Below are 55,833 nucleotides of genomic sequence, written 5' to 3'. Positions count from 1 at the left end.
GCCAGCGACTGCTTCAGACTCAGGCCGCTGGGCCGCGCGAGCGCCGCCACCGCCAGTCCCTTGCCGAGCGCGCGCGCGACGACGATCGCCAGTACCCAGGGCCACAGGCTCCAGAAGCTCTCGACCGAGCTGACCAGCCCCAGGCTCACGAACAGCAGCACGGTCAGCGCGGCGCCGGCGGTGCCGAGCTGCGGCTCGATGGTCAGGCCGTGGCCCATGCGTGCGCGCGCCACGACGCCGGCGACCAACAGCGCCAGCAGCGGCGACAGCGTCCATTGCGTGGCCAGCAGCGCGCCGAGCACCAGCAGGCCGATCTGCAGCACCGCGCTGGCCATCGTGCGGCGCATGGGACGTGACATCCACGTCAGCAGCAGGCCGAGCAATGCGCCGAGCAGGAACGAGCCGCACAGCACATAGACCGCATTGGCCAGTGCCGGGAGCCACTCGGAGCTCAGCGGCGCGTCAGCGGTCGCGATCACGCGCCAGATCTTCAGCGCGAGTACGGCGAGCACGCTGTTGAGCGCGGTCATCATCAGCAGCCGCTCGGTGACCTGACCACGTGGCTGGGTCTCGTGCACGGCGGCCATCGTGATGACCGGGGAGGTGGCCATCGCCACGGCGCCGACCAGCGCCGCCGACATCGCCGGTGCGCCGAGCATCACCAGGCCCGCGGTCACGGCGGCCGCCGCGAGCACCGATTCGGCGATGCACTGCAGCGCCAGGGTGGGGTTGTCGAACAGCCAGCGCGGGCGGATGCGGGCCCCGAGCTCGAACACGAGCACGCCGACTGCCAGATCGAGCAGCGGCTTCCACGGATCGAGATCGGTGCGCTCCAGCAGGCGCAGGGCCAGCGGACTGGCGATCACGCCGACCAGCATGTGGCCGCAGGTGCGCGGAAGGCGCGTCCAGCGACGCACCGCCTCGCCGGTGACGACGGCGATGATGATCAACAGCGCGATCCCCAGCACGGGGTCGGCACCGCGCAGACCTTCCAGAGTCCACAGCGGTGCAGTGGACAGGGCGAGAGCTGATGTCTCCATGGCGTTGTTGTTCTCCTCGGGGCTGTCGCGGTCCGGCTCGCTGGCGCGGGCCGCGGTGGGCAGCAGGGCCGCGCTGCGGCCCGCGGGTCCGGGGTCTCGCGGTCTTGAAAGACCGGCAAGTGGCCCCACAATCTTCGGCGCACATTCGGCTCTCGCGCCCGTGCACCCTGTCAACGATTTTCAGGCCGCCATGAACAAGCAGACCTTGTCATTCCAAGCCGAGGTGCAGCAGCTGCTGCACCTCGTGACCCACTCCTTGTACTCTAACAAGGAGATATTCCTCCGCGAGTTGATCTCCAACGCCTCGGACGCCTGCGACAAGCTGCGCTTCGAGGCCTTGAACGACGCCGCACTGTACGAGGATGCTTCGACCCTGGAAGTGCGCGTGAGTTTCGACAAGGAGGCGCGCACGATCACGATCGCCGACAACGGCATCGGCATGAGTGCCGACGAGGCGATCGCCAACCTGGGCACCATCGCCAAGAGCGGCACCCGCGAGTTCGTCGGCAAGCTGTCGGGCGAGCAGGCGAAGGACGCGCAGCTGATCGGCCAGTTCGGTGTGGGTTTCTACAGTGGCTACATCGTTGCCGACCGCATCACGGTCGAGTCGCGCCGCGCCGGGCTGAAGGCCGAAGAGGGGGTGCGCTGGAGCAGCGCTGGCACCGGCGACTTCGAGGTCGAGAATCTCGTTCGTGCGCAGCGGGGTACCTCGGTGACGCTGCATCTGCGCGACGGCGAGGACGAGTTCCTCAGCGCGTGGAAGCTCAAGTCCGTCATCGGTCGTTACTCCGATCACATTTCCTTGCCGATCCTGATGCGCGGGCAGGTCTGGGACGCGGAGAAGAGCGAGTACGTGACTCAGGACGCATGGGAGACCGTCAACAAGGCGGCTGCGCTGTGGGCCCGCCCGAAGAGCGAGATCACCGACGCGGAATACAAGAGTTTCTACGAACAGTTCAGCCACGACAGCACGCCGCCGCTGGCCTACACGCACAACCGCGTCGAGGGCCGCAGCGAGTACATCCAACTGCTCTACCTGCCGGCGAAGGCGCCGCACGACCTGTGGAACCGCGACCGCCAGGGCGGCATCAAGCTCTACGTGAAACGCGTCTTCATCATGGACGACGCACAGGCGCTGATGCCGAGCTACCTGCGCTTCGTCAAGGGCGTGATCGATTCGAGCGACCTGCCGCTGAACGTCTCGCGCGAGCTGCTGCAGGAAAGTCGCGACGTGAAGGCGATCCGCGAAGGCTCGACCAAGCGCGTGCTGGGCATGCTGGAAGAGATGGCGGGCAGCGAAGACGCCGCGCGGCGCGACCAGTACGCCGCCTTCTGGCGCGAGTTCGGCGCGGTGCTCAAGGAAGGCGTGGGCGAGGACCACGCGAACCGGGAGCGCCTGGCCAAGCTGTTGCGCTTCGCATCGACCCAGGCCGACGAGGGGGTGTCGCTGGCCGACTACCTGGCGCGCATGAAGGACGGCCAGGAGGCGATCTACTACATCACCGCGGACACCACGGCGGCGGCACGGCACAGCCCGCAACTCGAGGTGTTCCGCAAGAAGGGCATCGAGGTGCTGCTGCTGACGGACCGCGTCGACGAGTGGATGCTCTCGCACCTGTTCGAGTTCGAGGGCAAGCCGCTGCAGAGCGTGGCCAAGGGCGCGGTGGACCTGGGCAAGCTGCAGGACGAGGGCGAGAAGCAGCAGGCCGAGGCAGCGGCCGAGGCCTTCAAGCCGGTGCTGGAGAAGTTGAAGGACACGTTGAAGGAGCGCGCCAAGGACGTACGCGTGACGACACGGCTGGTCGATTCGCCGGCCTGCCTGGTGGTGGAAGATGGCGATATCAGCGGGCACCTTGCGCGCCTGCTGAAGCAGGCCGGCCAGAGCGCACCGACGAGCCTGCCGATCCTGGAGGTCAACACCGAACACGCGCTAGTGAAGCGCCTCGATGGCAGCGAGCGCTTCGACGATCTGGCGCAGGTGCTGTTCGACCAGGCCGTGCTGGCCGAAGGCGGCCAGCTCGACGACCCGGCTGCCTACGTGCAGCGCGTGAACCGGCTGCTGGTCTGAGCCGCTCCGTTCTGCGCTGACCGGCGCTACGCGCCGGTCATCACGTCGATCTGCATCAGCAGGTGCTCGATCTGCTGGGACCAGTAGCTCGGCGCGCCGAACCACGGGAACGCGGCGGGGAAGGCCGGATCGTCCCAACGCTGTGCGAGCCAAGCGCTGTGGTGGATCATCCGCAGGGTGCGAAGCGCCTCGACCAGCGCGAGCTCGCGGCGGTCGAAGTCGCAGAACGTTTCGTAGCCCTCCAGCAGCGCGGCGAGTTGCTGTCGGGCGACATCCGGGTCTCCCGACAGCAGCATCCACAGATCCTGTACGGCGGGACCCATCGCCGCGTCGTCGAGATCGACGAAATGCGGGCCCTGAGGCGTCCACAGCAGGTTGCCAGGGTGGAAGTCGCCATGGAGGCGCAGCGAACGCAGCGGGGCGGCCGCGGCGAAATGCTGGGCCACCAGCGTCAGCGCCCGCTCCGACACGTCTGACCAGCGCGGGCGCTCTGCGGCGGTGACCTTGTCGGTGTCGAGCAGCCACTTCCGCGGAGCATGGCCGAAGGTATCGATGTCAAGCGTGCGCCGGTGCTCGAACGGCCGCTGTCGCCCAACGGCATGCAGACGACCGATGAAGCGGCCGATCCATTCCAGCACCTCGGGATCGTCGAGTTCCGGCGCCCGCCCGGCGCGGCGCGGCGCGACGGCGAAACGCATGCCGCCGAGCGTTGCCAGCGTGGGGGGCGCACCGAGACATCGCAATGCACCGCGCGCTTGCCGGGGATCCAGCACCAGCGGGGCGACGACCGGCACTTCGGCGGCGTCGAGCTCGAGCGCGTAGGCGTGCTCCTCGAGGATTTGCTCGTTGCTCCAGCGCGCGGGGCGATAGAACTTCGCGACGACGGTGTTGCCGTCCTCCAGCGCCACCTGGAACACGCGGTTCTCGTAGGAGTTGAGTTGCAGCAGCCGACCATCGCCGTAAAGGCCGATGTCGGCCATCGCGTCGAGCACCGCGTGCGGTGTCAGATCGGCAAAGGGCTGGGGCGGTGCGGCATGATCCATGCCGCGATGCTCGCATGCGGGCGTACCCCGGCCGGGAACGCTGGCGGATCGGATCTGCGACGGCGCCTTTCCGAGGCGGGCGAGTGTTCAGCGCAGAGAACCCGAGAGCGAGTCGGGCACTGCAGCGGCCAGTGGCGCAAACTCGCTGCTCGGGCCGTCGAGTCGACTGTCCGGCGCAAAAAAGGAATCCTGTGGGAAGCCGGAGTCCGCCCAGCGGGCCGAGCGCTCGGCGCGGCGCGTGCGGACCGTGTCGGACAAGGTGCTGCGTGCCTGCTGGAAGTTCTTCGGTGGCGCGGCGGCGAGCGGCGCTTGGCGCGGTGCAGCGCCTTGGGGGCGAAGCAGCAATTGCAGTTCGCTCATCGGGGGCAGATTCTCGGCCTTGCACGACAGGTAGCGGATGCGGCACGCATCCAGTACCGATTGCTTGATCTTGCTGGCGCGCCGCGACACGCCGCGCTCCGGCTCGAGGTCGATGACGGCGATGACGCGGCCGTTGGGGCTGCAGACGGCGAAACTCACATGCAGGCTGCCGAGCAGGTCGAACCAGTAGCGCACCCGCCGCGGGTCGCGCGGTTGGCAGAGGCGGACCAGCGGCAGTTTCGCCAGCACGATGTACTGGGGCAGTCCCTCGCGCAGCATGCGCATGGTGCGGCGTTCGTCGGAATTGAGGACCGGCCGTGCCATCAGCAGCCATTGCCTCGGCAGCGAACGGCGTTGTCGGCGGGCGAGCGAGTAGCGCCCGACGGCAAATGCGCAGACCAGGGCCATGCCCGCGAGCAGCGCATACAGCCAGAGGGGCAGCGTCATGAGGGATACGGTGGCGTGGCAGATTTCGCCGCGGCACGGCGCGGACGGTCCGGCATGCTAGTCACCGCCGGGCTTGGGCGGCATCCCCTCAGGTGAGTGCTTGTCGCCCCGCGGCGACGGCCGCGGGCTACTCCGAGGCGACGACCAGTCCCTTGGCGAACCGGGCCCGGACCTCGTTCACGGCATCGAACCAGTGCTCCAGTTGCAGCGCGTGACGTTTCAGGCGGTGATTCACCTCGGCGGCATAGGTTTCCACCATCTCCTCGACCTGGCTGCCCAGGGTGTCGGGCGGCAGTTTCAGCCACGCTTCCGACTCGCTGCCGTCGCGCACCACCTTGGCACCGGCGTTGCGTGCAATCTTCAGCATGGCGGTATTTTCGCTCAGCGCATGGATGAACAGGGTCTCCGTTCCGCGGTTGCGGGCGTGCATGACCGCGTGATCGAACAGGCGGGCTCCATAGCCGCGCCCACGCGCCTGCGGCAGCACCGACACCCCAAACTCGACCATCGCGGGATGCTGTCCAGTTGCGGCGCGCGCTCATATGCGAGGTGCGCCATCGCCACCAATTCCAGCCGGCGGTTGAAAATGCCGAAGACCTCGTCGCGCGCGAACTCGATGCTGTCCACGTATTGCGCGATCTGCTCATCGCTTGCGGCGTGGCCGAAGCGCAGATAGCGGTCGCGCGGCGGGAGAGCAACCAGATGGGCGACGATCCGCTCCCGGTGACGTTCGGCGAGCGAGCGGATCGGCACCCATTGCAAGGCACTGCGATGCGCGCGTCGCGAGGCGGGCTGGGCGGAGGGGGCCGCAGACATGCTCGGGCGGGCAGCAGGGGGAAAGGGATCGGTGATCATGGGGTTTACCCTTATATTTTAGTGGCGATCTCGCTTGACCTTGTGGTGGGGGAGGGGAATGCGCCGCCACGGCCGACTTCGACTCCTGCGCCGTCCGACGGAATGATCTGGCTTATACTGCTTGGCTTTCCCGCTTTCTGGCTCCGGGAGAAGCGGTCGCCCCAGGGTGGTCGGTATTTCGCCTAAGAGGCCCCACGCCGGTTCGACGGCTCGTCCGAAGGAATGGCATACAAGGGGCACCGACCGCGAAAGCGATGTGAGCCGGGATTTCCACTCTGTTTCAAAGTCATGAAAACCTTCAGCGCCAAACCGGCCGAAGTGACGCACGAGTGGTTTGTGATTGACGCGACCGACAAGGTCCTCGGAAGGGTTGCCAGCGAAGTGGCCCTCCGTCTGCGTGGCAAGCACAAGCCCATCTACACGCCTCACGTCGATACCGGCGACTTCATCGTCATCGTCAACGCCGAAAAGCTCCGTGTCACGGGCAACAAGGCCACCGACAAGGTGTACTACCGGCACTCGGGTTTCCCGGGTGGGATCTACGCGACCAAGTTCAAGGACATGCAGGCCAAGCACCCCGGCCGCGCCCTGGAGAAGGCCGTGAAGGGCATGCTGCCCAAGGGGCCGCTGGGCTACGCGATGATCAAGAAGCTGAAGGTCTATGCCGGTGCCACGCACCCGCACACCGCCCAGAGCCCCAAGGCTCTGGAAGTCTAAGGAGCGGCGATGATTGGCAATTGGAATTACGGGACCGGCCGCCGCAAGTCTTCGGTGGCACGAGTGTTCATCAAGAAGGGCAGCGGCCAGATCACGGTCAACGGCAAGCCGGTCGAACAATATTTCGGCCGTCAGACGTCGATCATGATCGTCAAGCAGCCGCTGTTCCTGACCAACAATGTCGAGGCCTTCGACATCAAGGTCAACGTTCACGGTGGTGGCGAATCGGGTCAGGCCGGCGCTGTGCGCCACGGCGTGACGCGGGCGCTGATCGATTACGACGCGGCGCTCAAGTCCGAGCTCAGCCGTGCCGGTTTCGTCACGCGCGATGCGCGTGAGGTCGAGCGCAAGAAGGTCGGCCTGCACGGCGCGCGTCGCCGCAAGCAGTTCAGCAAGCGCTGATCTTTCTGCGCAGTCCGCGACAAAAGGCCGCCTTCGGGCGGCTTTTTCATTTGTGCTGCAAGTTCATCGTCCGGTTGCACATTGCGCGCTGGCGGCCACGGGGTGGCTGCCTAGAATGGACTTTTGGGCTTTCCGGAACCCCATGCGTTGGAAGCTGCTGCGCCGCCGCTTGTCGATCAGTGCGCCGCGCATGATCGTGCGCAGTCATCTGCCATGGCCGCTGCGCTGGGCGGTTCTGGCGCTGGCCCTTGGATTCTCGGCGGCGCTGGCTCTGTGGGCCTTCGAGTTCGGCAAGGACATCGCCGGCCTCGACCGGCTCGATCGGGTGCCGGTGGCGACGCCGTCGAAGGAGGCGGATGCGATCGACCTCGAGCAGTTGCGCAGCGAGCGCGACAAGGCGCAGAGCATCGCCAACACCGCGGAGAGCCTGCTCAAGACGGAGCGCACGACTCAGGAGCGACTCATGAGCCAGATCAAGGCGCTGGAGGCCGAGAATCTGGCGCTCAAAGGGGACCTCGGCTTCTTTGAGCGCCTGCTGCCGACCAGCGGGAAATCGGAACTGGTGGTGCGCGGGCTGCAGGCCGAAGTCGTCGGCAACGGACAATTGCGCTACCAGTTGCTGGTGATGCAGCAGGGCAAGTCACCAGCCGAGTTCAAGGGACGCTATGAGCTGACGCTGAAGGGTCAGCTCGAAGGCCAGACGTGGTCGCAATCGCCATCCGGAGCGCCGCGTGTGCTGCAGTTCCGCCAGTACCAGCGCGTGGACGGCACGCTCAATTTTCCCGCGCTGGCCGTGGTCGACGCCCTGCAGGTCCGGGTGCTGGACGCCCAGGGCGGTGTGCGCGCCAGCCAGGATGTGAGCCTCTAGCGCGCGGCATGGCACGCCTTTCCTAGGAGATGAAACATGTTCGGAATGCGCAAGCAACCTCCCATCCGCACACTCGTTGGCGAGGGCACGGTGATCGAGGGCGAGATCCGCTTCAGCGAGGGTCTCCGCATCGACGGGCGGGTGATGGGCAATGTGCTGGCCCTCGGCGACGAACGCAACCTGCTCGTGATCGGCGAGAAAGCCAGCATTGCCGGCAGGGTCAAGGCGGGTCACGTGATCGTCAATGGCGAAGTCCGCGGCCCGCTGGAATCGGATGAACTGCTGGAGTTGCAGCCCAAGGCTCGCATAGAGGGCAATGTGCGCTACGAGCGCCTGGAAATGCACCAGGGCGCACAGGTGAACGGGAACTGCGGCCGCTGGCGTCGGAGGACAAACCGGCGCTGCGACTGGCGGCCAATGCGGTCTTGAGCGCAGTCGGTCACAATACGAGGGCGATTCCGGATCGCGAGTCACAGGAGTCTCCATGAGCGCCGTTGCAGAACACATTGCCACCCAGATGCCCGCCCCGATCGTCTTCACCGACAGTGCGGCCGGCAAGGTCAAGGAACTGGTCGAGGAAGAGGGCAACCCCGAGCTGAAGCTGCGCGTCTTCGTACAGGGCGGCGGCTGCTCCGGCTTCCAGTACGGCTTCACCTTCGACGAGATCGTCAACGACGACGATACCAAGATGGAGAAGAACGGCGTGATGCTGTTGATCGACGCGATGAGCCTGCAGTACCTGGTAGGCGCCGAGATCGACTACAAGGAAGACTTGGAAGGCGCGCAGTTCGTCATCAAGAATCCGAACGCTACCACCACCTGCGGATGCGGTTCGAGCTTCTCGACCTGAGGCGTAGTGCGGGGCTCTCCCGCACCAGCTGCATCACCCAGAAGCCGCCCTCGGGCGGCTTCTTCGTTTCCCGGATCCGATCAAGCCGGGTAGAGCGCCCCCAGCACGCGCGATCCTGCGGCGCCGGTCACTTCCTTCAGGGAACCGCTGCGGCCGTGCAGGCAGGCCCGGCCCAGCCAGGCAAATGCCGCAGCCTCGACCTGCAGCGGTGGCAAGCCGCGTTCCGCACTGGATTGCACCGGCGTGCCCGGTAGCGCGGCCTGCAGCCGGCGCATCAGCTCCCGGTTCAACGCACCGCCGCCGCACACCAGCAGGACGGTCGTGGCGGGCAGGTGGCGCACCAGATCGTCGGCGATGACCCGGGCGGTCAGCTCGCACAGCGTCGCCTGCACGTCCTGCGGATGGAGGCCCGGCCTCTCTGCCAGCAGGCCATCGAGCCACGCGCCATGGAAGTCGTCGCGTCCGGTGCTTTTCGGTGGCGGCAGGGCGAAGTACGGGTCCCGCAGGGCGGCGGCGAGCAGGTCGGGCGCGACGGTCCCGCCAGCGGCCCACTGTCCACCGTCGTCGTATGGCAGGCCACGATGTCGCAGGCACCACAGATCCATCAGAGCGTTGCCGGGACCGCAGTCGAAGCCTCGAACCGGGCGAGCGTCTCCGGGCAACAGCGTCAGGTTGCTGATGCCGCCGATGTTGACCACGGCCACGGCTTCGCTGTCTCGACCGAAGCGGGCGCGGTGGAAGGCCGGGACCAGGGGAGCGCCCTGGCCGCCGGCCGCGACATCGCGGCTGCGCAGGTCGGCCACGACCGCGATGCCGGTCAACTCGGCCAGCAGGGCCGGTGCGTTGAGCTGCAGCGTGTAGCCGATGCCGTCGAATTGACCGGGCCGATGCCGCACGGTCTGGCCGTGCGCTGCGATGGCGCGTACCGGGCCGGGCACGCGTTTGCGAAGTTCGGTCACGACTTGGGCGTACGTCCGGGCCAGGGCGTTCGCCGCCAGGGCAGCGCGGTGCAATTCGTTGTCGCCCGGGGTGTTCAGCGCCAGCAGTTCGGCGCGCTGTGCGGGGTCGAACGCCCGGTGCGCGTGCGCCAGCACCTGCATGCGTTCACCGTCGAACTCGACCAGCACACCGTCGACGCCGTCGATCGAGGTGCCTGACATCAGGCCGATGTAGTTCTCACCCATTGCAGCATCCTAAGCCCCGGGGGCGTGAAAAAGCCCGCCGTGGCGGGCTCGTTCCGCGGTGCGGCGGGCGCCTCACTCGAAGCGTGCCACCGGGCTCACGGCAGAGGCGACGGTCAGCTGCGACCGGGCGGCGGCCGCCATTTCGTCGAACTGCGCCCGCGCGGCAGGCGAGATGGTGAGGGCCTCGGACGCGCGCGCGATCTTCAGCGGGTCCTGGACCTGGCCGCGCTCGCGGAACTCGAAATGCAGGTGAGGGCCGGTGGCCCAGCCGGTAGCTCCCACGGCGCCGACGAGCTGGCCCTGGTCGATGCGCTGACCACGCTTCACATCGAGGCGGCTGAGGTGCGCGTAGCGGGTCTCGCGGTCACCGGCGTGGCGGATGATGGCGATGTTGCCGTAGCCGTTCTGCCAGCCGGCAAACTCGACGACGCCGTCGCCGACGGCGCGCACCGGCGTGCCGGTCGGCGCGCCATAGTCGACTCCCAGGTGGGCGCGCCAGGTCTTGAGGATCGGGTGCAATCGCATCGAAAAGCCGGAGGTCACACGAGAAAAGGCCATCGGCGATGCGAGGAACATGCGGTTCTTGCTGCGACCGTCGAGTCCGAAGTAGCCGCCCTTGGTCTTGCCCGTGGAGGAGGTTTCCTCGAACCACACGGCATCGTGCGTGCGCCCATCGTTGATGAACTGAGCCGCCAGCACGCGACCCGATGCCTGGTTCCACGTCACCGGCTCGCCATCGGCGGTGAGCGCCTCGTACAGTACCGTGAAGGTGTCGCCGCGCTTGAGCTCGCGGCGGAAGTCGATATCCGTGCCGAACAGCTCGGCGAGTTGGATGGTCACTGCGTCGGGCAGTCGCGAGTCGTCCGCGGCCGCGAACAACGAACTCTGGATGGTGCCGGATCCGAGCTTGGCCTCGTTGGACAGCGCCGCCTGCTCGGTGCGCGCTCGCAGGCCAATCGCGTCGCGCTCGATGGTGAGCCGCGTGAAATGCGTCGAGAACTGAGCTGTGCTTTCGGCGGGAGAGCGGGCGATGAGCCGGCTCAACCGGCCGTTGGTGGCGAGTGCCTGCACCATCTTCCCGGCACGGCCTTCGAGCAGCGCGCGCGCTGTGGCATCGCGACGCAGGAAGGCTGCTGCCTCCGCATCATCGATGCCGAGACGCTGGAGCAGCGTGTCGGCCGTGTCGCTGCTGCGGGTGAGTTCGCTGCGGTAGAGCGCTACCGAGTGTGTTTCAAGTGCTTGCAACTGTGCGTCGAGCGCAAGCGGGGTGACGCTTTCCGTTAGAACCCGGCGTGGCAGGTCGGCTGCATCGGGGGCCATCGGCGCCACGCCGAAGGCGGTGACTGCCGAGCCCAGCAGCAATGTCACGACGGCTGCCGTGAGCCGGCGTGGATGGCGCTGCAACAGCGCGTCGGTACGCTCGACGAGGCGAAGCAAGGAAGCAGAAGTGTTCAATCCCAACGATCCTGAAAAGCGAACGACCCGAGCAATCCCGCTGGCGGGGACACATGCGGCAAGTCTGGCGTGGGCAGTCGACGATGCCGGGGGTTGTGCCCCTCTAGAATCCCGTCACTCTGCAAACGCAACGATTGTATCGAGGGGCCGTAGTGGCCCGGCGTAAAAACCCAAATCCTGCTCATGTCCGACCCTGCCGATCAGGTTAGTGCCGCAAAACTCCCCGAACGGCCGGCTTCTGTCGCCAAGTACCCTGTGAACGATGCAGTTCGGGCCGCCATGGCCGTCAGCCTGCGGGGCTGCGACGAACTGTTGCCCCAGGACGACTGGCTGCAGAAGCTGGCACGGTCGAATGCAACCGGCGTGCCACTGCGGATCAAGCTGGGGCTCGACCCGACGGCTCCCGACATCCACCTCGGCCACACCGTCGTCCTGAACAAGATGCGCCAGCTCCAGGATCTGGGGCACCAGGTGATCTTCCTGATCGGGGATTTCACTTCGATGATCGGCGACCCGTCCGGCCGAAATGCCACGCGGCCGCCGTTGACGCGCGAGCAGATCGAGTCGAACGCCCAGACCTACTATCGGCAGGCCAGCCTCGTACTGGATCCGTCGAAGACCGAGATCCGCTACAACTCCGAATGGAGTGACCCGCTCGGCGCGCGCGGCATGATCCAGCTGGCGTCGCGCTACACGATCGCTCGGATGATGGAGCGCGACGATTTCACCAAGCGCTTCAAGGCCGGCGTGCCGATCTCGGTGCACGAGTTTCTCTACCCGCTGATGCAGGGCTACGACTCGGTGGCGCTGAAGTCGGACCTCGAGCTCGGGGGCACCGACCAGAAGTTCAATCTGCTGGTTGGCAGGCAGCTGCAGGCCGAGTACGGACAGGAACCGCAATGCATCCTGACCATGCCCCTGCTCGAAGGCCTGGATGGCGTCGAGAAGATGTCGAAGAGCAAGAACAACTACATCGGCATCACCGAGCCGGCCAACAGCATGTTCGCCAAGATGCTGTCCATCAGTGACGCGCTGATGTGGAAGTACTTCACCCTGCTCAGCTTCCGCTCCGAGGCCGAGATCGCCGCGCTGAAGGCCGAGGTCGATGCGGGCCGCAACCCGAAAGATGCCAAGGTGCTGCTGGCCAAGGAGGTCACCACGCGCTTCCACGATGCGGCGGCTGCCGAAGCCGCCGAGGCGGACTTCCAGAACCGTGCCAAGGGCGGTGTGCCCGACGAACTGCCCGACGTGGCGCTGGCCGGCGCACCGCTCGGGATCGGCACCTTGCTGAAGCAGGCCAACCTGGTGGCCTCGGGCAGCGAAGGGCTGCGGATGGTCGAGCAGGGGGGCGTGCGCATCGATGGCGTCGCCATCAGCGACAAGGGCTTGAAGCTCGAGGCCGGGACCTACGTCGTCCAGGTCGGCAAGCGCAAGTTCGCCCGCGTGACGCTCCGCTGAGCGCCCGCCGCGCGGGTGAGGCCCGCCTCAGGGGTCTGCGAAACGCAGCGTGGCTTCGAAGCCGTGTCCGCCGGCGACCGGCGACCTCAGCTCCAGTTGCGCTCCCGACTGCCGGGCGATCGTCTCGACCATCGCGAGCCCCAGACCGCTGCCCTCGGCCGCCGATGCGCCGCGCTCGAAGGGGCGCACTAGGCGCGTCAGGCTGTCGGGCGGCACGCCGGGACCGTCGTCGCGCACGCTGATCGAGCCCGGTCCGGCCTGCACCGTGACCTGGGCGGCTGGGCCACCGTGCTTGAGTGCGTTGTCGATCAGGTTGCGCAGCGCGATGCCCAGGCGTCGGTATCGGCCGCGACGATGACCACCGGCCCGGCCTCGACTCGCAGGCGCCCGCCGGGCCGTGCCTCGGGGAACTCGTCGGCCACCAGCGTGGCCAGCTGAGCCAGGTCGACCGGCTCGCGTTTCAACGCCACGCCCGATTCGATGCGCGCGATCTGCAGCAGGCGGCTGGCCAACGCAGCGAGTCGATCGAGCTGCCGCACCAGTGCATCGGCACGCTCGGTCAGGCCGACGTCACGCGCCTCCTGGGCCAGGCGTTGCGCCTGCGCGCGGGCGGCCGCGAGCGGGGTGCGCAACTCGTGAGCTCCGGCGGCCGCGAACTGGCGCTCCGCCTGCAGCAACGCGCTCACCCGGGCGAGCAAGGCGTTCAAGGTCTCGACCAGCGGCCTCAGCTCACCCGGCAGGCCGTCGAGCGGCAGCGGCGACAGGTCGGCGCCTTCGCGCCGGGCCAGACCAGCGCGCAGCGGTTCCAGTCGTCGGAAGCCGCGCCGCAGCACCAGGTGAACCAGCAGCGCAGCGAGAGGGAGCAGAGCGAGCAAGGGCGTCAGCAGCCACAGTGCGGCCTGGCCTAGCGCCTCATGGCGGACTTCCAGCGGCTCGGCAGCCACCGCCTGCCGGCTGCCGTCGTCACGGCGCTGCACCGACACGCGCCAACCGCCCTCGCTGCGTGTGCCCTTGCGGCGCAGGTCGGCCAGCGGGGTGAGCGGCGCTTCGGCCGAGCGCCACAGCAGGTGGCCATCGCGGTCGAAGATCTGCAGGCGCGCGTGCTCGTCGTCATCGTCGCCCTGTGGCGCCTCAGGGGCCGCGTCGCTGCGCAGCGGCAGGCTCAGTGCGCGCTCCGCGGTGTCTTCCAGGGCGTCGTCGAGCACGTCGTGCAGCTCGTGCTGCTGGCCGACCAGCGCCGTCACCGCACCGACCAGCCACAGCACCGCGAGCGCCAGCAGCAGCTGACGCCGCAGCCGCTGCTCCAGGCGCCACGGCGGCGACGGGGGGGCGCCCGGTTCAGGCTTCAAGCCGGTATCCCAGACCGCGATGGGTGCTGATCAACGTGGCGCCCAGCTTGCGGCGCAGCCGGCTCACGATGACCTCGAGCGAGTTGCTCTCCACCTCGTCGCGGCCGGCCTGCGCGTGCAAGGCCTGCTCCAGCTCGGCCCGGCTCCAGATGCGCCCCGGGCGGCTCGCCAGCCGTCCCAGCAGCGCCCATTCCATCGCGGTCAGCGTGACCGGATCGCCGTCGCGCAGCGCGCGCTTGGCCTCGAAGTCCAGCGAGGTGGCCTGGGCGCGCACGGCCTGCGGATCGGTCACACCACTGCGGCGGGCGACGGCGTCGATGCGTGCCAGCATCTCCTCGAGGTCGAAGGGTTTGACCAGGTAGTCGTCGGCGCCTGCCTGCAAGCCGCGGATGCGATCACTGACCTGGTCGCGCGCCGTCAGCACGATCGCCGGGCGCCGCTCGCCGCCGGCGCGCAGGCGGCGCAAGAGGTCGAGCGCCTCGCCGTCGGGCAGTTGCAGGTCGAGCAGCACCAGTTCGATTGCGGGATCGCCGCGCAGCGCGGCCTCGGCCTGGGCGCACAGCTTCATCCACGTGACGGTGTGGCCCTGGGCTTCGAGGTGGTCGACCACCGCCTGGCCGAGATCGATGTCGTCTTCGAGGAGCAGCAGTTGCATGGCGTTGAACATGGATTCTGCAGCCTGACGGCGTTGCCTGAACCGGGGCTGAACGGGGACCGCGCCGCGTTCAGCTTCGGTTCACGGGTGGCGCGCAGCATGCCTGCCATGGGGTCGCGCTGGCGGCCTGCCGATTTCCAACCCCTCGAAAGGAGCTTCGATGAACAGACTCTCCCTGTCGCTGGCCGCTGTGGCGGCCGCCGCCCTTCTGGTGAGCGCACCGGTGCACGCCGGCAGCAAGGATCTTTGCGGTGCCGGACCGCGCGATCAATGGCGACCGATGGCCGAGCTCGAGCAACAGCTCAACGGCCAGGGCTGGCGCATCGAGAAGATCGAGGTCGACGACGGCTGCTATGAAGTCGAAGCGCTCGACAAGGACGGCTGGAAGGTCGAGGCCTATTTCCATCCGAAGACGCTGCAGCGCCTGCAGCCCGGCCGCCATGGGCATTGACGCGACCGCGGACATCGGCACGACCCACCCCGCGGGCTTCCGGCGAGCTCACGTGTTTGCCGCCGTGCTCCTGCACGGTGTACTGGCTGCGGTGCTGGCCGTGGCCTGGCTGGGTGCCGAAGCGCACCCCGGTTCGCACGCCGCGCTGGGGCTGGCTGCCGCCGGCGTCTTCGGGTTGTGGCTGGTGACCGCCGGCACGCTGGGCGTGGTGCGCGCCGCCCGTCGGGCGTCGCGTCCGGCCTGGCAGCCGGTGCGCACTGCGTTGCGCTGGGGGCTGGTGCTGGCGGTGTCGCTGGTCGCTGCCAGTGGCGTCCTGCTGGGCAACGCGACCTGGGGGATCGCAGCATCGTCGGTGACGTGCACGAGGCGATGGCCGCCGCGCTGCCCGGGCTGCTGGGGCTGCACGCCGTCAGCGAACTGTTGATGCGCTGGCGCAGACGGCAGCCGTAGCGAGCGGCGACCGCCGACCGATCGGCCGACGACAATCGGCGCATGTCGGTCAGCACCTACCTCAAGCTTTCGATCGCCGTTGCGCTGGCCACCATCGCGCTGAAGGCCGGCGCCTGGTGGTTCACCGATTCGGTGAGCCTGCTGTCGGACGCGCTGGAGTCGCTGGTCAACCTGGCTGGCGCCATGTTCGCGCTGCTGATGGTCACGGTGGCCCGTCGACCGGCCGACGACGACCATCCCTATGGTCACCACAAGGCGGAGTACTTCTCCAGCGGTTTCGAGGGGGTGCTGATCTTCGCGGCAGCACTGGGCATCATCTGGGCCGCGGCGCACCGCTTCCTGGAACCCCAGCCGATCGATGCAATCGGCCTCGGCATCGCGCTGTCGGTGGTGGGTTCGGCGATGAACGGAGCGCTCGCCTGGGCCATGTTCCGCAAGGCCCGCGAACACCGCTCGATGGCGCTGGAGGCCGATGCGCGCCATCTGATCACGGACGTCTGGACGTCGGCCGGTGTGGTGGTCGCGCTGGTGGCCGTGCAGTGGACCGGCTGGCTGTGGCTTGACCCGGCGACGGCCATCCTGGTGGCGCTCAACATCCTGCGCGAAGGGACGTCGCTGGTGCGCCGCTCGGCCGACGGCCTGATGGACCAGGCCCTCGAGCCGGAGGTGCTGCGCGACATCGAGGGCGTGCTCGAAAGCTTCCGACATCACACCATCCGGTTCGACCACGTCTCCACCCGGCGTGCCGGTCAGCGGCGCTTCGTCGACCTGCACATGCACATGCCGGCCAGCTGGACGCTGGGCCGGGCTGCGGCGCTGCGCACCTCGGTCGAGCAGGCGCTGATGAGCGCAGTGCCGGGCCTGCGTGCCACCATCCAGCTGCTGCCGAGCGACGTCGAGGCGCATTTCGACGACGAACGGGACTTGCTGTGATCGCGTTGCTGCAGCGTGTCAGCCAGGCGCGGGTCGAGGTCGGTGGCCGCCGAGTCGGCGAGATCGGCCCGGGCTTGTTGGTGCTGGTGTGCGCGGAGCCCTCGGATACCGGAGCCGTGGCCGACAAGCTGGTCGAGCGCCTGCTCAAGCTGCGTGTGTTTTCCGACGATGCCGGCAAGATGAACCGCAGCGTGGTGGAGGCTGGCGGCGGTCTGCTCATCGTCAGCCAGTTCACGCTGGCGGCCGATTGCTCGGGTGGCAACCGCCCCAGCTTCGGCGGCGCTGCACCTGCGGAGCAAGGCCGGGTGCTCTACGAAAGGTTGCTGGCCACGGCGCGTTCTCGGCACACCCCGGTCGAATGTGGCGAATTCGGTGCCGACATGCAAGTGCTCCTGGTCAACGACGGGCCGGTGACGATCCCGCTCGTCGTCGGACATGACAAACTGAGACCATGACGCACCGCCCGTACTCTCCTTGCCGTCGCCGCGAGCGCTGTGATCTGGTGACGACGCGGGCCCTTTCGAGGAGGGCCGCGTGACCGCTCTACGCCGTCTACTCAACAGCATCGATCGTCGCTCGATCGCAACAGCCTGCACGAGCCACTGACCCGAAACGAGCGTCCGCCCGGCGGCGGCGTGCCCTGCCTCGTCTCGCACGCGCTGGAGCAGGCCGTGAAGACGGCCCACCAGTTCGATTCCGACGCGCGGCTGAAGCATGTGCTGGCGCCCCAGGGCGTGGCCCGGGACGGCGCAGCCCGGCGCTGGGAGTTCGTGTTCGATCTGCCGCAGCGGCGCGCCAAGTTGCTGAGCCAGTGGTATCTCGACGGCGACTCGAAGTTCGGCCGCTTCGGACGCGAGTGCTTCGACGCGTCGCTGCGGCCCTTCCCGCCCCCGGAGAGCCCGCTGGCGCAAGCGGTGGCGCAGGGCCGGCTGCCGTATTCGCAATGCGCCGCGGCCTGGCGCGAGGAACGGCGGCGCACGCCCGACCTGCCGCTCGGGCTGCGCGACTCCGATGCCGTGATGGGCGACCTGCTGCGCCTGGGCCTGCAGGCCGATGCGGGCGGCTGGGTGTTGCGCAACGCGCTGCTGCAGCCGGGCGGGCATGTGTGGCTGGCGCAGGTCGGCGACACGAGCCTGCATTGCCGATTCAGCTGAGCGCCGACGCAAAAAGCCACTCCGAGGAGTGGCTTGCTGAGTTTGGCCTTCGTGGCCGCGGGTCTTGCCTCAGTCGGCGTACTGTCCAGCGGCCTTGATGACGGGCCCCACTTGTCGATCTCCGACGAGACCCACTTCTTGTGCTCGGCCGGGCTGGTGCGTGCGTCGTTCACGACCACCGCGCCCAGCGCCTCCTCGCGCTTCAGGAAGTCGGCGTCATGCAGTGCGGTCTTCAGTGCGGCGTTGACCTTGTCGAGCACCGCCTTCGGCGTGCCCTTCGGCGCGTAGAGACCATGCCAGATGCTGACGTTGAAACCCTTCATGCCCGACTCGTCGAGCGTGGGGAGCTTGGCCAGCGCCGGCGTCGTCAGACGCTTGGGCGTGGTGACGGCATAGGCCTTCACCTTGCCGCCCTCGATCTGGGCGGTGGTGTTGGTGGTCTGGTCGCACATGATGTCGACCTGGCCGCCGATCAGGTCGGTCATCGCCGGGCCGGTACCCTTGTAGGGCACGGTGGTCATATCGGCCTTCAGCGTGGACTGGAACAGCAGGCCGCACAGGTGCGAGGCCGCACCCAGGCCGGCGTTCGCGAGATTGACCTTGCCCTTGTTCGCGTCCAGCCACTTCAGCAGTTCGGCGTAGTTCGAGGCCGGCAGCGTCGGCTTGCCGATCAGGGTCATCGGCACTTCGTTGATCAGGCCGAGGTACTCGAAGTCGTCGAGCGTCTTGTACTGCAGGTTGCGGTAGAGCGCCGGTGAGGTGGCCATGCCGATGTGGTGCAGCAGCAGCGTGTAGCCGTCGGGTGAGGCCTTCGCGACCTTGGCGGCACCCAGCGTTCCGCCCGCTCCGCCGACGTTCTCGATCACGATCGTCGCGCCGCCCAGCGGCTTGCGCACGGCTTCGGCGAAGTCGCGTGCCACCTTGTCGGTCGGGCCGCCGGCGGAGAACGGCACGACGATGGTGATCGGCTTCTCCGGGTACTCGGCCAGGGCGCCGGTCACGGCGAGGGCGGCGGCAGCAGTGAGCAGGATGCGCTTCATGCAGAACTCCTTGGGGGAAACGTCAAACGGTGAGCGATGCTAGAGGCTCCCGCGGCAGCAGCCATGCCGGAAACTACGTAAGCGCAGCGGCGAGCTCGTGCGCGCCTGCGGAATGACGTGGTGGCAGGGGGGAAAACCCCGAGCCGTCGCTGCTCACTCGTCGCGGTCGGCCCAGCGCGTGAGGCGCTGCTGCAGCGCCTCGCTGAAGCGCCGGACATCGGCACTGTTGTGCAGCCGTGTCTCGTCCCATTGGGGCGACATGGCCGGCATGCGCACGGTGCGCGCGCGGATCGCGCCACTCTCCAACTGGAGCTCCGCGATCGCGCGACCCTGCAGTTCGAAACGGCCCTCGCGCTCGACGAGCCGCCATTCGCGCAGGCGGCGCTTGAGCGCGGCGAGTGCCTCGTCGGCCTTGAACGCCGGTGGCGCGAAGAAGTCATCGGGCATGGCAGGCTCCGGCCATCGTGGTGTCAGGGGTTGGAGACGCCCGAGGCCACATGTCCCGAAGGGACGTGGTGCGCAGCGTTCTCCACATGGCGGGTCTGGTCGTCGAAGAAGAAGTCGGGCTCGAACTCGCGCAGGAACTCGCCCTTCGGCAGGCCGCCGAGGAACATGGCCTCGTCGACCTCGATGTGCCAGTCCATCAGCGTGCGGATCGCGCGTTCGTGGGCGGGCGCGCTGCGGGCGGTGACCAGCGCGGTGCGCAGACGCATGCGCTCGGTACTGGCCTGCTGCAGTTGCTGCAGGGCATGCAGCAAGGGCTTGAACGGCCCGGCGGCCAGCGGACTGGCAGCGCGATCGGCCTCGTGGCGCTGGAAGGCGTCGAGGCCGCCGCTCTGGAACACCTGCTCGGCCTCGTCGGAAAACAGCACGGCGTCGCCGTCGAAGGCGATGCGCACCTCGTTCGGGTGCGCCTCCGAGGCGCGCGCCGCATGCGGCAGCACGCGCGCCGCCGGCACGCCGGCCTCGAGCGCCGAGCGCACGTCGGCGTCGTTCGCGCTCAGGAACAGGTTGGCGTGCAGCGGTTTCAGGTAGCGCCACGGCGAACTGCCGCGCGTGAACACGCCGCGCTGGATCGGCAGGCCGTAGTGCTGGGCCGAGCGGAACACCCGCATGCCGGAGACCGGGTCGTTGCGCGACAGGATCACCACCTCGACGCGCGGCGCTTCAGGTGTGGTGAAGGCGAGCAGCTTGTGCACCAGCGAGAACGCGACGCCGGGACGCGCGGGCCGATCGAGCCGCTGCAGTTGCAGTTGCATGTAGGCGCGGTCGTCGTTGCCTTCGAAGATGGTGTTCTCTTCTTCGAAGTCGAACAGCGCGCGCGAGGAGATGGCCACGACCAGCTGGCCGGCAAGGGAAACGGACATGCACCGATGCTAGCCGGGCGGCGTGCGCTGCGCCGCCCCGCAGCGAAGAGCGCTACTGCATGAAGCCGATGGCGGCCTTCCGGCCGTGCGCTTCCGGCAGATCGCGCGGCTCGACCGCCGCACGGCCGGCGAGCTTGGCGTTGCCGAAGGCCGTCATCCAGGCGCGCCGCATCTCGCGCGGCGCCAGCTCGGCCATCGCATCGAGCACGTCGTCGCCGGGCTCCGGCGCGAAGCGGCTGCCCCAGTCATGGTCGGCGCGGATGCCGCGGTACAGGCGCGCAGCGATCGCGCGCGCCGCGGCGGCATCGGGCATCTGCACCTCGAACACGTTCATGCGGTTCAGGATGGGCTCGGGAATCGCCCGTGCATCGTTGGCGGTGGCGACCCAGATCACTTGGCTGGCGTCGATCGCGACCTCCGCGAACTCGTCGGTGAAGCTGCCGGCGGTGTCGTGCTCCAGCAGGCCGTACAGCGCGCCCAGCGGGTCGTAAGCGTGCTCGCCGCCGGTCTTGTCGATCTCGTCCACCACCATCACCGGGTTGGCGTACTGACCGTCGACCAGGGTCTCGAACACCTTGCCGGGCCGCGCACCCTTCCACTGGCTGGAGGCGCCGCTGAGCACCCAACCAGCTGTCAGGGAACTCATCGACAGGAAGCCCAGGCCGGTGCCGAGCAACTGCGCCATCTCTCGCGCGAAATGGGTCTTGCCGACGCCCGGGGGACCCAACAGCAGCATCGGCGTGATCTCGAGTGCGTCGCGGCTGTCGTGGCACAGCGCCAGCTGGCGCTTCACGTCGTCGAGCACGTCGTGGAAATTGGGCAGTTGCTCGTAGAGATGGTCCATCGCCGGCACGCCCGAGGGCTTGACCTGGAAGCGCTCCGCGCCCTTTTCGAGCATGCGCTCATAGGTGGCACGCAGGCTCTCGTGTTCCTTGGGTGGCAGCTTCTCGAGCCGGCGCTCAACGTCACCGAGGCGGTAGACGCTGCGCATGTGGGCGATGGGCAAGCCTGATCGCGGCAGCCCGGTCGGCACGGTCACGAGTTCTGTGGCGGTGGATGGCATTCAGATCCTCCAGACGACAACCCATTGAGATGCATTGCAGCAAAGCCTGCCGCAAGCCAGCCTCGGATCAACGGGGCAAACCCCGAGCAGATCGCATGCAACCCACGTGCCGGGGGGATCGGAAAGAGCAAGCCGATGCCGCACTGCAACAGGTTCTGTGCAGGCAGACACAGATCCGAATATAATGGTTTACCCTAGTGTGACGGTGACGGGCTAAACCCCGTCGATCGACTGCTTCAGAAACGACGGTGACGGTGACCTACGAGGCTGCCGTCGATCGACTGCTTGGTTAGAGGTTCGTCATGAAGACCCTGTTCCGCCCCCTGATTACCCTGTCCCTGGTTGCGGCCGCCGTGCTGCCCGCGCAGGCCGAAACGACCCTGCCGGTCGAGGATTTCGGCGTGTTCGTCGATCTGCCGACGGGTTTTGCCTACGTCAAGACGCCTTCGGGCTGGCACTTCGTGCGCCAGATTGAAGCGTCGCGTCTGTCCGAGTTGCATCCGTCGACCTTCGTGTCGCTGAAGCAGGCCGGCACGCCGCTCAGCGACGCGAGCGCCCTGAACCAGCGCGCATCGTCGAAGGCGACCGTGCTCTGATTCGGCGCAGCGACGTCGTTCGGCAATGGAGGCCGGCCCTGTGGGGCCGGCCTTTTTCATTTGACCCAGGTGTTGAGCTGGATGATCGGCAGCAGAACGGCCAGCACGATCAGCATCACCACGGCGCCCATCACCACGATCAGCAGGGGTTCGAGGATGGTGGCCAGCGCCAGCGCACGGCGCTGCACTTCGGTGCCGAGCTGCGCAGCGGCCCGCTGCAGCATCACGGGCAGCTGGCCGGTCTGCTCGCCCAGGCGGGCAAACATCGCCAGCAGGCCGGGAAAGCGTCGCTTGCCGGCCAGGGCCGAGGCCAGCGGCGCACCCTCGCGCACCTGGATCAGCGCGGCCATCGCGTCGGCCCGCATGGCGCGGTTACTCAGGGTTTCGGCGGCCGCCTGCAGGGCCTTCAGGATCGGTACCCCGGCGCCGGCCAGCATCGCCAGCGTGCCGGCGAAGCGTGCGGCGTTGTAGCCGCGGGACAGGCGCCCGATCAGCGGCAGCGTGAGCCAGAAGGCGTCGAAGCGCTCGCGGAAGACCTCGTTGCGACGCATGAACAGCAGCGTGCCCACGCCGCCGGCCAGGCCGAGCATGAGCAGCCAGCCCCAGCTGCGCAGGAAGGCGCTGATCGCCAGCATGGCGCTGGTGAGGAAGGGCAGGGCGCGCTTGCCGCCCGCGAACACGCTGGCCACCTGCGGCACGACGTAGGTGACCAGGAAGACCACGATCACGATCGCTACCAGGGACACGATGGCGGGATAGAGCGCTGCGCCGATCAACTTGCTGCGCAGTTCCTGGCGCTCTTCCAGGTCGTCGGCGAGCTTCTCGAGCACCAGGCCCAGTTGGCCGGTCTGTTCGCCGGCGCCGACGACTGCCCGGTAGACGTCGTCGAACTCGCGCGGCGCATTGCCGAGCGCACGGGCGAACGGTGAGCCGGCGTTGACCTCGGCACGCAGGTGGGCCAGCAGTTCGCGCTGGCGTGGGTCCTCGGCCTCGTCGGTCAGTGCGGTCAGCGCGCGTTCGAGCGGCAGGCCGGCGCTCACCAGGCCGGCCAGCTGGCGCGTCCAGATCGCCAATCCGGTGCTGTTGAAGACTCGCCGGCCGAGCTGGAAGCTGCCCCTGTTCGCCGCCTGTCCCAGAACCGGCTTCACTTCCAGCGGCACCAGCTGTTGCAGCCGCAGCTGGGCCCGCGCCGCGCGGGCGTTGTCGGCCTCCAGCAGGCCGCTCTTGGGCTTGCCGGCAGCGTCGAGGGCTTCGAATTTGTAAGCGGGCATAGAGAACGTGGAGCGAAGGCCGAGAGGCTCCGTCTACGGAGATCGGCCAGCGCAGCGCTCGGCGAGCGGCGCGGGCTCAATGCCCGCGTCGCGAGAGCGCTCGAACCACCCCGGGCCGCCCATCATTCCCTCGTCACCCTCAACAGCTCTTCCAGCGATGTCACCCCGCTCTCCACCAATCGCTCGCCGTCTTCGCGCATCGTCTTCATGCCGCCCCGTTCCGCAGCGACGAACAATTGCGACTCGGCGGCACGGCTGTGGATCAGGCTCTGCAGGGCGCTGTCGGCGACCATCAATTCGTAGACGCCGGTGCGACCCTTATAGCCGGTGCTGCCGCAGGTGGGACAGCCGACCGGGTGCCAGCGCCCCTTGTCGTCCTGCTTCTTGCAGTCCGGGCAGAGCTTGCGCACCAGCCGCTGCGCCAGCACACCGAGCAGCGAGCTGCTGAGCAGGAAGGGCTCGACGCCCATGTCGGTCAGTCGCGTGACGGCGCTGGGCGCGTCGTTGGTGTGCAGCGTGGCGAGTACCAGGTGGCCGGTCAGCGAGGCCTGGATCGCGATCTGCGCGGTCTCGAAGTCGCGGATCTCGCCGATCATGATGACGTCCGGGTCCTGGCGCAGGATCGCGCGCAGCGATTTGGCGAAGGTCAGGTCGATCTTCGGATTGACCTGCGTCTGCCCGATCCCCGGCAGCTCGTACTCGATCGGGTCCTCGACCGTCAGCACGTTGGTCGTCTGCGTGTCGACCTGGCCGAGGCCGGCGTACAGCGTGGTGGTCTTGCCCGAGCCGGTCGGTCCCGTGACGAGCACGATGCCGTGAGGCTGTGCCGTGAGGCGCTTGAACTTGGTGAGCGTCTCGCCGCTCATGCCCAGCGATTCGAGCGTGAAGCGCGTGCTGTCGCCCTTGTCGAGCAGCCGCAGCACCGCACGTTCACCGTGCGCGCTGGGCAGCGTGGACACGCGCACATCGATTGCCCGGCCCCCGATGCGCAGCGAGATGCGGCCGTCCTGCGGCAGGCGCTTCTCGGAGATGTCGAGCTCGGCCATGATCTTCAGGCGAGAGATCAGCGCGGCGTGCAGCGCCTTGTTCGGCTGCACCACCTCGCGCAGCGTGCCATCGACGCGGAAGCGCACTGCCGAGCTGCGCTCGTAGGGCTCGATGTGGATGTCGCTCGCGCCGTCCTTCGCGGCCTGCGTCAGCAGCGCGTTGAGCATGCGGATGATGGGTGCATCGTTGGCGGCCTCGAGCAGGTCTTCCACCGCCGGCAGGTCCTGCATCAGGCGCGACAGGTCGACGCCACTCTCGACTTCGCCGATCACCGCAGCGGCGCTCGACTCGCCGCCGGCATAGACGCTGGCGATGCGTTGCGACAGTGCGGCCGGCGCTTCGCGCTCGAGGGCGTCGACGGCGTAGAGGCGAAGCACCTCGCTCAACACGGACGGCGAGACAGCGTCGCCGGCCCACAGCACGAGCTGGCTGCCGTTGTCCTCGAGCAGCAGCGAGTGGGCCTTCGCGTAGGCGTAGGGCAGCGGGTGGCGGGTGGCCATGCCGAAACGCTCAGTTCTGCAGCGGCGGCGAGGCCGGCGGCGTGGGCGCGGGTTGCATCGACTCACCCGGCGGCGGACGCAGCGGTGGCAGCACCGGCGTGTCGAAGTTCGGCAGCAGCACGCGCGATTCGGGCTGGCTGTTCTGCTGCTGGGCTCGGATCAGATCGTAGCGGTCGAGCGACAGCGCATTGCTGCTCTCGGCGCTGCGCATCACCTGCGGGCGAAGGAAGACCATCAGGTTGCTCTTCGTGCGGGTGCGGTTGTCGCTGCGAAACAGCGCGCCGATGCCGGGCAGCCGGCCCAGGCCCGGCACGCGGCTGGAGTTGTCCTGGAACTGGTCCTGCATCAGGCCGCCCATGACCAGGATGTCGCCGTCGTTCACCACCACCGTCGACTCGATCGAGCGCTTGTTGGTCACCAGCCCCGCGGTGGCGTCGGCCACGCCTTGCGAGACGTTCTGGTTCACGACGCTCGACGCTTCCTGGTAGATCGTCATGCGCACGGTGCCGTTCTCGCCGATCTGGGGCTTCACGCGCAGCGTGATGCCGACATCCCTGCGTTCGATGGTCTGGAACGGATTGGTCGCACCGCTGCCGGTCCCCGTGCTCGTGAACGAGCCGGTGACGAAAGGCACGTTCTGGCCGACGACGATCTTGGCTTCCTCGTTGTCCAGCGTGACGAGGTTCGGCGTCGAGAGGATGTTGCCGTCGGCGTTGGTCTCCAGGAAGCGCGCCAGCGCACCCAGCGTGTAGACACCCGCGAAGCGGCGGATGACGCCGAGATTCAGGCCCGCCGAGGGCAGGTTGCCGCTGACGGCGGTGCCGCCCTGGGCCGCGGCGATCGACAGGTTGATGATGTTGTCCCCGCCGGTCCCGAAATTGGTGCCACCGATCAGGCCGGTCTTGTCGCCGTCCTTGCCGATCAGGCCTTGCCACTGGATGCCGGCGTCTGCCGCCTTGGTGGCGTTGACCTCCACCAGCATCGTCTCGACGTAGACCTGGGCGCGGCGCGCATCGAGCTGGTCGATCACCGAGCGCAGCTGGCGGTACAGCGGCTCGGCCGCGGTGATGATCAGCGCATTGGTGGCCGGATCGGCCTGGATGAAGCCGCCGGTCGACGGTTGGGCAGCGCCGCTGACGGGGTTGGTCGTCTGCGGTGCAGCACCCGTGCCCGAGGTCTGGTTGCCGAGCTGGGCATTCGCCTGGTTGGACAGGTTCGTGACCGGACTCGCCGCGCCGCCGACCGAGCCGCTGCTGCTGCTGCTGGTATTGCTGGTGAAGGCCGCGCGCAGCACCTGGGCCAGACGCGTCGCATCGGCGTTCTTCAGGTAGACCACGTAGATGTTGCTGCCGCCGGCGCCTGCGGCGCCGGGCTGGTCGAGCTTGCCGACCAGCGAGCGCACCTGGGCCAGCTTGGCCGGGTTGGCGGCGCGCACCAGCAGCGAGTTGGTGCGGGCGTCGGCGATCACTGACAGAGTGCCGCCGCTGGCCGCGGTCGCCGGGGCGCCCGCCGTTGCCGCTGACGCGTCCGACAGGCGCTGCACCAGCACCGCGATGTCGGAGGCGACCGCATGCTGCAGCGGGATCACCTCGACATCGGTCCCTGCCGGCACGTCCACCGTCGCGATCACCTTGGCGATGCGCTGCAGGTTGTCGGCGTAGTCGGTGATCACCAGCGAGTTGTTGCCGGGATTGGCGTTGATGGTGTTGTTCGGGCTGATCAGCGGACGCAGCACGGCCACCAGGTTGTTCGCGTTCTCGTGGTTCAGCCGGAAGATCTGCGTGATGATCTGATCGCCCTGGCGCGTGACGTTGCCGACCGACACGGTGCCGGTCTGCAGCTTGGCATCCGCCTCGGGCACCACCTTCAGCAGGCCGGCGACCTCGACCACCGTGAAGCCCAGGCCGCGCAGCGCAGCCAGGAAGTTCAGGTAGGCCTCGCGCGGCGACAGGGGCTGCTCGCTGTACAGCGTGATCTGGCCCTTCACGCGCGGATCGATCACGATCTGCCGCTCCAGGATGGCGCCGATGGCCCGCGCCACGCCCTCGATCTCGGCGTTGACGAAGTTCAGCGTCACCGGCTCGCGCGTCTTGGTCTTCTGCGCCAGGGCCGGCGGCGCGAGGCTGCCGAGCGCGACGCTGACCGCACAGGCCGCAGCCAGCGCGCGCAGCGCCGTGGCGCGGCGGGCGGGCTTCGGTGAAGTGGTCAGGCTCATGATCATCCGATCGAAATGACGGACCGCGCGCCGTCGCGCCGCCCGATGATGTTCAGCAGGTTCGTCAGCGCCGGCTGGTCGGCCTCCGCGGCGCTTGCTTCGCCACGGAAACGCAGGCCTCCGGCACCCAGCGTGCCTTGCCCCGACAGCTGCAACGCGCCCTCGGTCGTGCTCAGGGTCAGTTGTGCGGTCCCGGAGTTGCCCGGGTCGCTGCCGATCTCCAGACGGTAACTGCCCAGCCGTTCCAGTGTCGACACCCGGGATGCGGCATTTGCCACGTCGAGCGCGGCCTGGCCGGTCACGCGCCAGCGCCCCTGCACCGTTTGCAGGCTGATACCCGGTGAACTCAGGCGCAGCACGCCGCCGAGCTGCAGCGTGTTCCAGGGCGTTCCCAGGCCGACCAGCCACTCGGCGGGCCACTGGCCGATCCAGGTGGGCGAGCCCTGCAGGGTCGCGGTGACGGTGCCGAAACCGGGTGTAAGCCGCACGCTCGGCCGGCCGTTGAGGCAGCAGGCATGCTCCAGTTGAAGAGAGAGCGCCAGACCGGCCGGCCGGAGGGTCCACTGCAGCCGGCCCGGCAGCGAGCGGGCACCCCGGCTGTCCGCGCCACCGCTCAACACTGCGACGGCACTGCCTTGCCACAGGCTGCCGCGCGCGTCGGCCAGCAGCACGTGTCCGGCGCTGGCGCGCTCCACCCAGGCGGCGAACCAGGCGGCCGGTGCAAAGGCGATGACGCCGAGCAGGCCCCCGAGCACCGCTCCCCAAAGGGCCCAGCGCCGCCCGGCGTGGCGAGCGCGTTCCCAGCGCAGCCCCTCGTAGGTGGATTCGCCCCATTCACTCGTCCGTGACACGGCCCCGGCATCCCGCGGCCGACGCAGCAGGGACACGCGCCAGGTCGACGGACGCCACTGGGAAGCTGAGAAGGAGCGGGCCATGGGGTGCGTGCGCGTGCAGGTGCGTGTCGGTCAGCCCGGTCGCGGCAACGTAAGCAGCACGCTGCCGCTGTAACCGTTGGGGCCGTGCGAGAGCTTGGCTTCGTCGGGGCGCGCGCGGGCGGCGCTGCGCACCTCACCCAGCCACGCGGCCAACGCTTCGCCGGGGACGCCGCTGAGGGTGAGGGTGGCGCGGTCACCCTGCAGCGTGAGTCGTGCGTTGGTCCCCAGTCGCTCAGTGGCACCACGCAACGCGGCTTCTGCCTGAGCCGGCTTGACGGTGGGCAGCTTGCGTAGTTCGCGGGCTTCGGCCGCCTGCCGCTGCATCTGCTGCAACTGGAACTCGACCGCGTCGATCTGCGCGGGCGTGTCGCGCAGGCTGCGCCAGGCCGGCTGCACGCCCAGCATCCAGACGAGCGCTACGCCGACCACTATGGTGGCTGCAGTGATGAGCCGGCGTTCACGCCGCGCCATGCGGCGCCAGCGCGCTCGCCATTGCTCGCTCATCGCGGCCAGGGCCGGCGGCAGTGCCGTCTTCATGTACGGGGGCCTGCAGCGACGGCCGTTACGCGACGCAGGGTCACACGGTCATCGACAGCTTCGACCTGCCAGCCGCTCGGCGCCAGGATGTTGCGGAAGGCCCCGACCTGCTGCTCGGTCCAGCCGGGCGTGGCCAGCGTCAGCAGGCCGTTCTCGTAGCCGAGTGTCTGCACCGGTTGCTGGGCCGGCCAGGCGCTGGCCGCGGCCTGCAGCGCAGACTCCAGGTCCGCTTCGCCGGGTCGGCCGGCGGCCACCCGCAAGGCATCGGTTTCTCTCTGCATCTGGACCGGTGCGTCAAGCACGGCGCGGACCTGCGGATGTGTTTCGCGCAGGAGCGAGGTCATGGCCAGGCGTCTGGCTTCGAGCGTGCCGCGCTGCTGCCACGCGGCGACGTTCAGGCCGATCAACTGCACGATGACCAGCGCGGCCAGTCCGAGGCGGACCGGCTGCCACGCCGAACTGCGGAAGCGTCGCAAGCCCTCCCGCAGGGCGTTCAAGCCGCGGTGGCGCGGTGCCAGACTGAACTGCCGCAGGTTCCAGAGCGAGCGAGCCGCCTGCAAGGCATGTTCGGCAGCCGACTGGACCCGCACCGTGCTGCCAAGCCATCGCTCGGCTGGCGCGGCGACCGCCGGGGTGGCGGTGAAACGCACATCGGAGGGCAGCGGCTGCGGCAGCAGGGCCCTCGCCAGCCCGCCTTGCAGCGGCCAGCTGGCCACGCCGTCGGCATGGGCCCAGGTGAGCACGAGCGAGAGTCCCCCGATGCCGTCGGCACCGCTTTCGTGGGTGGCCGTGAAGTGCCCGTTCGGTGGCGTATCCGGCCATGCCGCCGGCACGACACGATCGACCCGCTGCCCGGCGGCTTCCAGCGTGGCGATCTCGCCGGCCAGCCAGGCGCGGTCGGTCACGGCCACCCAGACCCGCTCGCCGCCCTTGGCGCCGGGCGCGAGCGCCAGGTGCAGCTGGCCAGCGTCTTCGAGCAGGGCTTCTTCCAGCACGCCGGCCAGCGCCGCACCGAGGCGGGCCGCCGGGGCCTTGGGACACACGATGTGGTGCCAGCTGACATCGGTGGCGGCGAGCATCGCCACCACCTGGTCGGCCTTGGGCAACAGTGCGGGCGCCGCCTGGCCCTCGCGATCGACCGTCAACCCGTCGATGCTGAACGCGTAGGCGAACTCCGCCATCGCCCGCGGAGCGGGCGCTGAGGCGCCGGGACGCAGACGCGGACGCGGCGGAACGGAGACGACGAGCGTTGTCATGGGGCCAGGGGTGCGCGGAGATTGTAGGTGTGGCTCAGCGGCGACAGCCGGGATTCGGGACGGGGGGCGGTTTCCGGATGTGTGCTCTATCGGCCGAGGCTCTCGACCGACGCAACCCGATCGCGCCGCAGGGTCACGATGTCCAGGTTGCGGCGCTCGACCAGCGCGCGTTCCTCCACGCTGCGGTCCTGCAGGCGCAGCCGGCCGCGCACCTCGAAGAAGGACGATGTCACCGAAACCCGCTCGGTGGCGGCGCTCACGCCCTGCGGCAGCAGCGCGTCGAGCTCTGCCACATTGCGGAACGGATTGCGCTGCCGGGCCTGGATCAGCCGGTCGGCGCTGGCCAGGTCCAGGCCCTCGATCACCGCCGCCAGAACTTCCTTGGGCGCGGTGTTGGCGTTCACGGTGGTGCGCACCGGCAGCAGCGAGACGTAGGGAGTCAACAGCGCCAGGGTCTCAGCATCGAGTCCGATCCAGGCGAGTTGCTCGATGCGCTCCGGCATCAGAGGTGGATCGGTGCTGAGTTCCGCGCCGCTCGACTGACCGCTTGCGAGCGTGGCGGCGCGCAGCCCGCGCACGATCATCGGAGCGAGATCGGAGCGTGCGCCGACGGCATCGAGCAGGCGCTGGAGCACGCGTTCCTCGGCGGCGCTCGCCGTCCCGGAGCCGGCCTCGACCAGGTTGCGCAGGTTGTAGCGGGACTGCGCGTCGGTGATGGAGCCGGACAGGAAAGCCTCTGGCGCGTCATCGGTGTTGTCGCGATCGACGGCCAGGAAGGTCGAGAGTTGGGCCTCGGCCAGCGGCACTGCCCAGGGCTCGCCCAGGTGGTCGGCGCCGCCGGTGCGCGCGTCTTCCCGGAGGATCAGGCGCGCCCAGTCGACCGCACCGGTCAGGATCCACAGGGCCTGCGCACGCGCGCGCTCGGCCACTTCCACCTGCACCGCGCGCCATTGCTGCCAGACCATGGCGCTGGCCAGCGTGGCCACCAATGTGACGATGACCATGGCGGTCAGCAGGGCGGCACCGCGCTGACGGTTCGCGCGTTGGCCGGCAATGCGGCGGCATCTGGGAAGAATCGAAGTCATGAGCCCTGCGGGGACAGGCGCAGGTCGCGGGTCAGTGCACCGACCCGGCCGCTGCCTCGGTGAAGGCAAGGACCAGGCGCACGCCACCCGGCAGCGCCTGTCGTGTCACCAGCGTCGGCGTTGCAGCGGTCGTCAGCGCGGCGTCCCCGCTCGATTGGGCGTTGGTCCAGGCGTTGCCACGCCAGTAATAGAGCTGCCAGTTGGCGATGCCGCTCAATGCGCGCAACTGTTCGGCTTCATTGCCGAGCAGTTGCTGCGACTGCAGCCAGGCTTCGCGCAAGTCCGCGCCCCGCGTCACCGCCGGGCCGGCCCATCGCGTCCAGCTGTCCCCGCGCAACGACCAGACGACGAGTTGCAGGCCGGCGGCCTGGCGCCGCGTCAGTCTCAGACTCGCGCCGTCGAACTGCAGCGCCGGGACGATGCCACTGTCCTGTATTTCGGCGAGATCGGCCTCCCATTGCGCGATCACCGACTGCAGTCGAAGTTGTTGCTCGAGCCGCTGGCTGCTGATGTCGCGCGAGCGGACGATGGCATCGATGCCCTTCCAGGACAAGGCGGCAACGATGGCCATGATCAGCAGCGCCACCAGCACCTCGACCAGCGTGAAGCCGGCCTGTGCGGCGTGACGGGAGAGACCGCGCATCGTCAGTACCTCGACAGCACCGTCGACAGCGTCAGAATGGTCTGGCCGCTGGGGGTGAAGACCACCGCATCGGCGCGTCGGAAATTGGGGTTCGGAGTCGGGCGGATCACCATCTTGCCTTGATAGACCACACCGAGCTGCTCGCAATAGAACTCGCTGTCGCCGATACCGGGAAACTGCCGCATGAGCTTGAAGGCGGTGAGCTGGTTGTCCGCGCACCACTCGGCTACCGTCACGTCGGTGAGGCGCTGAGCGTTGTCGGTCAACGCCCCGGCGGCCTTGAGCCCGGCCCCCAGCGTGACCGCCACAATGGCCAGCGCTACCAGTACCTCGATCAAGGTCATGCCGCGAACGTTGCGGCTGGCGGAGCAGTGCGCCCGGAACTCAGCGCGCGACATTTGGGGAGGCCTCGTCGTCGACGACAGCGAACGGCCCGAAGCCGTCGGTCGCGAGCGCTACGGTCTGGGCTTCGAGGCGCAGCACGATGCGCTGGGCCCCGATCACCGGTTCGGGCCCCAGCACCGCCGCCTGCATCAGGCCTCGGCCGTTCCGCACCTCTGCGCTGATGCCGGCCGGCGCGAGCCAGCGGCTCGGCAGGGCCAGTTCGCTGGGCAGCCCGACGAAACGGAAACCGGTCTCGGATGGCACCCACAACGCCGCCACGCCGGCGGCTCGGGCCTCGGCACGCGCTGCTTCGAGCAATGCGCCCAGCCGGGCGGCCTCGCGCTCGAGCTGGGTGGCTGCCGGGTCGCGCAGCGCCAGCGAGGCAACGGCCGAAACGATGGCAATCAGGCTCACGACGATGAGCAGTTCGATCAGCGTGAAGCCGCGCGACTGGTCCGTCGCGTGGCGCAGGCCCGTTCGGCCGCTGGCCGTGAGCCCGCTCATGTCATTGCCAGGAACCGATGTCCGCGTCCTTGCCTTCGCCGCCGGCCCGGCCATCTGCGCCGAAGCTGAACACGTCGACCTCGCCCTTCACGCCGGGATTCGCGAACTGGTAGGCGTTCCCCCACGGGTCGTTGGGCAGCTTGTCGAGATAGGGCTTCCAGTTGGGCGGCACCGGGCTGGCGCTCGGCTTGGCGACGAGAGCCTGCAGGCCCTGCTCGCCGGTCGGGTAGCGCTGGTTGTCGAGGCGGTACAGCTTGAGCGACTGCATGAGGTTGTTCACGTCGGTGCGCGCTGCGGTGACCCGTGCGTCGTCGGCCCGATCGAGCACATTGGGCACGATCAGCGCGGCCAGCACGCCGATGATCACGAGCACGACCATCAGTTCGATCAGCGTGAAGCCGCGCGCGGAGCGCAGCGACGAGTTCAATGCGGAGGAATTGGGCATCTGGGTTTGGGGGACGGGGTGCACCGTCGCGGGGCGATGATTCGCTTCCATCATAATCTTCAGCCATGCCAGCCCGTATTGCTGCGTTCGTCGTCTGGGCCGCCGTCGCGGCCTGCGTGGCCTTCTGGGGCCTGCGCATCCTCGTGACGCCGCGGCCGGCACCGAGTCAGACGCAGCCGGTGTCCGCGACCGACAGCCTGCGCGGCGACGTGACGCGGCTGTTCGCCGCGGCCGTGCCAACGGCGGCGACCCCGGTGACTGAGCCGGGACTCGCCAGCCGCTTCAAGCTGATCGGCGTCATGGCACCGAAGGACGGCGAACGTGGGCACGATCAGGGCATTGCGCTGATCGCCGTCGACGAGAAACCGCCCCGTGCCTACCGGGTCGGCGCGCGCATCGACAATGCGCTGGTGCTGCAGTCGGTGGCGCGGCGCAGCGCCACCCTCGGTCCTTCCCAGGGAGCTCCTGCCGTTCAACTCGACCTGCCGCCGCTGCCGTTGCCCGCCACCGGCAGCCTGCCACCGGCCGCCGGCCTGCTCCAGGCGCCGCCGGCCGCCGAGCCTGCACCGGCGGTGCCGATGGCCCCGGCACCGGCCAGTCCACCGCGGGCCCCGATCAATCGCCAGTGAGCCCGCGCTGACGGACGGACTCGCAGCGCTTCAGGGTCGCGTGCTGGAGCCGAAATCGGCTTCGACCGGCGTGTCGAGCGTGGGGAGCGTGGTCGTCGAGGGCAGCGTTGGACCTGCATCCTCGCCTTCGGCCACTTGCGTCAGCAGGGCGGCCGCGCTGTGCACCAGTGGCCAGGCCAGCGTAGATCCTGTCCCGTCGGTGCTTTCCATGCCGAGCTCGAGCAGAGCGCTGGCGCGGAAGAGGTTGAGCGCATGGTCCAGGCCGCGGTGGCCATGGCTGCGGCAGAACACGACATAGTCGGTCACCGGTGCCGAGATGCGGGCGGCCACCAGCAGGGCTGCGCACGCTGGCAGGCCATCGACCATGATCAGGTGCCGCTTGCTGGCCGCGACCAGCATCGCGCCGACCATCGTCGCCACCTCGAAGCCTCCGAAGGCGGCCAGCACCTCGACCGGATCGGTCACGTCGCGGTGGCGACCCTGAGTGCTCTGCAGCACCACCATCGTCTGCGCCAGCGCATCGGGCGGCATGTCGGGGCCGGAGATGGTCAGGTCCCGCAGCGGGATGTCCGCCAGCCGCGACAGCACCAGCGACGCGCTCTCGTGGGCTCCGACACCGATGCCGGCGCAGGCCAGGACGTTGCCGCTGAGCGAGTCGGCGATCTCCATGCCGGCGCGGATCGCGGCGTGCGCCTGGTCGATCGACATCGCCGGGCCGGACCGCGCACTGCGCGTGCCGAAACCGATCTTGCGCTGGAGCAGGCTGGGGTAGGGGCTCATCGACTCGGCCAGACCGGCATCGACCACCGTGAGCCCCATGCCCTGGATGAACGAGAACACGGCCATCGGCAGCCGTCCGGCGAGCAGGTGCGTGACCTGCTGCGACGTCGAATCGCCGCGCGTCGACAGGCCGTCGACGACCAGCCCGTGGTCGCCGGCGAACACCACCAGCTGTGGGCTCTTGAGCCGGGGTTTCAGCGAGTTCTGGATCAGCCCCAGCCGCACCGCCAGGGGTTCGAGTTCGCCCAGGCTGCCGGCCGTCTCGGCGCGGTGCTGCAGCTTCTGCCGCAGCGCATCTTCGAGCCGCGGATGGGCGGTGGGAGCAATGAGGGAGCGCTGGACGGACATGGCGGCGTGGAGGGTTGGTGCCGTGAGATTGTGAGCCCTGCGTCGGCTTCGAGACAATCGCGCACGATGACGGGCGGGCCCGGCGTCGTTCGACGGGGGCGGATCAGCGCAGGAAGAGCTGGTAGACCGGGTTGTTCGTCTCCTCGACGCAGGGGTAGTCGAGCGTGGACAGGAATTCGCGCAGCGCGCGCTGCGCTCCGCGGGGGATCTGGAGGCCGACGAGGATGCGGCCGTAGTCGGCGCCCTGATTCCGGTAATGGAACAGGCTGATGTTCCAGTCGGGATGCATGCGGGTCAGGAAGCGCATCAGCGCCCCCGGACGCTCCGGAAAGACGAACCGGAACAGCCGCTCCTCGCGGGCCAGCTCGGAGCGGCCGCCGACCATGTGGCGGATATGGGTCTTGGCCAGTTCGTCGTGCGTCAGGTCGACCGTCGCGAAGCCCTGCTTCTCGAACCGCTCGGCAATGCGGGCCGATTCGCCGTGCTCCCGCGTGGCCAGGCCCACGAACACCTGCGCGGTCTGCGCGTCCGAGATGCGGTAGTTGAATTCCGTGACGCTGCGCGGGCCGAGCAGTTCGCAGAAGCGCTTGAACGAGCCCCGCTCCTCCGGGATCGTGACCGCGAACAGCGCCTCGCGCTCCTCGCCCACTTCGGCGCGCTCGGCGACGAAGCGCAGCCGGTCGAAGTTCATGTTGGCGCCGCAGGTGATCGCCACGAAGGTCTTGCCCTGGCAAGCGGTGCGCGCCGCGTACTGCTTGATGGCCGCCACGCCCAGCGCGCCGGCCGGCTCCAGGATCGAGCGCGTGTCCTGGAACACATCCTTGATCGCCGCGCAGACGGCGTCGGTGTCGACGACCTCGAAGTCGTCGACCCACTGCTTCGTCAGGCGGAAGGTTTCCTCGCCCACCAGCTTGACAGCCGTGCCGTCGGAGAACAGCCCCACGTCATGCAGCGTCACGCGCTTGCCGGCGCGCACCGAACGCACCATGGCATCGGAATCGGTGGTCTGGACGCCGATGACCTGGATCTCCGGCCGGACCGCCTTGATGTACGCCGCGATGCCCGAGATCAGGCCGCCGCCTCCCACCGCCACGAACACGGCGTCGATCGGCCCCTGGTGCTGGCGCAGGATCTCCATGGCAATGGTGCCCTGACCGGCGATCACGTCCGGATCGTCGAAGGGATGCACGAAGGTCTGCCCGTTCTCCCGTTCGAGCTTCAGCGCATGGGCGTAGGCGTCGGAATAGCTCTCGCCGTGCAACACCACCTTGCCGCCGAGCGCCCGCACGGCCTCGATCTTGAGTTGCGGCGTGGTGACCGGCATCACGACCGTCGCCCGGCAGCCGAGCTTGCGGGCCGACAGCGCGACACCCTGGGCGTGGTTGCCGGCGGAGGCGCAGATCACGCCGCGCTCCAGCTGCTTCGGGCTCAGGTGCGCCATCTTGTTGTAAGCGCCGCGCAGCTTGAAGCTGAAGACCGCCTGCTCGTCCTCGCGCTTGAGCCACACCCGGTTGGCCACGCGCTCCGACAACTGCGGAGCGAACTGCAGGGCCGATTCGATCGCCACGTCGTAGACCCGCGCCGTCAGGATGCGCTGCAGGTAGTCCGGCTGTGACCGGGCCTTGCGTGCGGCGGGTTTGGGCGGCGGGGGGGCGCGGCGCGGCGCGGGCCATGGAGTCTCCTTGTTACAAGCGGCGCGATGATAAGTCAGCCCCCGCCTCGGACCCGTCCGGCGCTGCGGTGCAACAAGCACGCTTGCGGCCGCGCCAATAAAAAAGCCCAAGGCCGTGAGGCCCTGGCTGAATCCACCTTTGGAGGAGGGTGGAGGAGACAAGCGGTGATTGGGTCAGAACGCTTCCAATCGATGAGTCATCATACAACGAGAGGATGGTGCGCCGCAACAAGCACGAGCGTTCTTTTTCTAGGGGGACGGCTCCAAATTCGTGCGACTCGGCACAATCGGCGCCTCTTCTGGAGGAGTTTCAGGCATGGAGTGCACCGTTCGCTGGCAACCCGAGGCCGGCATGGCGTTCAACGCGGAGACCGGCAGTGGCCACCTGCTGTCCATGGACGGGGCGCCCGACGGCGGCGGGCGCAACTTGGCGCCGCGACCGATGGAAACGGTGCTCGCCGGCACCGGCGCTTGCGCCGCCTACGACGTGGTGCTGATCCTGAAGCGCGGGCGCCATGACATCCGGGGCTGCGAAGTGAAACTGAGCGCGGAGCGGGCGACGGCGGACCCGAAGGTGTTCACGAAGATCCACCTGCAGTTCGTCGTTCGGGGCCGCGGCTTGCCCGCCGCGGCGGTGGAGCGCGCCGTCGCGCTGTCCCATGAAAATACTGCTCGGCGAGCGCGATGCTGGCCAAGACTGCCGCGATGACGACCGGGGTGGAGATCGTCGAGGTCTGATCCGCCGGCGGCCGCCGGGACGGCGCACTCAGAGGCGGTGCGCGGTCGTGGTCATGAGCTTGGCCATGCCGCGCATCATCCAGCGCACCGGCGTCGGCAGCGACGCGGCGCCGGCATGCTCCGCGGCGGCGGCGTGTCGGGCCTCGTCCTCGCGCATCTGGGCCACGATGGCCCGCGACTCGACATCGGCGACCGGCAGCTTGTCGAGGTGCAGCAGCAGGTGCTGCTCGACCTGACGTTCGGTCTCGACCACGAAGCCGAGGCTTGCCGCGTCGCCGAGGCGTCCGGCGATCAGGCCCAGCCCGAACGCTCCGGCGTACCACAGCGGATTGAGCCAGCTGGTGCGCCCGTTCAACTCGGTCAACCGAGCCTCGGTCCACGCGAGGTGGTCGGTCTCCTCGCGTGCCGCGTGTTCGAACTGGGCCCTCAGGGCCTCGTTTCGCGTGCCCAAGGCCTGCGAGTCGTACAAGGCCTGGCGCATACCTCGCCGACATGATTGACGCGCATCAGGGAGGCCGACAACGCCTTTTCCTGCGGTGTCAGTGTCAGGCCGGGATCGGCGGCGGGCCTGGGGGCGGGCCGGGACGCCGAGTGAGCCGCGAACACCGTGCTCAAGGCCTTGTCGAGTGAAGAAATCACCTGATCGGTGCGGCTGAGTGAACGCATGGTCGAAGCGGTGCGGGAAGGGGGTCTTCAAGGGCCGAAAGGCCGTTGTTCGTGAATGATCTCATTCATGACAGTCGTATGTCAGGGCATTTGCGCACCAAGTTTGTGCATCAAAGTTGTCGTCCCGCAACAGAATAAGCATAGAACAAGCTCAGTGCTGGCGGGGGGCGCAACGGTCTGGTGGAATCGCTCCTCAGTTGGGGCGGTGAGCAGCTTCGGGTGTCGCACGCAGCATCCGAGGGGCCGGATTCACCGAAACCACATGTTCAACTCTGGAGATAGTTGCAATGAAAAAATCAGTACTCGCTCTGGCCGCTCTGGGTGCGTTCGCCGGCGCCGCTTCGGCGCAATCGTCGGTGACGCTCTACGGTCGTGCCGACACCAACATCACCCGCACAACTCCCGGCGACAATCGCGGAGAATCTATTTGGAACATGAAGGACGGCGGTACGTCCAGTGGTATCGGTGGTTCGCGTTGGGGTCTGCGTGGTGTCGAAGATCTCGGCGGTGGATTGAAGGCCCTGTTCGTTCTCGAGTCGGGATTCAATCTCGATACTGGGAGCAATACGGCGGGTGACCTTTTCAATCGAGCATCCTTTGTTGGGCTCAATACTGCGTCTCTGGGCGAAGTTCGCTTTGGCCGTCAGGACACACTGAGTCGCCAGACGATTGGCGGATTCGTCGACGTCACCGGTCTCGGTGAAATGAAGCTCACCGAAGTGCTGAATGTTGTGGCCGGTGCTGCCGGCAACCGCCCCATTTTTCAGGAGCTGACTGTCCGCGTCAGCAACGCGGTCGGCTACGTCTCGCCGAGCTTCGGCGGTTTCCAGCTTCTTGGCATGGTCGGGCTAGGCGAAGGGCCTGCGTCGGCGCGCCATCAGGGTCTGTCGGCGACTTTCAAGAGTGGGCCTGTCGCAGCGGCCCTGACTTACGAAGCTTATGACGGTTTCGGTGATACCTATAACAAGGTGACGACTGTGGGGGGTAACTACAACTTCGGTGTAGCCACTCTCTTCGCGGGTTACCAGAACACATCGGACTACGGTACCCAGACAGTCGCTCCAACGGGTGCAGTAGGGTCGATTAAGGACTACGACGCCTACACCGTTGGCGTGATGGTGCCGTTCGGCAATCTGAGCATCCGCGGGCAGTACGCACGTGCCAGCTACGATATCGTTGGAGGCGCTGATCAGGATCTGTCGAAGTACGGCATTTCCGCTCGCTACTCGCTGTCGAAGCGCACCACACTGTACTCGGCATACACCGAGCGTAGCGGTGACAACGACAACAGCCTGTCTATCAAGCGTGAGATTACGCTGCTAGGTGTGGCCCACACATTCTGACTTCTGTTCCCACCGGGTCGTAGGAGCAGCCCTTCGGGGCTGCTTTTTTTTGCGTTGCGCAAGGCCTCCTCTCGGACGCGCAGTTCGTGAATTTCTGATGATCAGATCTTCGTGACAGAGTTCATCGATGCACATTGCCGCGTCGAGGTTGAATTCTGCTCGAGACCCGCGCCAAACAGTCGACCTAACGCAGCTGTCTGTTGCGCTGCTTGACGGCGTGTGCTTCCTTAACGGCGGTGCGTTCGGCCCCGACGACCCTGTTTTTCGCGGTTGCTCGCGATGGGCAAGGCCTCGAACCTAGACGCCTACGTCCAGAACGTCGAGCGTGCGGTCAAGGTCGACGATGAAACGAACAACATCTCGTTAATGGTCCCAGTTCGATGCTGTCGCGACAGCCGCTGTGATTCGAGCGTGGCACTTATGCTGCGGACCGGCGCGCTCAAGTCACTCGATGGTCGCCCATAACCGGAAGCCATGCTCGCCCTCATCCTTCGCCGCCTGCTCCAAGCCGTGATCGTGATGTTGGCCGTGGCTTCATCTCGTTCATGCTGTTCCAGCACGTCGGCGATCCGGTGACCCATCTGCTCGGGCAGGATGCGACGCCCGAGCAGCGCACGCAGTTGCGTGCCGACCTCGGCCTGGATCGCTCCGTGCCCTTGCAGTTCGCGCGCTTCGTCGGCAACGCCGTGCAGGGGGATTTCGGCCTGAGCCTGCGCCAGGGACGCAAGGTGTCGACCTTGATCGCCGAGCGCTTGCCCGCGACCCTGGAACTCGCGATCACGGCCGCGGTGCTCGCGCTGGGGATCGGCGTGCCGATGGGCGTGATCGCGGCGCTGAGGCGGGGCAGTATCGTGTCGCAGATCCTGATGACGGTGTCTCTGCTCGGTGTCTCGTTGCCCACCTTCCTGATCGGCATCCTGCTGATCCTCGTGTTCTCCGTCGGCCTGCATTGGTTGCCGAGCTTCGGCCGTGGCGAGGTGCTGCGCATCGGTGGCTGGACGAGCGGTTGGTTCACTGTCAGCGGCTGGCAGCATCTGGTGCTGCCGTCCATCACGCTCGCGGTGTTTCAGCTCGCGCTGATCATGCGGCTGGTGCGCACCGAGATGCTCGAGGTGCTGCGCAGCGACTACATCCGCTTCGCGCGCGCGCGGGGCCTGAGCGATCGCGCGGTGCATTTCGGCCATGCCCTGAAGAACACGCTGGTGCCGGTGATCACGATCACCGGGCTGCAACTGGGTTCGTTGATCGCATTCGCGATCATCACCGAGACGGTGTTCCAGTGGCCGGGGATGGGTCTGTTGTTCATTCAGGCCGTGAGCTTTGCCGACGTGCCGGTGATGGCGGCCTACCTGTGTCTCGTCGCGCTGATCTTCGTGGCGATCAACCTGGCCGTCGACCTGCTCTACTTGGTGGTCGATCCGCGGCTGCGCCCTGATCGCGAAGCCGCGCATGGGTGACGCAGACGATCGCGAGATGAACGCAGACGCCTGTCATCGCTTCGTAGACGGCGAGATCTGGCAGAGCTTTCGCGCCTCGCCGGTGGCCATGCTGGCGGCGATCATCGCCGCGGCCTGCCTGCTTTGCGCGGTGCTGGCGCCGCTCGTGGCGCCGCACGATCCCTTCGATCTCGCGACGCTCGACCTCGGGGACTCGCGCCTGCCGCCCGTCTGGATGGCCGAGGGCAAGAGCGCCTACCTGCTGGGCACCGACGACCAGGGGCGCGACATCCTCTCGGCGCTGATGTACGGCGCACGGATCTCGCTGGCCGTGGGCGTGGCCTCGGTGCTGCTGTCGATGCTGGTCGGCGTGACGCTGGGTCTGGTGTCGGGCTTCGTCGGCGGTCGCGTCGATGCTTTCATCATGCGCGTGTGTGATGTGATGCTGTCCTTTCCGGCCATCCTGGTGGCCTTGATGATCGACGGCGTGGGTCGCGCGGTCTTCCCCGCGGCCCACGAGGCGCTGGCCTTCGGCGTGCTGATCCTCGCCATCTCGTTGACCGGCTGGGTGCCTTACGCGCGCGCAGTGCGCGGGTCGACCCTGGTCGAGCGACAGAAGGAGTACGTGCAGGCGGCACGCGTGATCGGCGTGTCGCCGGTGCGCATCATGCGTCGCCACGTGCTGCCGAACGTGCTCGGGCCGGTGTTCGTGCTGGCGACGATCCAGGTCGCCACGGCCATCATCACCGAGGCAACGCTGAGCTTCCTCGGCGTCGGCGTGCCGCCGACCTCGCCCTCGCTGGGCACCCTGATCCGCATTGGCAACGACTTCCTGTTCAGCGGCGAGTGGTGGATCGCGCTCTTTCCTGGCGCGATGCTGGGGCTGATCGCGCTGAGCGTGAACCTGCTCGGCGACTGGCTGCGCGACGCGCTGAATCCGAGGCTGAGATGAGCCATCCGCTGCCATGCTGAAGCCGCCCGGCCTGCTCGAGGTGCGCGATCTGGTGGTCGAGTTTCCCGGTCGTCGCGGAACGCTGCGGGCGCTCGATGGCCTGTCGTTCGACATTGCGCCCGGTGAGATCCTGGGCGTGGTCGGCGAGTCGGGGGCCGGCAAGTCGCTCACCGGCGCGGCCATCATCGGCCTGTTGGAGCCGCCAGGGCGCATCGCCGGCGGGCAGATTTGGCTGGCGGGCCAGCGCATCGACGACCTGCCGCCGGCCGCATGGCGCCGCATCCGCGGCCGGCGCATCGGCGCGATCTTCCAGGATCCGCTGACCTCGCTCGACCCGCTGTACACCGTCGGCCAGCAACTGGTCGAGACCCTCCGCACCCACCTGCCGCTCGACGCGCGTGCGGCGCGGGAGCGCGCCGTGGCGCTGCTGCGCGACACCGGCATCCCGGCGCCCGAGGCACGCATCGACCACTACCCGCACCAGTTCTCCGGCGGCATGCGTCAGCGGGTCGTGATCGCGCTGGCGCTGGCCGCGAACCCGGAGCTGGTGATCGCTGACGAGCCGACCACCGCACTCGACGTGTCGATCCAGGCTCAGGTGATCGACCTGCTCAAGCGCCTGTGCAAGGAGCAGGGCGCGGCGGTGATGCTGGTGACGCACGACATGGGAGTGATCGCCGAGGCCTGCGATCGGGTGGCGGTGATGTACGCGGGGCGCATCGTCGAGATCGGCGCGGTGCGCGACGTGGTGCACGCGCCGGGGCACCCGTACACGGTCGGTCTGATGCGCTCGATCCCGTCGATGAACGAAGACCGCGAGCGGCTCGCGCAGATCGACGGCAGCATGCCGCGGCTGGACGTGATTCCCGTCGGCTGCGCCTTCCATCCGCGCTGCCCGCACGCCTTCGATCGCTGCCGCGCCGAGCGTCCGACGCTGTCGGACGCGGGCCGCACGTGGGCGGCCTGCTGGCTGGTCGAGGCAGCAGCGGAGCGGCCAGCATGAGTGCACCGGGCGAGGCGTTGCCGCTGGTCGAGGTGCGCGACCTGGTCAAGCACTTCGACGTCTCCCCTCCGTGGTTCGAGCGTGTGCTGGCGCGCAGGCCGCGGCAGACCGTCCAGGCCGTCGACGGCGTGAACTTCGTGATCGAGCGCGGCCAGACGCTGGCGCTGGTCGGCGAATCGGGCTGCGGCAAGAGCACGGTGGCGCGGCTGCTGGTCGGCCTGCACCGGCCCAGTAGCGGATCGGTGCGATTCGGCGGTGAAGACCTGTCACGCGTGCTGGCCGGGCCACAGCACCGTCTGCAGATGATCTTCCAGGACCCCTACGCCAGTCTCAACCCGCGCTGGAGCGTGCAGTCCATCGTGGCCGAGCCGCTGATCGAGCAGGGCGTGGAACGCCGGCCCGCGGCCCTGCGCGAGCGCGTGGGTGCGCTGCTCGCGTCCGTGGGGCTGGCCGAGGCAGACGCCGGCAAGTTCCCGCACCAGTTCTCGGGCGGCCAGCGCCAGCGCATCTCGATCGCGCGGGCGCTGGCCACGTCGCCGGACTTCCTGGTGTGCGACGAGCCGACCTCGGCGCTCGACGTGTCGGTGCAGGCCCAGGTGCTCAACCTGATGAAGGACCTGCAGCGCGAGCGCGGCCTGACCTACCTGTTCATCTCGCACAACCTCGCCGTCGTGCGACACGTCGCCGATCAGGTGGGTGTCATGTACCTCGGCCGGCTGGTCGAACTGGCGCCGAAGCGCACGTTGTTCGGTCGGCCCCGGCATCCGTACACGCGCATGCTGCTCGATGCGGTGCCCGATCTGCAGATGAGCGGGCGGCCGCGCATACCGGTCCAAGGCGAAGTGCCCAACCCCTTGCAGCCACCCAGCGGCTGCAGTTTCCATCCGCGCTGCCCGCATGCCGACGAGCGTTGCCGGCGCGAGCGGCCGGCCTGGCAGGCGATCGACGGCATCCGCGTGGCCTGCCACGCCGTGAGCGAAGGGCGGCTTTGAGCTGCCCCGCCGGAGGACGTCAGTCAGCGGGCAGCAAATGTTCTCCGCGGAACAGCTCCGCGACGGGTTCGCGTTCACGGATCAGCGTGGCCACGTCGCCATCGACCATCACCTCGGCGGCCCTCGGGCGGCTGTTGTAGTTGCTGGCCATGCTCATGCCATAGGCTCCGGCGCTGAGGACCGCGACGGCATCGCCCGGCTGCAGTGCCAGCGCACGGTCACGGCCCAGCCAGTCACCCGATTCGCACACCGGGCCGACCACGTCGTAGACGACAGGCACGCCGTCCCGCAGTCGGCAGGGCACGATGCCCATCGTCGCTTCGTACAGGGCAGGACGCATCAGGTCGTTCATGGCGGCATCGACGACGCAGAAGTTCTTGTGCGTACCGGGCTTCAGGTACAGCACCTCGGACAGCAGCACACCTGCATTGCCGACCAGCGAGCGACCCGGCTCGAATACCAGCGTGCGCGCACCGTGCCCCCGGGCGTCGAGGCGCGCCAGCAGTGCGCCGATCAGGGCGTCGGCGGCTGGCGGTCGTTCATCGGTGTACTGGATGCCCAGGCCGCCGCCGAGGTCGAGGTGGTGGATCCGCAGGCCGCTCGATTCGATCGCCTCGACCAGGTCCAGAACGCGGTCGGCGGCATCGAGATAGGGCGCGATCTCGGTGATCTGAGAGCCGATGTGGCAGTCGATCCCCACCACTTTGAGCCCGGGGAGCTGCGCCGCGCGGCGGTAGGCCGCGACGGCCCGGTCGTGCGCGATGCCGAACTTGTTGCCCTTCAGTCCGGTGGAGATGTAGGGGTGGGTCTTCGCGTCGACGTCGGGGTTGACGCGCAGGCTGACCGGGGCGACCCGGCCGAGCGACAACGCCACCTCGGACAGCACGTCCAACTCCGCCTCGCTTTCGACGTTGAAGCAGCGCACGCCGATCTCGAGCGCACGCCGCATCTCCGCACGCGTCTTGCCGAGCCCTGAAAACACCACCTTGCCCGGGTCACCGCCGGCCGCCAGTACGCGATCGAGTTCGCCACCCGAGACGATGTCGAAGCCGCATCCGGCCTGGGCGAAGGTCTGCAACACCGCCAGGCTCGAACTTGCCTTCATCGCGTAGCAGATCAGGTGCTCCCGCCCGGCCAGCGCCCGCTGGTACGGCGCCAGCGCGGCGAGCATGGCGCGGCGGCTGTAGACGTAAAGCGGGGTGCCGAAGCGTGCCGCAAGCTCGCTTGCCGCGCAACCGTCGATGAACAACTCCGTGCCGCGGTAGGCGACGAATGGGGCGCCGGGCAGCGTCATCGGGCGACCCCGGTGGGCGCAGAGGCGGCCTGGCCGGGAGCCGGCGCGGGCTTCGACGATCCCGGCAGGTAGAGCGCGCCCTTCTGGCCGCAGCCACCCAGGGTCAGTCCGCCCAGCAAAGCACACACCGCGATCACGGAGATGCGGCTGCCTAGAATCGAAGCAGGTTTCAACATCATCGGATTCTACGAATGAGCACCGCGACCCCCGCCTCTGCGCTGAGCGACGCCGACTACCAGGCGCTGACGAGAGCCGTGCTGGGCGGCATCGAACTGCAGGTCGATCGCTGGCTGCAGGACGATGTGGTCGATATCGATGCAGCGCGCACCGGCGGTTTGCTCGAGCTGAGCTTTCCGAATGGCAGCAAGATCGTCGTGAACACCCAGCCGCCCTTGCAGGAGATCTGGCTGGCGGCACGCAGCGGCGGCTTTCACTATCGCCATGTGGCAGGCACCTGGTGCGACACCAAGACCGAGGAGGACTTCTTTGTCACGCTGTCGCGTTGCGCGAGCGAGCAGGCGGGCCGACCCTTGAACTTCGCGCCGCCGACGATCTGACGGCATGGCGCCGGCGACGCACCTGCCGGGATGACGATCAGTTCTTGAACAGGTCGAGGATGCTCTTGCGCTCTTCCTCAGTGGGCGCGGGAGCCGCAGGTGTGTCGAGCCCAAGGCTGCTGACGCCGTTGCCCGGGCCGTATTCTTCGTAGTACCACTCGCCGCCGACATTGAGCAGGCCTTCCGGAGGTGTGAGTTCGGTCACCTTCACGCCCTTGAGTGCCACGCTCATGTAATCGATCCACACCGGCAGGGACAGCCCGCCACCGGTTTCCCGGTCGCCGAGCTTGCGCGGTTGGTCGTAGCCGATCCACACCACTGCCACCAGGTTCGGCGTGTAGCCGGCGAACCACGCGTCCTGGGAGTCGTTGGTGGTGCCTGTCTTGCCGTAGACGTCGGTTCGCTTCAGGGTGGCCTGGGCACGCGCTGCGGTGCCTGAGCGCGTGACCTCCTGCAGCAGGCTGCTCATCACGAAGGCATTGCGACCGTCGATCACGCGCGCCGACTCGTCCAGCGGTGCCGGTTCGGTCTGCGCCAGGATGCGGCCGCGGTTGTCGGTGACCCGCGTGACAAGCACCGGGTTGACGCGGTAGCCGCCGTTGGCAAACACCGCATAGCCCGCGGCCATCTGCAGCGGCGTGACCGAGCCGGTTCCCAGCGCCATCGGCAGGTAGGGCTGGTGCTTGTCGGCGTCGAAGCCGAAGCGGGTGATCCAGTTCTGCGCGTAGTCGGTGCCGATCGCCTCCAGGATGCGGATCGACACCATGTTCTTCGACTTCGCCAGCGCGCGGCGCATCGACATCGGGCCGTCGAATGTGCCGTCGTAGTTCTTCGGCTCCCAGGGCTGGCTGCCGGTAGCGGCCGCGTCAAAGAACAGCGGCGCGTCGTTGATCACCGTGGCCGGTGTGAAGCCCTTCTCGAGCGAGGCCGAGTAGATGAAGGGCTTGAAGCTCGAACCCGGCTGGCGCCAGGCCTGGGTCACATGGTTGAACTTGCTCTTCGCATGGTCGAAGCCACCAACCATGGTGCGGATCGCGCCGGTGCGCGAGTCGATGGAGACGAAGGCGCCCTCGACCTCGGGCACCTGGGTGATCGACCAGACGTCCTTCGCCCCCCTGATGACGCGGATCACCGCGCCTCGACGGATCTGGACCTTGGGGCCGGCCTTGGGCGACAGTCCCGAGGTCGCCGGACGCAGGCCTTCGCCGGTGATCGTCAAGGTGTCGCCGCTCTGCAGCACGGCCACGACCTGCTTGGAACTGGCTTCGAGCACGACCGCCGCCTTGATTTCGTCATTGTCTGGATGCTCGTCAAGCGCTTCTGCGACCCGGGCGTCGAGCGCCTTGGGGTCCGCGGGCAGGTCCACATAGCCCTCTGGTCCCCGGTACACCTGCCGTCGTTCGTAGTCCGTGATGCCTCGGCGCAGCGCCCGGTAGGCCGCTTCCTGCTCGACCGCGCGCACGCTGGTGTAGACGTTCAGGCCGCGGGTGTAGGCGCTCTCGCCGTACTGGCTGAAGATCAGCTGGCGAGCCGTCTCGGCCACGTACTCGGCGTGCAGTGGGACCGAAATGTCCCTGCGGTACTTGAGCTGCTCAGCCTTGGCAGCCTCGGCCTGTTCCTCGGTCAGGTAGCCGTTCTCGTACATCCGCTCGATGATGTACTGCTGCCTCTGTCGCGCCCGCGTCGGATTGGCGACCGGGTTGTAGGCCGACGGCGCCTTCGGCAGACCTGCGAGCATGGCCGCCTCGGCGGCCGTCACGTCCTTCAGCGGCTTGCCGAAGTAGATCTCCGAGGCGGCCGCGAAACCGTAGGCGCGCTGCCCCAGATAGATCTGGTTCATGTAGACCTCGAGGATCTGGTCCTTGCTGAGCTGGCTTTCGATCTTCAGCGCCAGCAGGATCTCGTACACCTTGCGGATGAAGGTCTTCTCGGTCGGCAGGTAGAAGTTGCGTGCCACCTGCATCGTGATCGTCGAGGCACCCTGCTGCGGGATTCGCCGACGTTGGCGAGCCCCGCGCGCACGATCCCGATGTAGTCGACGCCGCCGTGTTGATAGAAGCGCGCGTCCTCGATCGACAGCACCGCCTCGCGCATCACCTTCGGAATCTGACCGATCGGCGCGAACAGACGACGCTCTTCGCCGTACTCGCCGATCAGTACTTCATCGGCGGAGAAGACGCGCAGGGGCAGCTTGGGCCGGTAATCGGTGAGGCTGCTGATCTCGGGCAGGTTCGGGTAGGCCACGGCCAACGCGATCGCCAGCAGCGCGAAGCCACCCAGCAGTCCTGATACGACGAGCGCCAGTGCCGACCCGCCGACCAGCAGGGGCCACCGGGCCGCGGCGGGCAGGTTGGATAGAAAACCGGCTCGGGAAGATGTGGACGCCGTCGGCGAGGGTTTGCGATCTTTGGCGCTCATGAATCTCCAGCAGGACCTAACGATTATAGAAATGCGCTCCGAACGACATGGATCGCGTCCCGGCATGCCCACCGGTGCCCGGTGTGCGGGGGACTAGGCGCTTGCCCGGACCGTGAGTTTTGCAACGTGAGCTTGTCGCGTGGTCGCCGACGCGCAGCCCGAAAGCATTGGGACACAAAGGCTTTACTGCTAGCATTGAAGTAACTTCTTAACAGCCGTGCAGCGGCGAGCGGGAGACCGTGTGGGCTTTCTAGACGGGTTGATGGGAGGCAAGCAAGCGCCGCTCGTCGGGCTGGACATCAGCTCCTCGAGCGTCAAGCTCGTCGAGCTGGGTCAGTCCGCCTCGGGCCAGTACGTGCTTGAACGTTTTGCCACCGAGAGTTTCGAGCGAGGCTGGATCGCTGACGGCCAGATCGAGAAATTCGATGAAGTGGCCGACGCGGTGCGCCGTGTCGTCAGCAAGAGCGGTACCCGTTCCAAGCGAGTGGCGATGGCGATGCCACAGTCGGCAGTGATCACGAAGAAGATCATGCTGCCGGCCGGCTTGCGTGACGAGGAACTCGAACTCCAGGTCGAGTCCGAGGCCAATCAGTACATTCCGTTTTCGCTGGATGAGGTGAGCCTGGATTTCTGTGTCGTCGGGCCGAGCCCGTCCTCGGTCGGCGACGTCGAGGTGCTGATTGCTGCGTCGCGGAAAGATCGGGTGCAGGATCGCCAGGGCCTCGCCGAGGCCGCCGGGCTGAAGCCGGTCGTGCTGGATATCGAGTCACATGCCTCTCGTCTGGCCATGATGCGCATCGTCTCGGCCTTGCCTAACGAAGGGCGTGATGCGTTGGTGGCGCTGTTCGAGATCGGCGCCGAAACCACCAGCCTCAAGGTGCTTCGCGACGAGGAACTGCTGTACGACCGTGACCAAGCCTTCGGGGGGTCGCAGCTGACGCAAATGATCTCGCGCCAGTATGGCTTCTCGTTCGAAGAGGCCGAGCAGAAGAAGCTGGCCAGTGATCTTCCGGAAGACTACGAATCGAGTCTGCTGGTGCCGTTTGTCGACAGTCTGGCGCAGGAGATCGGTCGGGCATTGCAGTATTTCTTCACCAGCACACCGCACCACAAGGTGCACTACGTGATGTTGGGTGGTGGCACCGCAACCTTGCCTGGCTTGAAGGAGCGGGTGACCGAATTGACGGGCTTTGCGTCGATGGTCGTCAATCCTTTCGAAGGCATGCGCCTCGGGTCCGCTGTGCGCGAGAGCAAGCTGCGCCGTGAAGCCCCGGCCTACCTGACCGCGTGCGGCCTGGCGATGCGGAGGTTCCTGTAATGATCTTGATCAACCTCCTGCCGCATCGCGAAGAGCGGCGGCAGCGTCGCAAGAAGGCCTTCTTCGTCGGGCTGGGTGTCGCGGCTGCAGCCGGTATCGCCATTGCGGCGCTCTGGTACCTGGTGCTGCAACAGATGATCAGCACCCAGCAAGAGCGCAATGCCTACCTGACAGCCGAGATCAAGAAGCTCGAGGAGCAGATCAAGGACATCGCGACGCTCAAGGCCGAGATCGACAGCCTGAAGGCGCGTCAGAAGGCCGTCGAAGATCTGCAGACGGATCGCAACATCCCTGTGTACCTTCTGAACGAACTCGTCAAGCAGACGCCCGAAGGCGTGTACCTGACCACGATCAAGCAGGATGGTCAGGTGGTGGCAATCAACGGCATTGCGCAGACGAACGAACGCGTCTCCGAGTTTCTGCGCAACACTGCCTACAACTCGACTTGGCTCGAGAAGCCGGAGTTGGTGGAGATCAAGGCGGCCAGCCTGACGACGCCCAACCGCGAGCAGAAGCGATTGTTCGATTTCGTGGTGAAGGTCGGTCTCAAGCGTCCTCAAGTGGAGACGCCGGACAAGTCGGCGGTCCCCGGCGCTGCGGGGGCCTCGGCTCCGGCGGCGGCCGCGTCGGTGCCCCGTTCCTGAGGACGCTCAGATGGCAACGAAAAAGAACCCCGCACTCGATCTGAACTCCGTCCTGCAAGATCTTTCCGGGCAGTTCCGTGGGCTGAATACCAACGAACCCGGGCAGTGGCCGTGGCTGCCCAAGTTGGTGACCTTCGTGGCCGTGGCGGCTGCGTTGGTGGTGGTGGCCTGGTTCGTTCTGCTGTCGGCGACGGCTGACGAGTTGCAGGCCGAGCGCGACCGCGAACCGGGTCTGCGGCAGGACTACCGCGCCAAGCTGGCCCAGGCGGTGAACCTCGGCGAACTGCGCAAGCAGAAGATCCAGGTTCAGGAGTACGTCACGCAACTGGAGAAGCAGTTGCCGGGCAAGGCCGAGATGGATGCTCTGCTGTCGGACATCAACCAGGCCGGTCTGGGCCGTGGTTTGCAGTTCGAGCTTTTCCGGCCTGGGCAGGTGGCGGTCAAGGACTATTACGCCGAATTGCCGATCGCGATCCGCGTCACGGGCAGGTACCACGACATAGGCTCCTTCGCTGCAGACGTGGCAAACCTGTCCCGGATCGTGACCTTGCACAACCTCAACATTTCCGGCGTCGGACCCGGTGGCGCGCAGAATGCAGCCAGTGCGGGGACCGGCAACCTGAGCATGGACGCCCTGGCGCGCACCTATCGCTACCTTGATCCGAGCGAGGTGGAGACTCAGCGCAAGGCGCGGGAAGCCAGCCAGAAGGCTGCAGCGGGGGCAAAGAAATGACCAGGCCGTTGCAACGCACTGCGCTGATGATGTCCGCAATGGCAGCCTTGATGCTGCTGTCGGCCTGCGGCGCCGAGCAGGAAGAACTTCAGGCCTGGATGGACCAGCAGCGTCGTGAAGTCCGCCCCAGCATCGCACCGCTGTCGCCACCGAAGCGCTTCGATCCGCAACCTTATGAGCAGGCTCGTGCGGTAGAACCGTTCAGCAGCCAAAAGCTCGCGGTGGCCCTCAAGCAGGAGGCGCGTCAGCCGAATTCACTGCTGGCGGGCGAGATGAACCGCCGCAAGGAGCCGCTGGAGGCCTATCCGCTCGACTCCATGAGCATGGTCGGCAGTGTGTCCAAGCAAGGGCGTCAGTTCGCACTGTTGCGAGTCGACAACCTGCTCTACCAGGTCAAGGTGGGTGACTATCTCGGTCAAAACTACGGAAAGATCACAAAGATCTCCGAGACCGAGGTGGGCGTGCGGGAAGTTGTTCAGGATGCCGCGGGTGAATGGATAGAGCGTCCCTCTGCCCTCCAGCTGCAGGAGAAGGCGCGATGACGAAAATTCGGGAGATCACGACCATGAACCAATGGCGAGCACCAGCCGTCGCGCTCGCGCTGTTCTTCTCCGCGGTGTCCGCGTGGGCGGAGAACGCGATTCAGGCGATCAACAGCAGCCAGCAGGGCGCGGCCGACGTGGTGCGCATCGAACTGAGTGAAGCGTTGGGGGCCGTGCCGGCAGGGTTCGCTGTCCAGACGCCGCCGCGCATCGCGATCGATCTTCCGGGGGTGAGCAACGCACTGGGCCGTTCCAGCGTCGACGTCAACCAAGGCAACCTGCGATCCGTCAACGTCGCTCAGGCGGGCGATCGGACCCGCCTCGTGCTGAACCTGAAGCAACCGGGCAATTATTCGGCGACGCTCGACGGCAAGACTCTCGTGTTGACGCTGCAGACCAGTGGCAATGTTGCGGCCGCACCCACGGCGGCCGCTCCCGTCGCCGCCCCAGCGACGGCGGCGCCGGTTCATTTTGCCGACAGCCTCAATGACGCACCGCAGGTGCTGCGTGCCGTCGACTTCCGCCGCGGCCAGGATGGTGCCGGTCGCGTGGTGGTCGATCTGCCCAGCAACCAGGTGGGTGTCGACATTCGCCAGCAGGGCCAGAACCTGGTGGTTGAATTCCTGAAGTCCAGCCTGCCGGAGAGCCTGCGTCGCCGTCTCGACGTGACCGACTTCGGCACCCCGGTGCGGACCGTGTCGTCCTTTCAGAGCGGCGACAAGGTCAGGATGGTGGTCGAGCCGACCGGTGTGTGGGAACACAGTGCCTACCAGACCGACAACCAGTTCGTGCTCGAGGTGCGTCCGCAGAAGATCGATCCGAACAAGCTGACGCAAGGTCCGGGCTATGCCGGCGAGAAGCTCTCGTTGAATTTCCAGAGCATCGAGGTTCGTGCGCTGCTGCAGGTGATCGCCGATTTCACCAACTTCAACGTGGTGACCAGCGACACGGTGACCGGCAATGTCACGCTGCGCTTGAAGGATGTTCCTTGGGATCAGGCGCTCGACATCATCCTGCAGGCCAAGGGTCTGGGTGTGCGCAAGAGCGGGAACGTCTTGTGGATCGCGCCGAAGGATGAGATTGCCACGAAGGAGAAGCTCGAACTGGAATCCAAGGCGCAGATTGCGTCTCTTGAGCCAGTCCGCACTCAGGCATTCCAGCTGAACTATGTGAAGGCCGAGGAAGTATCGAAGGGGCTCACGGGGCAGCAGGCCGGGCAAGGTGGTAACGGTGGACAGGGCGGCGGATCGAACAACAGTCGCATCCTGTCGCCGCGCGGCAGCATCGTGTACGAGACGCGCACCAACCAACTCTTCGTCAGCGATATTCCCTCGAAGCTCGAAGAGGTGGCGCAGATCATTGCCCGTATCGACATCCCGGTCCGTCAGGTACTGATCGAGGCACGCATCGTCGAGGCGACCGATACCTTCGGCCGCTCGCTCGGAGCCAAGCTCGGTGCGACCGTCGCACCGTCGTCGAAGGTGAACGCCGGCATCGGCGGCAATTACCTCGGTATCGGCGCCGCCACCGGGCAGGCGCCTCCGATCAACAGCAGCGGGTTAACCACAGGCACACCGTCGACGAACAGCTACTTCGTCAATCTGCCCGCCGTCGGTCAGAACGGCTACGACGCGGCCACGTTCGCGGTGTCGATCTTCAATTCGGCGATGAATCGCTTCCTGAATCTCGAGATCTCCGCGTTGGAAGCGGACGGCAAGGGCAAGATCGTGTCCAGTCCGCGTGTGGTCACGGCCGATCAGGTCAAGGCGCTCATTGAGCAGGGCACGGAGATTCCGTACCAGACGGCGACCTCCAGCGGCGCGACGGCGATCCAGTTCCGCAAGGCGACGCTGAAGCTCGAAGTGATCCCGCAGATCACCCCGGAGGCAACATCATCCTCGACGTCGACGTGAACAAGGACAGCCCCGGAGCCACCACGGCGGCCGGCATCCTGATCAACACCAAGCACGTCAAGACGCAGGTGCTGGTCGACAATGGCGGGACGGTGGTGATCGGTGGCATCTATGAGCAGACCGAGCAGATCGACAACACCAAGGTGCCGCTGCTGGGCGATGTGCCGGTGCTCGGTGCGCTGTTCCGCAGCCAGACCCGGACGTCGAACAAGACCGAACTGCTGGTGTTCCTGACGCCCAAGGTCGTGACCGACCGCACTGCCGCTGCACGTTGATCGAGGGCGTCGCGGCAAACCGACGACGGCCCGTTGACGGGCAGCAGCCGGACGCTGCAATGCGGCTGGCACTGGTCGGGCTCCCCGGTTCAGGCAAGTCTTCGGTCGGCCGCGTGCTGGCGCGGAAGCTCGGCGTCAGTTTCACGGATTCCGACACGGTGATCGAACAGCGGATCGGGGAACCGATCCGCTCCTACTTCGAGCGCGAGGGCGAAGGCCGATTTCGCGATCTTGAGCAGCAGGTGATCGGCGAGCTCTGTGCCAGCCGGCTCGGCGTACTGGCCACGGGCGGAGGTGCCGTCTTGCGGGAGGTCAATCGCCGCGTTCTGCACGAGGACTGCACGGTGCTCTACCTGCGATCCTCGCCGGAAGAACTGCACCGGCGCCTGCGTCACGACACGCAAAGGCCGTTGTTGCAGGTCAAGGATCCTCGGGCCCGGTTGCAGCAGCTCTATCGCGAGCGCGATCCGCTGTACCGCGAGACTGCGCATTTTGTCGTCGAGACGGGGAGGCCGACGGTCCAGACTCTGGTGGGCATGATCCTGATGCAACTCGAGCTGGCCGGGATCGTCGATGCGAACCGGGTGCCTCCGCCGTCGAGCCGCCGCGCTAGGACGCTCGAACTGGGCCCGTACACTTCGGGCATGTCATCGATCTCTGTGACTCCTCTCTCCGGCATCGAGACCATCGATATCGCCCTCGGCGAGCGGAGCTATCCCATACGCATCGGCTCGGGCTTGCTGCGCGCGCCCGAAAGTTTTGCAGGCGTACCGCGCAGCCCGTTGGCCGTCATCGTCAGCAACACCACGGTGGCGCCGCTCTATGCGCAGCTCCTGAGGGACGCTCTGCGCGGAAAGCACGCACAGGTCGAGCTCATCACGCTGCCCGACGGCGAAAGCCACAAGGATTGGACCACGCTGAACCTGATCTTCGACGCGCTGCTGGCTGGAGGCGCCGATCGGAAGACGATCCTCTATGCGCTGGGCGGTGGGGTGGTCGGCGACATGACCGGCTTCGCCGCAGCCAGCTACATGCGCGGGGTGCCCTTCGTTCAGGTCCCCACCACGCTGCTGGCGCAGGTCGACTCCTCCGTGGGTGGCAAGACGGGGATCAACCACCCGCGCGGCAAGAACATGATCGGAGCGTTCCATCAGCCGGTCTGCGTCGTCGTCGATTTGGAGACGTTGAGCACGCTGCCGATGCGGGAGTTGCGCGCCGGCCTGGCCGAAGTCATCAAGTACGGGCCGATCGCCGATGCGAGCTTCCTGGGCTGGGTCGAGGCTAACCTGGATGCGTTGCTTGCTCGCGATGTGGCCACCCTGCGCCATGCCGTGCGACGGTCGTGCGAGATCAAGGCGGCCGTCGTCGGGCAGGACGAGCGCGAGGCCGGCCTTCGAGCCATTCTCAATTTCGGCCATACCTTCGGTCATGCGATCGAGGCCGGTCTGGGTTACGGAGAGTGGCTCCATGGCGAGGCTGTCGGTTGCGGCATGGCGATGGCAGCCGAAACCTCGGCGCGACTGGGCCTGCTGCCCGAGGGGGACGCGGAGCGCCTGATCCGGCTCATCGACCGTGCGGGTTTGCCGGTGAAGGGGCCGGACCTGGGGGCGGATCGCTATCTCGAGCTCATGCGCCTCGACAAGAAGGCGGAAGCCGGCGAAATCAAGTTCGTGCTGCTCGACGCCATCGGGCATGCCGTGCTGCGCAGCGTGCCGGATGCAACCTTGCGTCAGGTCCTCGCTTCGCGCTGTACGTGATTCCCACGCTGCGCTGATGATGTCGCTCGCGTCCTACGCCAGCGATCCGGCCAGCGGCCGTGGCCGCCTTTACGCCGAAGCGCCCGCACCGACCCGGGACGATTACCAGCGCGATCGCGATCGCATCGTTCATTCCACCGCGTTCCGACGCCTCGTCTACAAGACCCAGGTCTTCCTGAACCACGAGGGCGACCTGTTCCGGACGCGGCTCACGCACTCGCTCGAGGTGGCGCAGCTCGCGCGTTCGATAGCCCGTGCTCTGCAGCTCAACGAAGACCTCACGGAAGCCATCGCGCTCGCGCACGATCTGGGACACACCCCGTTCGGACATGCGGGGCAGGATGAGTTGAACGGCTGCTTGCGACGCATCGATCCGCAGGCTCGGGGTTCGAGCACAACCTTCAGTCGCTGAGGGTCGTCGACCGACTCGAACAACGATACGCTAGCTTCGAAGGATTGAATCTCAGTTTCGAGACAAGGGAAGGCATCCTCAAGCACTGCTCCAGACGCAACGCGCAGGCGCTCGAGCTGCAGGAGCCGGGCGGTGTCGGGCGCCGCTTTCTCGACGGCACGCAGCCCAGCCTGGAGGCGCAGTTGTGCAACCTCGCCGACGAGATCGCCTACAACGCACACGATGTCGACGACGGCGTGCGTTCGGGTTTGATCGGTCTCGAGCAGCTTCGCGAAGTGCCCTTGGTGGCAACCCACATGGATGCAGCTCGACGTGAGCATCCTGGCCTCGAGGGCCGCAGGCTCTTGTTCGAAACCTTGAGGCGCTTGCTGTCCGCCCAGGTCTACGACGTGATCGATGCCACTCGCGACGCGCTGCGGCAGCATCGCATCGAGAAGGTGTCCGATGTCAGGATGTCGCCGTTGCTGGTGCAGTTCACGCCGGCGATGCGGGACGAGAGCCTGGCACTGAAGCGCTTTCTGTTCGCGCAGCTCTACCGCCACCCGCAGGTCGAGAGCACGACGCACCGCGCAAGATGCGTGGTACGCGAACTGTTCGAGGCCTACGTGACGGGAGCTGCCGAGCTGCCGTCGGCTGCGGCCGAAAGCGCCACGCCGTTCCGCGCCGTTACCGACTATGTGGCGGGCATGACGGATCGCTTCGCGATCAGCGAGCACCGGCGCATCACGGGCCGCACTGTCTTCGAAGACCACGGACGGGTGTCTGGAGGGTAGTCTCTACTCCC

Annotated in this window: 50 protein-coding genes and 8 pseudogenes (1 of these 58 only partly in view); 28 read left to right on the top strand and 30 right to left on the bottom strand. The window is 67.4% G+C overall.

Going from position 1 to position 55,833, the window contains the following annotated elements:
- On the bottom strand, window positions 1-1,040 hold the 5' portion of the coding sequence (locus Y694_RS02200) for a cation:proton antiporter (RefSeq protein ID WP_036229453.1). 205 nt of this gene lie to the left of the window's left edge; 1,040 of the gene's 1,245 nt are visible here — the first part of the coding sequence; the start codon lies at window positions 1,038-1,040; its stop codon lies off the left edge, out of view.
- Window positions 1,041-1,230: 190 nt separating this feature from the next.
- Here Y694_RS02200 and htpG point away from each other — a divergent pair, with 190 nt between their 5' ends.
- A complete protein-coding gene (gene htpG, locus Y694_RS02195; protein WP_036229450.1) occupies window positions 1,231-3,108 on the top strand; it encodes a molecular chaperone HtpG in 1,878 nt (625 codons plus the stop codon).
- 26 nt (window positions 3,109-3,134) lie between these two features.
- Here the strand turns inward: htpG and Y694_RS02190 are convergent, their stop codons facing one another.
- From Y694_RS02190 to Y694_RS02180, 3 genes and pseudogenes are all read right to left on the bottom strand, one after another.
- Window positions 3,135-4,151: a serine/threonine protein kinase gene (locus Y694_RS02190; protein WP_036229447.1), complete on the bottom strand. Its 1,017-nt coding sequence runs from the start codon at window positions 4,149-4,151 to the stop codon at window positions 3,135-3,137.
- An 87-nt stretch (window positions 4,152-4,238) separates the two neighbouring features.
- The gene (locus Y694_RS22315) at window positions 4,239-4,796 is read right to left on the bottom strand and encodes a hypothetical protein (protein ID WP_197028711.1); all 558 of its coding nucleotides are present in this window, start codon (window positions 4,794-4,796) and stop codon (window positions 4,239-4,241) included.
- A 289-nt stretch (window positions 4,797-5,085) separates the two neighbouring features.
- A pseudogene (locus Y694_RS02180) lies at window positions 5,086-5,813 on the bottom strand (GNAT family N-acetyltransferase).
- A gap of 288 nt (window positions 5,814-6,101) precedes the next feature.
- Between Y694_RS02180 and rplM the strand changes: the two are divergent.
- From rplM to erpA, 5 genes are all read left to right on the top strand, one after another.
- Window positions 6,102-6,530, top strand: coding sequence for a 50S ribosomal protein L13 (gene rplM, locus Y694_RS02175; RefSeq protein WP_011830733.1), 429 nt, complete (start codon window positions 6,102-6,104; stop codon window positions 6,528-6,530).
- Between the two features lie 9 nt (window positions 6,531-6,539).
- Complete coding sequence (gene rpsI, locus Y694_RS02170) at window positions 6,540-6,932, top strand: 30S ribosomal protein S9 (RefSeq protein WP_011830732.1); 393 nt, start codon at window positions 6,540-6,542, stop codon at window positions 6,930-6,932.
- A gap of 142 nt (window positions 6,933-7,074) precedes the next feature.
- On the top strand, window positions 7,075-7,800 hold the full coding sequence (locus Y694_RS02165) for a DUF6776 family protein (protein WP_036229444.1): 726 nt from the start codon (window positions 7,075-7,077) through the stop codon (window positions 7,798-7,800).
- Window positions 7,801-7,836: 36 nt separating this feature from the next.
- Complete coding sequence (locus Y694_RS02160) at window positions 7,837-8,229, top strand: polymer-forming cytoskeletal protein (protein ID WP_310732188.1); 393 nt, start codon at window positions 7,837-7,839, stop codon at window positions 8,227-8,229.
- A 55-nt stretch (window positions 8,230-8,284) separates the two neighbouring features.
- Complete coding sequence (gene erpA / locus Y694_RS02155; protein WP_011830729.1) at window positions 8,285-8,650, top strand: iron-sulfur cluster insertion protein ErpA; 366 nt, start codon at window positions 8,285-8,287, stop codon at window positions 8,648-8,650.
- Between the two features lie 80 nt (window positions 8,651-8,730).
- On the opposite strand, the gene Y694_RS02150 is transcribed toward erpA, so the two are convergent.
- The gene (locus Y694_RS02150; protein ID WP_011830728.1) at window positions 8,731-9,834 is read right to left on the bottom strand and encodes an anhydro-N-acetylmuramic acid kinase; all 1,104 of its coding nucleotides are present in this window, start codon (window positions 9,832-9,834) and stop codon (window positions 8,731-8,733) included.
- Window positions 9,835-9,906: 72 nt separating this feature from the next.
- Window positions 9,907-11,289, bottom strand: a complete 1,383-nt coding sequence (locus tag Y694_RS02145; RefSeq protein ID WP_011830727.1) for a M23 family metallopeptidase — start codon at window positions 11,287-11,289, stop codon at window positions 9,907-9,909.
- A 279-nt stretch (window positions 11,290-11,568) separates the two neighbouring features.
- On the opposite strand from Y694_RS02145, the gene tyrS reads away from it, so the two are divergent.
- Entirely contained in the window at window positions 11,569-12,747 is a 1,179-nt protein-coding gene (gene tyrS, locus Y694_RS02140) for a tyrosine--tRNA ligase (RefSeq protein ID WP_231497489.1), read from the top strand.
- 27 nt (window positions 12,748-12,774) lie between these two features.
- Here tyrS and Y694_RS24615 read toward each other — a convergent pair whose 3' ends face one another.
- The 3 genes from Y694_RS24615 to Y694_RS02125 are packed head-to-tail and all read right to left on the bottom strand — an operon-like array spanning window position 12,775 to window position 14,751.
- Window positions 12,775-13,056, bottom strand: coding sequence for a HAMP domain-containing sensor histidine kinase (locus Y694_RS24615; RefSeq protein WP_231497488.1), 282 nt, complete (start codon window positions 13,054-13,056; stop codon window positions 12,775-12,777).
- Entirely contained in the window at window positions 13,056-14,096 is a 1,041-nt protein-coding gene (locus tag Y694_RS02130) for a histidine kinase dimerization/phospho-acceptor domain-containing protein (RefSeq protein WP_036229439.1), read from the bottom strand. Before Y694_RS02130 ends, Y694_RS24615 begins: the two co-directional genes overlap by 1 nt.
- On the bottom strand, window positions 14,086-14,751 hold the full coding sequence (locus Y694_RS02125; protein WP_036229494.1) for a response regulator transcription factor: 666 nt from the start codon (window positions 14,749-14,751) through the stop codon (window positions 14,086-14,088). The genes Y694_RS02130 and Y694_RS02125 overlap by 11 nt, the downstream gene beginning before the upstream one ends.
- 160 nt (window positions 14,752-14,911) lie before the next feature.
- Between Y694_RS02125 and Y694_RS02120 the strand changes: the two genes are divergently transcribed.
- The 5 genes from Y694_RS02120 (at window position 14,912) to Y694_RS02100 (ending at window position 17,739) form a co-directional block, all read left to right on the top strand.
- Entirely contained in the window at window positions 14,912-15,202 is a 291-nt protein-coding gene (locus tag Y694_RS02120) for a PepSY domain-containing protein (protein ID WP_011830723.1), read from the top strand.
- Window positions 15,192-15,626: a hypothetical protein gene (locus tag Y694_RS02115; protein WP_036229437.1), complete on the top strand. Its 435-nt coding sequence runs from the start codon at window positions 15,192-15,194 to the stop codon at window positions 15,624-15,626. Before Y694_RS02120 ends, Y694_RS02115 begins: the two co-directional genes overlap by 11 nt.
- A 68-nt stretch (window positions 15,627-15,694) precedes the next feature.
- Window positions 15,695-16,585, top strand: coding sequence for a cation diffusion facilitator family transporter (locus tag Y694_RS02110; RefSeq protein ID WP_036229434.1), 891 nt, complete (start codon window positions 15,695-15,697; stop codon window positions 16,583-16,585).
- Complete coding sequence (gene dtd / locus Y694_RS02105) at window positions 16,582-17,040, top strand: D-aminoacyl-tRNA deacylase (RefSeq protein ID WP_036229432.1); 459 nt, start codon at window positions 16,582-16,584, stop codon at window positions 17,038-17,040. The genes Y694_RS02110 and dtd overlap by 4 nt, the downstream gene beginning before the upstream one ends.
- Window positions 17,041-17,220: 180 nt before the next feature.
- Window positions 17,221-17,739 (top strand): hypothetical protein, encoded by a 519-nt coding sequence (locus tag Y694_RS02100; protein WP_036229429.1) that lies wholly within the window; start codon window positions 17,221-17,223, stop codon window positions 17,737-17,739.
- Between the two features lie 69 nt (window positions 17,740-17,808).
- Here Y694_RS02100 and Y694_RS02095 read toward each other — a convergent pair.
- The 4 genes and pseudogenes from Y694_RS02095 to Y694_RS02080 all read right to left on the bottom strand — a co-directional run bounded on the left by Y694_RS02095 (window position 17,809) and on the right by Y694_RS02080 (window position 21,209).
- Window positions 17,809-18,779: pseudogene (locus tag Y694_RS02095) on the bottom strand (tripartite tricarboxylate transporter substrate-binding protein).
- A gap of 153 nt (window positions 18,780-18,932) precedes the next feature.
- Window positions 18,933-19,226: a hypothetical protein gene (locus tag Y694_RS02090; RefSeq protein WP_036229426.1), complete on the bottom strand. Its 294-nt coding sequence runs from the start codon at window positions 19,224-19,226 to the stop codon at window positions 18,933-18,935.
- A 23-nt stretch (window positions 19,227-19,249) separates the two neighbouring features.
- Entirely contained in the window at window positions 19,250-20,146 is an 897-nt protein-coding gene (locus tag Y694_RS02085; RefSeq protein WP_011830717.1) for a 5'-nucleotidase, read from the bottom strand.
- A gap of 52 nt (window positions 20,147-20,198) precedes the next feature.
- On the bottom strand, window positions 20,199-21,209 hold the full coding sequence (locus Y694_RS02080; protein ID WP_011830716.1) for an AAA family ATPase: 1,011 nt from the start codon (window positions 21,207-21,209) through the stop codon (window positions 20,199-20,201).
- Between the two features lie 302 nt (window positions 21,210-21,511).
- Here Y694_RS02080 and Y694_RS02075 point away from each other — a divergent pair, with 302 nt between their 5' ends.
- Entirely contained in the window at window positions 21,512-21,805 is a 294-nt protein-coding gene (locus Y694_RS02075) for a hypothetical protein (RefSeq protein ID WP_036229422.1), read from the top strand.
- A gap of 56 nt (window positions 21,806-21,861) precedes the next feature.
- Here the strand turns inward: Y694_RS02075 and gspF are convergent, their stop codons facing one another.
- The 11 genes from gspF to gspG all read right to left on the bottom strand — a co-directional run bounded on the left by gspF (window position 21,862) and on the right by gspG (window position 32,627).
- Entirely contained in the window at window positions 21,862-23,076 is a 1,215-nt protein-coding gene (gspF, locus tag Y694_RS02070) for a type II secretion system inner membrane protein GspF (RefSeq protein ID WP_011830714.1), read from the bottom strand.
- Window positions 23,077-23,198: 122 nt separating this feature from the next.
- Window positions 23,199-24,623 (bottom strand): type II secretion system ATPase GspE, encoded by a 1,425-nt coding sequence (gene gspE / locus Y694_RS02065; protein ID WP_011830713.1) that lies wholly within the window; start codon window positions 24,621-24,623, stop codon window positions 23,199-23,201.
- Between the two features lie 10 nt (window positions 24,624-24,633).
- Window positions 24,634-26,838 carry a type II secretion system secretin GspD gene (gene gspD / locus Y694_RS02060; RefSeq protein ID WP_409072459.1) on the bottom strand — a complete coding sequence of 735 codons (2,205 nt, stop codon included), beginning with the start codon at window positions 26,836-26,838 and terminating at the stop codon, window positions 24,634-24,636.
- Window positions 26,839-26,840: 2 nt separating this feature from the next.
- Window positions 26,841-27,689 carry a type II secretion system protein N gene (locus Y694_RS02055; protein WP_231497486.1) on the bottom strand — a complete coding sequence of 283 codons (849 nt, stop codon included), beginning with the start codon at window positions 27,687-27,689 and terminating at the stop codon, window positions 26,841-26,843.
- 114 nt (window positions 27,690-27,803) lie between these two features.
- Window positions 27,804-28,277, bottom strand: coding sequence for a type II secretion system protein GspM (gene gspM, locus Y694_RS02050; RefSeq protein WP_231497485.1), 474 nt, complete (start codon window positions 28,275-28,277; stop codon window positions 27,804-27,806).
- A 29-nt stretch (window positions 28,278-28,306) separates the two neighbouring features.
- The gene (gene gspL / locus Y694_RS02045; RefSeq protein WP_231497484.1) at window positions 28,307-29,491 is read right to left on the bottom strand and encodes a type II secretion system protein GspL; all 1,185 of its coding nucleotides are present in this window, start codon (window positions 29,489-29,491) and stop codon (window positions 28,307-28,309) included.
- Window positions 29,492-29,652: 161 nt separating this feature from the next.
- Window positions 29,653-30,651 (bottom strand): type II secretion system minor pseudopilin GspK, encoded by a 999-nt coding sequence (gene gspK, locus Y694_RS02040; RefSeq protein ID WP_011830708.1) that lies wholly within the window; start codon window positions 30,649-30,651, stop codon window positions 29,653-29,655.
- A 31-nt stretch (window positions 30,652-30,682) separates the two neighbouring features.
- Window positions 30,683-31,294, bottom strand: coding sequence for a type II secretion system protein J (locus Y694_RS02035; protein ID WP_231497482.1), 612 nt, complete (start codon window positions 31,292-31,294; stop codon window positions 30,683-30,685).
- 2 nt (window positions 31,295-31,296) lie between these two features.
- Entirely contained in the window at window positions 31,297-31,692 is a 396-nt protein-coding gene (gene gspI / locus Y694_RS02030; protein WP_011830706.1) for a type II secretion system minor pseudopilin GspI, read from the bottom strand.
- Window positions 31,679-32,182, bottom strand: a complete 504-nt coding sequence (locus Y694_RS02025; protein WP_051495509.1) for a prepilin-type N-terminal cleavage/methylation domain-containing protein — start codon at window positions 32,180-32,182, stop codon at window positions 31,679-31,681. The genes gspI and Y694_RS02025 overlap by 14 nt, the downstream gene beginning before the upstream one ends.
- Before the next feature lies 1 nt (window position 32,183).
- On the bottom strand, window positions 32,184-32,627 hold the full coding sequence (gene gspG, locus Y694_RS02020) for a type II secretion system major pseudopilin GspG (protein ID WP_051495508.1): 444 nt from the start codon (window positions 32,625-32,627) through the stop codon (window positions 32,184-32,186).
- Between the two features lie 65 nt (window positions 32,628-32,692).
- Here gspG and Y694_RS02015 point away from each other — a divergent pair, with 65 nt between their 5' ends.
- Window positions 32,693-33,256: a type II secretion system protein N gene (locus Y694_RS02015; RefSeq protein WP_051495507.1), complete on the top strand. Its 564-nt coding sequence runs from the start codon at window positions 32,693-32,695 to the stop codon at window positions 33,254-33,256.
- Between the two features lie 30 nt (window positions 33,257-33,286).
- Here Y694_RS02015 and Y694_RS02010 read toward each other — a convergent pair whose 3' ends face one another.
- Both Y694_RS02010 and ilvA read right to left on the bottom strand, forming a co-directional pair.
- Window positions 33,287-34,384: a nicotinate-nucleotide--dimethylbenzimidazole phosphoribosyltransferase gene (locus tag Y694_RS02010; protein ID WP_036229412.1), complete on the bottom strand. Its 1,098-nt coding sequence runs from the start codon at window positions 34,382-34,384 to the stop codon at window positions 33,287-33,289.
- Window positions 34,385-34,487: 103 nt separating this feature from the next.
- Window positions 34,488-35,984 carry a threonine ammonia-lyase, biosynthetic gene (ilvA, locus tag Y694_RS02005; protein ID WP_036229477.1) on the bottom strand — a complete coding sequence of 499 codons (1,497 nt, stop codon included), beginning with the start codon at window positions 35,982-35,984 and terminating at the stop codon, window positions 34,488-34,490.
- A gap of 388 nt (window positions 35,985-36,372) precedes the next feature.
- Here ilvA and Y694_RS02000 point away from each other — a divergent pair.
- Window positions 36,373-36,794: pseudogene (locus Y694_RS02000) on the top strand (OsmC family protein).
- 28 nt (window positions 36,795-36,822) lie between these two features.
- Here the strand turns inward: Y694_RS02000 and coq7 are convergent.
- Window positions 36,823-37,460: pseudogene (gene coq7, locus Y694_RS01995) on the bottom strand (2-polyprenyl-3-methyl-6-methoxy-1,4-benzoquinone monooxygenase).
- 287 nt (window positions 37,461-37,747) lie between these two features.
- Between coq7 and Y694_RS23075 the strand changes: the two are divergent.
- The 5 genes and pseudogenes from Y694_RS23075 to Y694_RS01970 all read left to right on the top strand — a co-directional run bounded on the left by Y694_RS23075 (window position 37,748) and on the right by Y694_RS01970 (window position 43,186).
- Window positions 37,748-38,803: a porin gene (locus Y694_RS23075; protein WP_081771144.1), complete on the top strand. Its 1,056-nt coding sequence runs from the start codon at window positions 37,748-37,750 to the stop codon at window positions 38,801-38,803.
- Window positions 38,804-39,277: 474 nt separating this feature from the next.
- A pseudogene (locus Y694_RS01985) lies at window positions 39,278-40,260 on the top strand (ABC transporter permease).
- Window positions 40,261-40,276: 16 nt separating this feature from the next.
- On the top strand, window positions 40,277-41,191 hold the full coding sequence (locus Y694_RS01980; RefSeq protein WP_036229474.1) for an ABC transporter permease: 915 nt from the start codon (window positions 40,277-40,279) through the stop codon (window positions 41,189-41,191).
- Window positions 41,192-41,204: 13 nt separating this feature from the next.
- Window positions 41,205-42,194, top strand: coding sequence for an ABC transporter ATP-binding protein (locus tag Y694_RS01975; protein WP_036229407.1), 990 nt, complete (start codon window positions 41,205-41,207; stop codon window positions 42,192-42,194).
- Entirely contained in the window at window positions 42,191-43,186 is a 996-nt protein-coding gene (locus Y694_RS01970; protein WP_036229468.1) for an ABC transporter ATP-binding protein, read from the top strand. Before Y694_RS01975 ends, Y694_RS01970 begins: the two co-directional genes overlap by 4 nt.
- Before the next feature lie 19 nt (window positions 43,187-43,205).
- On the opposite strand, the gene lysA is transcribed toward Y694_RS01970, so the two are convergent.
- Window positions 43,206-44,480, bottom strand: coding sequence for a diaminopimelate decarboxylase (gene lysA, locus Y694_RS01965; RefSeq protein ID WP_036229404.1), 1,275 nt, complete (start codon window positions 44,478-44,480; stop codon window positions 43,206-43,208).
- Complete coding sequence (gene lptM / locus Y694_RS27010) at window positions 44,477-44,656, bottom strand: LPS translocon maturation chaperone LptM (protein WP_148210971.1); 180 nt, start codon at window positions 44,654-44,656, stop codon at window positions 44,477-44,479. The genes lysA and lptM overlap by 4 nt, the downstream gene beginning before the upstream one ends.
- 15 nt (window positions 44,657-44,671) lie before the next feature.
- Here lptM and cyaY point away from each other — a divergent pair, with 15 nt between their 5' ends.
- Window positions 44,672-45,037 (top strand): iron donor protein CyaY, encoded by a 366-nt coding sequence (cyaY, locus tag Y694_RS01960; protein ID WP_011830691.1) that lies wholly within the window; start codon window positions 44,672-44,674, stop codon window positions 45,035-45,037.
- A 37-nt stretch (window positions 45,038-45,074) separates the two neighbouring features.
- On the opposite strand, the pseudogene Y694_RS01955 reads toward cyaY, so the two are convergent.
- A pseudogene (locus Y694_RS01955) lies at window positions 45,075-47,455 on the bottom strand (penicillin-binding protein 1A).
- 262 nt (window positions 47,456-47,717) lie between these two features.
- On the opposite strand from Y694_RS01955, the gene Y694_RS01950 reads away from it, so the two are divergent.
- The 7 genes and pseudogenes from Y694_RS01950 to Y694_RS01920 all read left to right on the top strand — a co-directional run bounded on the left by Y694_RS01950 (window position 47,718) and on the right by Y694_RS01920 (window position 55,822).
- Window positions 47,718-48,773 (top strand): pilus assembly protein PilM, encoded by a 1,056-nt coding sequence (locus Y694_RS01950; RefSeq protein ID WP_036229403.1) that lies wholly within the window; start codon window positions 47,718-47,720, stop codon window positions 48,771-48,773.
- Window positions 48,773-49,417, top strand: coding sequence for a PilN domain-containing protein (locus tag Y694_RS01945; RefSeq protein ID WP_036229400.1), 645 nt, complete (start codon window positions 48,773-48,775; stop codon window positions 49,415-49,417). The genes Y694_RS01950 and Y694_RS01945 overlap by 1 nt, the downstream gene beginning before the upstream one ends.
- Before the next feature lie 10 nt (window positions 49,418-49,427).
- Window positions 49,428-50,150 carry a type 4a pilus biogenesis protein PilO gene (locus Y694_RS01940; RefSeq protein WP_036229397.1) on the top strand — a complete coding sequence of 241 codons (723 nt, stop codon included), beginning with the start codon at window positions 49,428-49,430 and terminating at the stop codon, window positions 50,148-50,150.
- Window positions 50,147-50,692 carry a pilus assembly protein PilP gene (locus Y694_RS01935; RefSeq protein WP_081771143.1) on the top strand — a complete coding sequence of 182 codons (546 nt, stop codon included), beginning with the start codon at window positions 50,147-50,149 and terminating at the stop codon, window positions 50,690-50,692. Before Y694_RS01940 ends, Y694_RS01935 begins: the two co-directional genes overlap by 4 nt.
- Window positions 50,693-50,715: 23 nt before the next feature.
- A pseudogene (gene pilQ, locus Y694_RS01930) lies at window positions 50,716-52,880 on the top strand (type IV pilus secretin PilQ).
- Window positions 52,881-52,939: 59 nt separating this feature from the next.
- Window positions 52,940-54,637, top strand: coding sequence for a 3-dehydroquinate synthase (gene aroB / locus Y694_RS01925; RefSeq protein ID WP_036229396.1), 1,698 nt, complete (start codon window positions 52,940-52,942; stop codon window positions 54,635-54,637).
- Between the two features lie 19 nt (window positions 54,638-54,656).
- Window positions 54,657-55,822, top strand: a pseudogene (locus tag Y694_RS01920) (deoxyguanosinetriphosphate triphosphohydrolase).
- The last annotated feature ends 11 nt before the right edge of the window (window positions 55,823-55,833 follow it).

Source organism: Methylibium sp. T29-B, from assembly GCF_000576225.1.
In the GTDB taxonomy this organism is placed as follows: domain Bacteria; phylum Pseudomonadota; class Gammaproteobacteria; order Burkholderiales; family Burkholderiaceae_C; genus Methylibium; species Methylibium petroleiphilum.
This window is presented reverse-complemented; position numbering and strand designations above follow the sequence as displayed.

Coding starts and splice junctions, on each gene's coding strand:
- htpG (WP_036229450.1), top strand. CDS start 1,231: ATGAACAAGCAGACCTTGTCATTCCAAGCCGAGGTGCAGCAGCTGCTG.
- Y694_RS02190 (WP_036229447.1), bottom strand. CDS start 4,151: ATGGATCATGCCGCACCGCCCCAGCCCTTTGCCGATCTGACACCGCAC.
- Y694_RS22315 (WP_197028711.1), bottom strand. CDS start 4,796: ATGCGCATGCTGCGCGAGGGACTGCCCCAGTACATCGTGCTGGCGAAA.
- rplM (WP_011830733.1), top strand. CDS start 6,102: ATGAAAACCTTCAGCGCCAAACCGGCCGAAGTGACGCACGAGTGGTTT.
- rpsI (WP_011830732.1), top strand. CDS start 6,540: ATGATTGGCAATTGGAATTACGGGACCGGCCGCCGCAAGTCTTCGGTG.
- Y694_RS02165 (WP_036229444.1), top strand. CDS start 7,075: ATGCGTTGGAAGCTGCTGCGCCGCCGCTTGTCGATCAGTGCGCCGCGC.
- Y694_RS02160 (WP_310732188.1), top strand. CDS start 7,837: ATGTTCGGAATGCGCAAGCAACCTCCCATCCGCACACTCGTTGGCGAG.
- erpA (WP_011830729.1), top strand. CDS start 8,285: ATGAGCGCCGTTGCAGAACACATTGCCACCCAGATGCCCGCCCCGATC.
- Y694_RS02150 (WP_011830728.1), bottom strand. CDS start 9,834: ATGGGTGAGAACTACATCGGCCTGATGTCAGGCACCTCGATCGACGGC.
- tyrS (WP_231497489.1), top strand. CDS start 11,569: ATGGCCGTCAGCCTGCGGGGCTGCGACGAACTGTTGCCCCAGGACGAC.
- Y694_RS02125 (WP_036229494.1), bottom strand. CDS start 14,751: ATGCAACTGCTGCTCCTCGAAGACGACATCGATCTCGGCCAGGCGGTG.
- Y694_RS02120 (WP_011830723.1), top strand. CDS start 14,912: ATGAACAGACTCTCCCTGTCGCTGGCCGCTGTGGCGGCCGCCGCCCTT.
- Y694_RS02115 (WP_036229437.1), top strand. CDS start 15,192: ATGGGCATTGACGCGACCGCGGACATCGGCACGACCCACCCCGCGGGC.
- Y694_RS02110 (WP_036229434.1), top strand. CDS start 15,695: ATGTCGGTCAGCACCTACCTCAAGCTTTCGATCGCCGTTGCGCTGGCC.
- Y694_RS02090 (WP_036229426.1), bottom strand. CDS start 19,226: ATGCCCGATGACTTCTTCGCGCCACCGGCGTTCAAGGCCGACGAGGCA.
- Y694_RS02085 (WP_011830717.1), bottom strand. CDS start 20,146: ATGTCCGTTTCCCTTGCCGGCCAGCTGGTCGTGGCCATCTCCTCGCGC.
- Y694_RS02080 (WP_011830716.1), bottom strand. CDS start 21,209: ATGCCATCCACCGCCACAGAACTCGTGACCGTGCCGACCGGGCTGCCG.
- Y694_RS02075 (WP_036229422.1), top strand. CDS start 21,512: ATGAAGACCCTGTTCCGCCCCCTGATTACCCTGTCCCTGGTTGCGGCC.
- gspF (WP_011830714.1), bottom strand. CDS start 23,076: ATGCCCGCTTACAAATTCGAAGCCCTCGACGCTGCCGGCAAGCCCAAG.
- gspE (WP_011830713.1), bottom strand. CDS start 24,623: ATGGCCACCCGCCACCCGCTGCCCTACGCCTACGCGAAGGCCCACTCG.
- gspD (WP_409072459.1), bottom strand. CDS start 26,838: ATGAGCCTGACCACTTCACCGAAGCCCGCCCGCCGCGCCACGGCGCTG.
- gspM (WP_231497485.1), bottom strand. CDS start 28,277: ATGAGCGAGCAATGGCGAGCGCGCTGGCGCCGCATGGCGCGGCGTGAA.
- gspL (WP_231497484.1), bottom strand. CDS start 29,491: ATGGCGGAGTTCGCCTACGCGTTCAGCATCGACGGGTTGACGGTCGAT.
- gspK (WP_011830708.1), bottom strand. CDS start 30,651: ATGACTTCGATTCTTCCCAGATGCCGCCGCATTGCCGGCCAACGCGCG.
- Y694_RS02035 (WP_231497482.1), bottom strand. CDS start 31,294: ATGCGCGGTCTCTCCCGTCACGCCGCACAGGCCGGCTTCACGCTGGTC.
- gspI (WP_011830706.1), bottom strand. CDS start 31,692: ATGTCGCGCGCTGAGTTCCGGGCGCACTGCTCCGCCAGCCGCAACGTT.
- Y694_RS02025 (WP_051495509.1), bottom strand. CDS start 32,182: ATGAGCGGGCTCACGGCCAGCGGCCGAACGGGCCTGCGCCACGCGACG.
- gspG (WP_051495508.1), bottom strand. CDS start 32,627: ATGCCCAATTCCTCCGCATTGAACTCGTCGCTGCGCTCCGCGCGCGGC.
- Y694_RS02015 (WP_051495507.1), top strand. CDS start 32,693: ATGCCAGCCCGTATTGCTGCGTTCGTCGTCTGGGCCGCCGTCGCGGCC.
- Y694_RS02010 (WP_036229412.1), bottom strand. CDS start 34,384: ATGTCCGTCCAGCGCTCCCTCATTGCTCCCACCGCCCATCCGCGGCTC.
- Y694_RS23075 (WP_081771144.1), top strand. CDS start 37,748: ATGAAAAAATCAGTACTCGCTCTGGCCGCTCTGGGTGCGTTCGCCGGC.
- Y694_RS01980 (WP_036229474.1), top strand. CDS start 40,277: ATGAACGCAGACGCCTGTCATCGCTTCGTAGACGGCGAGATCTGGCAG.
- Y694_RS01975 (WP_036229407.1), top strand. CDS start 41,205: ATGCTGAAGCCGCCCGGCCTGCTCGAGGTGCGCGATCTGGTGGTCGAG.
- Y694_RS01970 (WP_036229468.1), top strand. CDS start 42,191: ATGAGTGCACCGGGCGAGGCGTTGCCGCTGGTCGAGGTGCGCGACCTG.
- lysA (WP_036229404.1), bottom strand. CDS start 44,480: ATGACGCTGCCCGGCGCCCCATTCGTCGCCTACCGCGGCACGGAGTTG.
- lptM (WP_148210971.1), bottom strand. CDS start 44,656: ATGTTGAAACCTGCTTCGATTCTAGGCAGCCGCATCTCCGTGATCGCG.
- cyaY (WP_011830691.1), top strand. CDS start 44,672: ATGAGCACCGCGACCCCCGCCTCTGCGCTGAGCGACGCCGACTACCAG.
- Y694_RS01950 (WP_036229403.1), top strand. CDS start 47,718: ATGGGAGGCAAGCAAGCGCCGCTCGTCGGGCTGGACATCAGCTCCTCG.
- Y694_RS01945 (WP_036229400.1), top strand. CDS start 48,773: ATGATCTTGATCAACCTCCTGCCGCATCGCGAAGAGCGGCGGCAGCGT.
- Y694_RS01940 (WP_036229397.1), top strand. CDS start 49,428: ATGGCAACGAAAAAGAACCCCGCACTCGATCTGAACTCCGTCCTGCAA.
- Y694_RS01935 (WP_081771143.1), top strand. CDS start 50,147: ATGACCAGGCCGTTGCAACGCACTGCGCTGATGATGTCCGCAATGGCA.
- aroB (WP_036229396.1), top strand. CDS start 52,940: ATGCGGCTGGCACTGGTCGGGCTCCCCGGTTCAGGCAAGTCTTCGGTC.